This is a genomic window from Arthrobacter sp. Sr33, from assembly GCF_054511195.1.
This window is the reverse complement of record NZ_JBTNDD010000001.1, coordinates 396,031-452,599: the sequence shown is the minus strand read 5'-3', so window position 1 is coordinate 452,599 and position 56,569 is coordinate 396,031. Positions and strand designations below refer to the sequence as shown.

Annotated in this window: 53 protein-coding genes (2 of these 53 running past the window's edge); 23 read left to right on the top strand and 30 right to left on the bottom strand. The window is 63.1% G+C overall.

What is annotated here, in order from left to right:
* Nucleotides 1-460, top strand: partial view of a YrzE family protein gene (locus ACX80T_RS02285; protein ID WP_019484071.1) — the final stretch only. Its footprint begins 581 nt before the window's first position; 460 of the gene's 1,041 nt are visible here — the last part of the coding sequence; its start codon lies off the left edge, out of view; the stop codon is at nt 458-460.
* Nucleotides 461-518: 58 nt separating this feature from the next.
* Here ACX80T_RS02285 and ACX80T_RS02280 read toward each other — a convergent pair whose 3' ends face one another.
* The 6 genes from ACX80T_RS02280 to ACX80T_RS02255 form a co-directional block, all read right to left on the bottom strand.
* Nucleotides 519-2,573 (bottom strand): cytochrome c oxidase assembly protein, encoded by a 2,055-nt coding sequence (locus ACX80T_RS02280; protein WP_019484070.1) that lies wholly within the window; start codon nt 2,571-2,573, stop codon nt 519-521.
* 10 nt (nt 2,574-2,583) lie between these two features.
* Nucleotides 2,584-3,417, bottom strand: coding sequence for a DsbA family protein (locus ACX80T_RS02275; RefSeq protein ID WP_116777973.1), 834 nt, complete (start codon nt 3,415-3,417; stop codon nt 2,584-2,586).
* A 39-nt stretch (nt 3,418-3,456) separates the two neighbouring features.
* A complete protein-coding gene (locus tag ACX80T_RS02270) occupies nt 3,457-4,710 on the bottom strand; it encodes a Dyp-type peroxidase (protein WP_024476324.1) in 1,254 nt (417 codons plus the stop codon).
* A complete protein-coding gene (locus ACX80T_RS02265; protein WP_024476325.1) occupies nt 4,707-5,312 on the bottom strand; it encodes a copper chaperone PCu(A)C in 606 nt (201 codons plus the stop codon). The genes ACX80T_RS02270 and ACX80T_RS02265 overlap by 4 nt, the downstream gene beginning before the upstream one ends.
* Before the next feature lie 42 nt (nt 5,313-5,354).
* Nucleotides 5,355-5,915, bottom strand: a complete 561-nt coding sequence (locus ACX80T_RS02260) for a copper resistance CopC family protein (protein ID WP_272942582.1) — start codon at nt 5,913-5,915, stop codon at nt 5,355-5,357.
* 121 nt (nt 5,916-6,036) lie between these two features.
* A complete protein-coding gene (locus tag ACX80T_RS02255; protein ID WP_019484065.1) occupies nt 6,037-6,657 on the bottom strand; it encodes a hypothetical protein in 621 nt (206 codons plus the stop codon).
* Between the two features lie 86 nt (nt 6,658-6,743).
* Between ACX80T_RS02255 and ACX80T_RS02250 the strand changes: the two genes are divergently transcribed.
* Nucleotides 6,744-7,337 carry a vitamin K epoxide reductase family protein gene (locus ACX80T_RS02250; protein WP_019484064.1) on the top strand — a complete coding sequence of 198 codons (594 nt, stop codon included), beginning with the start codon at nt 6,744-6,746 and terminating at the stop codon, nt 7,335-7,337.
* A 3-nt stretch (nt 7,338-7,340) separates the two neighbouring features.
* Here the strand turns inward: ACX80T_RS02250 and ACX80T_RS02245 are convergent, their stop codons facing one another.
* Both ACX80T_RS02245 and ACX80T_RS02240 read right to left on the bottom strand, forming a co-directional pair.
* Nucleotides 7,341-7,625: an ArsR/SmtB family transcription factor gene (locus ACX80T_RS02245; RefSeq protein ID WP_019484063.1), complete on the bottom strand. Its 285-nt coding sequence runs from the start codon at nt 7,623-7,625 to the stop codon at nt 7,341-7,343.
* Nucleotides 7,626-7,748: 123 nt separating this feature from the next.
* A complete protein-coding gene (locus ACX80T_RS02240) occupies nt 7,749-8,660 on the bottom strand; it encodes an SDR family oxidoreductase (protein ID WP_019484062.1) in 912 nt (303 codons plus the stop codon).
* Between the two features lie 320 nt (nt 8,661-8,980).
* Here ACX80T_RS02240 and ACX80T_RS02235 point away from each other — a divergent pair, with 320 nt between their 5' ends.
* From ACX80T_RS02235 to ACX80T_RS02215, 5 genes are all read left to right on the top strand, one after another.
* Complete coding sequence (locus ACX80T_RS02235; protein WP_024476327.1) at nt 8,981-9,823, top strand: NmrA family NAD(P)-binding protein; 843 nt, start codon at nt 8,981-8,983, stop codon at nt 9,821-9,823.
* Between the two features lie 9 nt (nt 9,824-9,832).
* Nucleotides 9,833-10,447, top strand: coding sequence for a flavin reductase family protein (locus ACX80T_RS02230; RefSeq protein ID WP_116777974.1), 615 nt, complete (start codon nt 9,833-9,835; stop codon nt 10,445-10,447).
* Nucleotides 10,448-10,886: 439 nt separating this feature from the next.
* The gene (locus ACX80T_RS02225; protein WP_024476534.1) at nt 10,887-11,078 is read left to right on the top strand and encodes a helix-turn-helix transcriptional regulator; all 192 of its coding nucleotides are present in this window, start codon (nt 10,887-10,889) and stop codon (nt 11,076-11,078) included.
* Nucleotides 11,068-11,496, top strand: coding sequence for a hypothetical protein (locus ACX80T_RS02220; protein ID WP_024476535.1), 429 nt, complete (start codon nt 11,068-11,070; stop codon nt 11,494-11,496). The genes ACX80T_RS02225 and ACX80T_RS02220 overlap by 11 nt, the downstream gene beginning before the upstream one ends.
* 152 nt (nt 11,497-11,648) lie before the next feature.
* The gene (locus ACX80T_RS02215) at nt 11,649-12,731 is read left to right on the top strand and encodes a fatty acid desaturase family protein (protein WP_116777975.1); all 1,083 of its coding nucleotides are present in this window, start codon (nt 11,649-11,651) and stop codon (nt 12,729-12,731) included.
* An 89-nt stretch (nt 12,732-12,820) separates the two neighbouring features.
* On the opposite strand, the gene ACX80T_RS02210 is transcribed toward ACX80T_RS02215, so the two are convergent.
* From ACX80T_RS02210 to ACX80T_RS02200, 3 genes are all read right to left on the bottom strand, one after another.
* Complete coding sequence (locus tag ACX80T_RS02210) at nt 12,821-13,666, bottom strand: HpcH/HpaI aldolase/citrate lyase family protein (RefSeq protein ID WP_116777976.1); 846 nt, start codon at nt 13,664-13,666, stop codon at nt 12,821-12,823.
* 161 nt (nt 13,667-13,827) lie between these two features.
* Nucleotides 13,828-14,982 (bottom strand): glycerate kinase, encoded by a 1,155-nt coding sequence (locus ACX80T_RS02205; RefSeq protein ID WP_024476016.1) that lies wholly within the window; start codon nt 14,980-14,982, stop codon nt 13,828-13,830.
* Between the two features lie 164 nt (nt 14,983-15,146).
* Entirely contained in the window at nt 15,147-15,956 is an 810-nt protein-coding gene (locus ACX80T_RS02200) for a hydroxypyruvate isomerase family protein (protein ID WP_459303592.1), read from the bottom strand.
* A 181-nt stretch (nt 15,957-16,137) separates the two neighbouring features.
* Here ACX80T_RS02200 and ACX80T_RS02195 point away from each other — a divergent pair, with 181 nt between their 5' ends.
* Both ACX80T_RS02195 and ACX80T_RS02190 read left to right on the top strand, forming a co-directional pair.
* Nucleotides 16,138-17,115 (top strand): ring-cleaving dioxygenase, encoded by a 978-nt coding sequence (locus ACX80T_RS02195; RefSeq protein ID WP_019482172.1) that lies wholly within the window; start codon nt 16,138-16,140, stop codon nt 17,113-17,115.
* A gap of 8 nt (nt 17,116-17,123) precedes the next feature.
* Nucleotides 17,124-17,762 carry an alpha/beta hydrolase gene (locus ACX80T_RS02190; protein ID WP_459303591.1) on the top strand — a complete coding sequence of 213 codons (639 nt, stop codon included), beginning with the start codon at nt 17,124-17,126 and terminating at the stop codon, nt 17,760-17,762.
* Between the two features lie 205 nt (nt 17,763-17,967).
* On the opposite strand, the gene ACX80T_RS02185 is transcribed toward ACX80T_RS02190, so the two are convergent.
* The 3 genes from ACX80T_RS02185 to ACX80T_RS02175 are packed head-to-tail and all read right to left on the bottom strand — an operon-like array spanning nt 17,968 to nt 21,232.
* On the bottom strand, nt 17,968-18,858 hold the full coding sequence (locus ACX80T_RS02185) for a sugar phosphate isomerase/epimerase family protein (RefSeq protein ID WP_459303590.1): 891 nt from the start codon (nt 18,856-18,858) through the stop codon (nt 17,968-17,970).
* On the bottom strand, nt 18,855-20,069 hold the full coding sequence (locus ACX80T_RS02180; RefSeq protein ID WP_459303589.1) for a dihydrodipicolinate synthase family protein: 1,215 nt from the start codon (nt 20,067-20,069) through the stop codon (nt 18,855-18,857). Before ACX80T_RS02180 ends, ACX80T_RS02185 begins: the two co-directional genes overlap by 4 nt.
* Nucleotides 20,066-21,232, bottom strand: a complete 1,167-nt coding sequence (locus ACX80T_RS02175) for a Gfo/Idh/MocA family protein (protein WP_459303588.1) — start codon at nt 21,230-21,232, stop codon at nt 20,066-20,068. Before ACX80T_RS02175 ends, ACX80T_RS02180 begins: the two co-directional genes overlap by 4 nt.
* A 247-nt stretch (nt 21,233-21,479) precedes the next feature.
* Here ACX80T_RS02175 and ACX80T_RS02170 point away from each other — a divergent pair, with 247 nt between their 5' ends.
* On the top strand, nt 21,480-22,829 hold the full coding sequence (locus ACX80T_RS02170) for a glycoside-pentoside-hexuronide (GPH):cation symporter (protein WP_459303587.1): 1,350 nt from the start codon (nt 21,480-21,482) through the stop codon (nt 22,827-22,829).
* A gap of 62 nt (nt 22,830-22,891) precedes the next feature.
* Here ACX80T_RS02170 and ACX80T_RS02165 read toward each other — a convergent pair whose 3' ends face one another.
* Complete coding sequence (locus ACX80T_RS02165; protein WP_459303586.1) at nt 22,892-23,908, bottom strand: LacI family DNA-binding transcriptional regulator; 1,017 nt, start codon at nt 23,906-23,908, stop codon at nt 22,892-22,894.
* A gap of 181 nt (nt 23,909-24,089) precedes the next feature.
* Between ACX80T_RS02165 and ACX80T_RS02160 the strand changes: the two genes are divergently transcribed.
* From ACX80T_RS02160 to ACX80T_RS02140, 5 genes are read left to right on the top strand one after another with little or no spacing between them, the layout of a single operon-like run.
* Nucleotides 24,090-25,487, top strand: a complete 1,398-nt coding sequence (locus ACX80T_RS02160) for a Gfo/Idh/MocA family protein (RefSeq protein WP_459303632.1) — start codon at nt 24,090-24,092, stop codon at nt 25,485-25,487.
* Complete coding sequence (locus ACX80T_RS02155) at nt 25,484-26,515, top strand: NAD-dependent epimerase/dehydratase family protein (RefSeq protein WP_459303585.1); 1,032 nt, start codon at nt 25,484-25,486, stop codon at nt 26,513-26,515. Before ACX80T_RS02160 ends, ACX80T_RS02155 begins: the two co-directional genes overlap by 4 nt.
* Nucleotides 26,512-27,423: a 5-dehydro-4-deoxyglucarate dehydratase gene (locus ACX80T_RS02150; RefSeq protein WP_459303584.1), complete on the top strand. Its 912-nt coding sequence runs from the start codon at nt 26,512-26,514 to the stop codon at nt 27,421-27,423. The genes ACX80T_RS02155 and ACX80T_RS02150 overlap by 4 nt, the downstream gene beginning before the upstream one ends.
* The gene (locus ACX80T_RS02145) at nt 27,420-28,487 is read left to right on the top strand and encodes a mandelate racemase/muconate lactonizing enzyme family protein (protein WP_459303583.1); all 1,068 of its coding nucleotides are present in this window, start codon (nt 27,420-27,422) and stop codon (nt 28,485-28,487) included. The genes ACX80T_RS02150 and ACX80T_RS02145 overlap by 4 nt, the downstream gene beginning before the upstream one ends.
* A gap of 56 nt (nt 28,488-28,543) precedes the next feature.
* A complete protein-coding gene (locus ACX80T_RS02140; protein ID WP_459303631.1) occupies nt 28,544-29,998 on the top strand; it encodes an aldehyde dehydrogenase (NADP(+)) in 1,455 nt (484 codons plus the stop codon).
* Between the two features lie 23 nt (nt 29,999-30,021).
* Here ACX80T_RS02140 and ACX80T_RS02135 read toward each other — a convergent pair whose 3' ends face one another.
* The 7 genes from ACX80T_RS02135 to ACX80T_RS02105 all read right to left on the bottom strand — a co-directional run bounded on the left by ACX80T_RS02135 (nt 30,022) and on the right by ACX80T_RS02105 (nt 39,236).
* Nucleotides 30,022-31,143: a M24 family metallopeptidase gene (locus ACX80T_RS02135; protein WP_459303630.1), complete on the bottom strand. Its 1,122-nt coding sequence runs from the start codon at nt 31,141-31,143 to the stop codon at nt 30,022-30,024.
* Nucleotides 31,144-31,151: 8 nt separating this feature from the next.
* Nucleotides 31,152-33,170 (bottom strand): DUF6807 family protein, encoded by a 2,019-nt coding sequence (locus ACX80T_RS02130; protein WP_459303582.1) that lies wholly within the window; start codon nt 33,168-33,170, stop codon nt 31,152-31,154.
* A gap of 81 nt (nt 33,171-33,251) precedes the next feature.
* On the bottom strand, nt 33,252-34,565 hold the full coding sequence (locus ACX80T_RS02125; protein WP_459303581.1) for an ABC transporter substrate-binding protein: 1,314 nt from the start codon (nt 34,563-34,565) through the stop codon (nt 33,252-33,254).
* A 65-nt stretch (nt 34,566-34,630) separates the two neighbouring features.
* A complete protein-coding gene (locus ACX80T_RS02120; RefSeq protein WP_459303580.1) occupies nt 34,631-35,929 on the bottom strand; it encodes an ABC transporter substrate-binding protein in 1,299 nt (432 codons plus the stop codon).
* A 54-nt stretch (nt 35,930-35,983) separates the two neighbouring features.
* Entirely contained in the window at nt 35,984-36,916 is a 933-nt protein-coding gene (locus ACX80T_RS02115) for a carbohydrate ABC transporter permease (RefSeq protein WP_459303579.1), read from the bottom strand.
* The gene (locus ACX80T_RS02110; protein WP_459303578.1) at nt 36,906-37,850 is read right to left on the bottom strand and encodes a carbohydrate ABC transporter permease; all 945 of its coding nucleotides are present in this window, start codon (nt 37,848-37,850) and stop codon (nt 36,906-36,908) included. The genes ACX80T_RS02115 and ACX80T_RS02110 overlap by 11 nt, the downstream gene beginning before the upstream one ends.
* A gap of 219 nt (nt 37,851-38,069) precedes the next feature.
* Complete coding sequence (locus ACX80T_RS02105) at nt 38,070-39,236, bottom strand: mandelate racemase/muconate lactonizing enzyme family protein (RefSeq protein ID WP_459303577.1); 1,167 nt, start codon at nt 39,234-39,236, stop codon at nt 38,070-38,072.
* A 97-nt stretch (nt 39,237-39,333) separates the two neighbouring features.
* Between ACX80T_RS02105 and ACX80T_RS02100 the strand changes: the two genes are divergently transcribed.
* From ACX80T_RS02100 to ACX80T_RS02085, 4 genes are all read left to right on the top strand, one after another.
* A complete protein-coding gene (locus ACX80T_RS02100) occupies nt 39,334-40,002 on the top strand; it encodes a GntR family transcriptional regulator (protein WP_459303576.1) in 669 nt (222 codons plus the stop codon).
* An 89-nt stretch (nt 40,003-40,091) separates the two neighbouring features.
* Complete coding sequence (locus tag ACX80T_RS02095) at nt 40,092-41,273, top strand: L-talarate/galactarate dehydratase (protein ID WP_459303575.1); 1,182 nt, start codon at nt 40,092-40,094, stop codon at nt 41,271-41,273.
* Nucleotides 41,270-41,965, top strand: coding sequence for a FadR/GntR family transcriptional regulator (locus ACX80T_RS02090; RefSeq protein ID WP_459303574.1), 696 nt, complete (start codon nt 41,270-41,272; stop codon nt 41,963-41,965). Before ACX80T_RS02095 ends, ACX80T_RS02090 begins: the two co-directional genes overlap by 4 nt.
* Before the next feature lie 4 nt (nt 41,966-41,969).
* Complete coding sequence (locus ACX80T_RS02085; RefSeq protein ID WP_459303573.1) at nt 41,970-43,094, top strand: acetylesterase; 1,125 nt, start codon at nt 41,970-41,972, stop codon at nt 43,092-43,094.
* On the opposite strand, the gene ACX80T_RS02080 is transcribed toward ACX80T_RS02085, so the two are convergent.
* Nucleotides 43,091-43,708, bottom strand: coding sequence for a hypothetical protein (locus ACX80T_RS02080; protein WP_459303572.1), 618 nt, complete (start codon nt 43,706-43,708; stop codon nt 43,091-43,093). The genes ACX80T_RS02085 and ACX80T_RS02080 overlap by 4 nt on opposite strands.
* A 263-nt stretch (nt 43,709-43,971) precedes the next feature.
* Here ACX80T_RS02080 and ACX80T_RS02075 point away from each other — a divergent pair, with 263 nt between their 5' ends.
* On the top strand, nt 43,972-45,027 hold the full coding sequence (locus tag ACX80T_RS02075; RefSeq protein ID WP_459303571.1) for a LacI family DNA-binding transcriptional regulator: 1,056 nt from the start codon (nt 43,972-43,974) through the stop codon (nt 45,025-45,027).
* 118 nt (nt 45,028-45,145) lie between these two features.
* On the opposite strand, the gene ACX80T_RS02070 is transcribed toward ACX80T_RS02075, so the two are convergent.
* From ACX80T_RS02070 to ACX80T_RS02040, 7 genes are all read right to left on the bottom strand, one after another.
* Complete coding sequence (locus tag ACX80T_RS02070; protein ID WP_459303570.1) at nt 45,146-45,469, bottom strand: L-rhamnose mutarotase; 324 nt, start codon at nt 45,467-45,469, stop codon at nt 45,146-45,148.
* An 82-nt stretch (nt 45,470-45,551) separates the two neighbouring features.
* Nucleotides 45,552-47,036 carry an arabinose isomerase gene (locus ACX80T_RS02065; protein ID WP_459303569.1) on the bottom strand — a complete coding sequence of 495 codons (1,485 nt, stop codon included), beginning with the start codon at nt 47,034-47,036 and terminating at the stop codon, nt 45,552-45,554.
* Between the two features lie 102 nt (nt 47,037-47,138).
* On the bottom strand, nt 47,139-48,203 hold the full coding sequence (gene rhaS, locus ACX80T_RS02060; RefSeq protein WP_459303568.1) for a rhamnose ABC transporter substrate-binding protein: 1,065 nt from the start codon (nt 48,201-48,203) through the stop codon (nt 47,139-47,141).
* Between the two features lie 63 nt (nt 48,204-48,266).
* Nucleotides 48,267-49,328 (bottom strand): ABC transporter permease, encoded by a 1,062-nt coding sequence (locus tag ACX80T_RS02055; RefSeq protein WP_459303567.1) that lies wholly within the window; start codon nt 49,326-49,328, stop codon nt 48,267-48,269.
* Complete coding sequence (locus tag ACX80T_RS02050) at nt 49,321-50,370, bottom strand: ABC transporter permease (RefSeq protein WP_459303566.1); 1,050 nt, start codon at nt 50,368-50,370, stop codon at nt 49,321-49,323. The genes ACX80T_RS02055 and ACX80T_RS02050 overlap by 8 nt, the downstream gene beginning before the upstream one ends.
* Complete coding sequence (locus ACX80T_RS02045) at nt 50,367-51,926, bottom strand: sugar ABC transporter ATP-binding protein (RefSeq protein ID WP_459303565.1); 1,560 nt, start codon at nt 51,924-51,926, stop codon at nt 50,367-50,369. Before ACX80T_RS02045 ends, ACX80T_RS02050 begins: the two co-directional genes overlap by 4 nt.
* Before the next feature lie 158 nt (nt 51,927-52,084).
* Nucleotides 52,085-53,116, bottom strand: a complete 1,032-nt coding sequence (locus tag ACX80T_RS02040; RefSeq protein ID WP_459303564.1) for a LacI family DNA-binding transcriptional regulator — start codon at nt 53,114-53,116, stop codon at nt 52,085-52,087.
* 182 nt (nt 53,117-53,298) lie between these two features.
* On the opposite strand from ACX80T_RS02040, the gene rhaI reads away from it, so the two are divergent.
* The 3 genes in view from rhaI to ACX80T_RS02025 are tightly spaced (each overlapping or abutting the next) and all read left to right on the top strand, a layout consistent with a single transcriptional unit that may run on beyond the window.
* Nucleotides 53,299-54,465 carry an L-rhamnose isomerase gene (gene rhaI, locus ACX80T_RS02035; protein ID WP_459303563.1) on the top strand — a complete coding sequence of 389 codons (1,167 nt, stop codon included), beginning with the start codon at nt 53,299-53,301 and terminating at the stop codon, nt 54,463-54,465.
* A complete protein-coding gene (locus ACX80T_RS02030) occupies nt 54,465-56,501 on the top strand; it encodes a bifunctional aldolase/short-chain dehydrogenase (protein WP_459303562.1) in 2,037 nt (678 codons plus the stop codon). The genes rhaI and ACX80T_RS02030 overlap by 1 nt, the downstream gene beginning before the upstream one ends.
* A protein-coding gene (locus ACX80T_RS02025; RefSeq protein WP_459303561.1) for a rhamnulokinase crosses the window boundary here: on the top strand, nt 56,498-56,569 show its start. 1,419 nt of this gene lie beyond the right edge of the window; only the first 72 of its 1,491 coding nucleotides appear in the window; it begins with the start codon at nt 56,498-56,500; the stop codon falls past the right edge of the window. The genes ACX80T_RS02030 and ACX80T_RS02025 overlap by 4 nt, the downstream gene beginning before the upstream one ends.

Here is a 56,569-nt window from a genome sequence, read left to right as displayed (position 1 = left end):
CGCCGCGGCTGGAGCAGTCTTCGGGCTCTCCACCAACACTGACCTGACCGATGCCGCCGACCAGGTGGCCGCAGATCCGCAGACCGTCGGCATCACGGGAGCAATTGTCCTGCTGGTGATCCTGCTCCTCTCCTACTTTGCCGGTGGTTACGTCGCCGGACGGATGGCGCGGTTCAACGGAGCGAAGCAGGGGGTTGCCGTGTGGCTTTGGGCACTCATCATCGCGGTACTGGTGGCGGTGCTCGGCTTGATCTTCGGAAGGCAGTTCGACATTTTCGCGAATCTCAACAGTTTCCCGCGGATCCCCCTCAATGAAGGGAACCTCACGACCGCGGGCATTATTGCTGTCATCGTGGCGCTGGTCGCAGCCCTCGTCGGAGCCGTCCTGGGTGGTCTCACCGGCATGCGCTACCACCGCAAGATCGACCGAGCGGACTACGACAACACGCCGACCCGATAGCCCTCAGCAACTGCGCCCCACCCGTGTCAGCTCATGGGTGGGGCGCAGTCGTGTGTGGTCAACGTCCCGGCGACCTCCGCTGCAGGCTTTCAAGATGCTGGTTGTAGGCGGTGAGTTTGGCGTCGTCGTCCCGGTCAGCGGCGCGGTCCTCGCGAACCGCTGTCCGTTCGTCATCCTTCCGCCACGCCATGGCGACGCCTAACGCGAGGAGTACCGTCGGGATCTCCCCAATTCCCCACGCGATCGCGCCGCCTCGCTGCTGGTCAGCCAGCAGAGCTGCCTGGTCGGTGAGCTGCAGGTTAGCCCACCAGGTGGGTGCCAGGATCTCTGTGCCGCCCAGGAGCGACAGGCCGAAGAAGGCGTGGAACGCCATGGTCGCGAGCAGGATGATCAGCCTGAACGGGTACGGCGATCGGGCTGGCCCCGGATCGATCCCGATGAGCACCCAGGCGAAAAGATATCCGGTAATAAGGAAGTGCACGATCATGAACACGTGTCCCACATGGGTGGACAGGGCCAGTTCGAAAACGGGTGAATAGTAGAACCCCACCATGCTGCCCACGAAAATCAGCCCAGCAACCGGGGGGCGGGTGAGGAAGTGACTGAAGCGTGAGCGGAAGAGCCAGAGCACCCACTCGCGGAGGCCTCGGCTGCCGTCGGTGCGCGGACGTGTCGACTTGAGAAGCAACAGGATCGGCGCCCCCAGCACAAAGAGCACCGGTGCGTACATCATCAGGCCCATATGCTGGATCATGTGCCCCGAAAAACTGGTCCTCCCATAGACGGCGGGCCCGCCGCTGGTTAGCCAAATCAGCAGGGCGCACCCTGCGAGGAAGGCCAGCGAGCGGGGAATGGACCAGCGATCGCCGCGACGCCGGACCCTGATGACCGCAGCCACGTAGGCTCCGGCGGCAACCAGAACCAGGAGCCCAATCGTCCAGTCGGGGTGCCACGAAGTTAGGAAGCTGGGGACAGTGAGCGGCTCCGGGTACGGGTAGCCGAGGAGGGAACGGCGCAGGTCGACGTCGGCGATTGACCCCTGCGGAACGGGCGGCGGACTCGCGGCAAGACCGGCGGACACGCCGATGGTAACAATCATCAGCGCTGCTTCGGACACACCAAAGGTAACGAACGCCCGTCGGTCCTCCGGGTCGCGGTCCAGGCGCGGCAGAATCCTGCGGCGCTGATACCACCCAGCGAGCCCGAGCAGGGTCAGGCTACCCATCTTCACCACCACGAGCAGACCGTAGGGTGTGGCCAGGTCCGCCAGGGACCCGAGGCGGAGGCTGGCGTTGATAATCCCAGAGAAGGCCACAGCCCCGAACGCCCACGCAGCCAGTGCTGAGTAGCGGCGAAGGACCCGCCCCGTGTCCTTGCCCAGCCGGGATCCCAGCAGCAGCACCGCCGCGAGCCCGCCGACCCACACGCATACGCCGACCAGGTGGAGCGCCAGGGAGTTGACGGCGTTGCCGTGGTCATCCGACCCGGCAGCATGCCCGGCCAGGGCCAATGGCAGGATCCCCATCGCTGCGATGGCCAGCGCAATACCAGCCCCAGTGGTCGACCGGACCATTGGCAGCATCACGACCAGAACCAGGACCGCTGACAGCGCCACCAGCAGGATCTGCCCGAGCTCCAGTTCAGTGGCGAAGAACAGGAAAATCGACGCAAACCCCGGACTGTTGATCGGTTGGCCCGCAGTGTCAGCGGCAATCAGCACCAGCGAGGCGACCGAGGCGACAAACCAGACACCCGCCGAGATCCAGGCCCAATTGAGAGCCTTCCATTGGGCGAACCCAATGATCGACTTGTTCCGGTCGGACGCCGGCAGGAGACTGGCGCAGAGCACCAGGAAGCCGATTGTCATGGCAGCGCTGAGATCCTGGATTACCCGCGCGACTGGCCGAGCATGCACCACAAAGTCGCCGGGATCCGCCATGGTGGTTCGGTACGTGGTGAGCGCTTCGCTGAAGTACATCGACAGGATCGCGACCGCCAGGCTGACCGGCACTGCGATACCGAAAACTACCCGCACAATGCTGCGCTCCGGGATCCGCTCCCCCGATACTGGCCGCTCATCCCTCACGGCGGCCAGCTCAGCAGGATCCTGCAATGGGCCGCCTTTAGGCACCTCGGGCCTCAATTGCGGCTTCGACGCCGGTCACGAAATCGGCAGGCGACGCGAGTGGCTCACCATCGATGTACACGGTCGGCGTGCCTGAGATGCCCGAGGAGGATGCTGCGTTGGTGGTGAAGTCCACCCAGGGGCGGAAGGTACCTTCAGCAACGCAGGTGGAGATGTCCCCTGCGCCCGACGCTTCAGCAAGGTCGCTGAGCTCGTCATCGCTCAGTTCCCCAGTGGGGAAATTCCCGAATAGCGCTTGAGTGAATGGCAGGTATGCCTGCGGGGCCGTGTCAGCCACGCACGCTAGCGCGTTGGCTGCCCGGGAGGAGTACGCGCTGGTCGAGTTCCGGTCGAGGAAGGCAACGGTTCGGTACTCCAGGGTGACGTCGCCGTCGTCGAGCCACTGCTTAATTTGGGCTGAGTAGGTTGTTTCGAAGTCCGCGCAATGCACGCAGTTGACGTCGACCCACGCGACCACCCGGACCGGCCCGGGCCCAGCGTCGGCCTCCACCCCCGCCGGTGTTTCGCGTGTCTCCAGCGCCGCCTCGGCGTCGACCGTCCTGGCAGCGGTGGCCGCCAGGTCGGTGGGAGAGGCAAGCGTGATCCCGCCATACTCATTGCCGTGGGCTGGCGCGGGACCGGCAGCCGGAACATCCGGACGAATCGAGGACACAATCACCACAGCGATCACCGCGAGGACAGCCAGGACTCCGCCAATGATTCCCCACCTCATCAACAGGCGTGAGCGCTTTTCCCGCCGCTCGTGGTCCAGCCGAAGTTGCTGGGCTGATTCGCGGGAGGAGCCGGCGGATTTAGTGTTTGGTGCGGGCATTTTGGGGTTTCCTTTGAGTGGGAGGATGCGTGTTCGGGGTCAGATAGCGAAGAGCGAGTCTCCGATGAACCCGCCTTCGGCGCAGCCCGGCGGGATGGCGAACACTGCAGAACCGATGGGCGTGGTCCATTGGTTCAGGAGGTCCAGTTCGTCCAGTCGTTGCTGCAACGGGACGAATTGACGGTCGACGTCGGCCTGATAGCTGAGGAAGAGCAGGCCGGCGTCAGAAACAGGCCCTCCAGTTGGTGTCGTGTTGTAGTTATACGCACGACGGAATATCTTTTCGCCAGGCACGCTGGACCGGGCCCTGCGCGTGTGCGCGAACTCGGCGATGACCGGAAATCCCAAGGGGGTGGTCTTCTCGAAATCTGGCTCGTCCTTCTCATTGTGTCCGGTCAGCGGAGCGCCGTTCGTCAGGTAGCGACCGACTGACTCTTCACGGCCCGGACGGTCCAGCTCATCCCACGTGTCCAGGTCCATGGCAATTTTGCGGATCACCATCGACGTTCCGTTGAAAAGCCAGGCAGGAGAAGCGGAGCTGTCCCAGACCACCGTCTCGAGGTCGTCCGAGCCAAGTCGGGGGTTTGCTGTCCCATCGACCTGGCCAAACAGATTGCGCATCGTCACGGAGGCCTCTTCCGAACCGAACGCCCGCCGGAATCCTTCCGTCGACCAGCGGACCTGGCCGAAAGACCGGGTGTCCTTGAGGAGCATCCGCTGCGCATGCGACACCGTGACGAGATCTTCAGAGGCGACGTGAATCAGGAGATCGCCTCCGCACTGATCCTCGTCGAGATCGTCAATGGAGAAGGCGGGGAGCGGCCTAAGCCAGGAGGGTGCACTGTTGTCACCAGCGAGCCGCACAATGCGTTCCCCGAACCCGAAGGTCACTGTGAGACGGGCTGGAACGATGGCCAGCTCCGGTTCCGGATCTGCCAGGGCCGCCGCGCCCTGTGTCAGACGGGCCGCATCGTCGGTAAGGAGCCGCATCAGTCGAACCACCTGTTCCGCTGTCTGTACCTGAACCAGATCCACAGCGGTAATCACTGTGTGAGACTGGGCTGGAGTATCAATACCCGCCTGGCGCGCCCCGTAGAACGGGACGGTTAGTGCGCCGTGGATCGCCGATCTGGCGTCCTCGGCGTGGCCTGCAGCAGCAGTTGACGAGGCGTCCCTCCAGGAGGAACCGATCAGGGCGGCGGTGGCCGCACCCACACCGGTGGCGGCGCCTCCCCACAGGAAACGCCGACGATTCAGCCCCGGCAGGGCATCATTGGTATCCGATTGAGTCACTGGTCGGGTGCCCCTTCATCGGCGGACCCGGAGCGAGTATCCGAGCCCCTGTCATCAGCTGAGCCGGAGGCGGAATCCGTTTCGATATCCACGGACTCGTCGCCGTTGTAGGTTTCATTCGCCCCCGAGTAGTCCTTGACAGGTGCATCGAAGCTGAAGATCGAGCCATCCTCCATGGTCAGCTCGAAGCCAACAGTGTCACCTGCCAGCAGCGGTGCAGTGAGGCCCATCAACATCAGGTGGTCGCCTCCTGGCGCCAGGATCATTTCGACTTTGGAGACGACAAATCCCCCGTCTTTCTCCTGCATCATCATCTGACCGTCGTCCCCTGCGACTGTCTCGTGCAGCTCTATCATTGGGGACGCTGCGGTGGAGGCCGAGATGACTGTCACCTCGGCGCCGTCCGTCGACAGGATCCCGAAGGCAGCGCTCATGCCTTCTTCGGCTGATTTCACCCAGGCATCCTCGATGGACACGGAATCCGCCTGTGCTGCCACGGCAGTACTGGGAGCGGTTTCGGAAGCTGTTGCTGCGCAGCCCACGAGGGCGGTGATTGTTCCCAGGGCAACAAACCCGGTGGCGAACTTGGTGGAGAGTTTCATGGTGATTCCTTAGCTAAGTAGTGGCGGTGACGGCGCTCTTGATCAGCGGGCACGTCGGAGACGCAGAACCAGCGCGAACATGCCGAGGCCGCCGGCGGCTCCTATCAGGGCGTACTGCCAGACCGGCAGCATGGCCCAAAAGCCAGCCGATGGTTCCGGTTGTCCGGCGAGGTTGCCGGGCGCAGCATCAGGAGTTGCGGTTTCGACCGACGGCGCGCTTGCGGCGGCCGTGATGGGTTCTGCGGAGGCTGGGTCGCCGACAATGAAGTCGAAGGACCCAGCAATGGGATGTCCGTCGCCCGAGACCACGCGCCATCGCACCTGATAGGCGCCGTCGTCGAGGTCGGCGACTGTCTGAGTCAGAGTATTGCCGGCTAGTTCGGGAACTCCGATGGTGCGATCTGTGGAGGTGGAATCAACCACCAGCACCGCTGCGCCCAGATCCAGGATGTCCGCGCTGAAAGCGAGGTCAATGGATTCTGGAGCTGTCGCCAACTCGTCCCCCTGTTGGGGGTTGCTGGAAACTAGCTCATCGTGTGCACTAGCGCTGGGCAAAGAGACGAATCCACTACCTAAAGTGATTCCGCCCAGCGCTAATGTCACGAGAGCTGCACGTCGGAAAATGCGAACCAACCCGCCAGAACGCGGGGTGGGCAAAGGGTTCTCCTACCTTTGTGAGGTACGCGAAGTCAGGCGGTGATTCTCGGTGCCGCAGCTGACTGGGTCAGGCGAAGGACAGCTGCTGGACCGGGGGCCCTCGAAGGCGACGCCTTGAGTCGGCATGCAGGAGATCGTGCATACCCAGGGTTGCCGGACGGACAGGAAGGGAGCGCAGCTCCTCGGAGACCGGGCAGGAGCCAACCCAACGGATCATCGCCGTCAAGGATGCAGCCAGGGCGCCAACCAAGGCCCACCACAGCGCTTCGCCGTGACGCACCAGAGCAATCGTCAGTAGACCAGCCGCGAAGTGGGACACGATCATCAGGATGCCCGGATGCTCAGTACCGGTCAGAGCAGCCGATGGGACCGGCAAAAATAGCTCATGGCCGTGGCCGGTACTCGATCCGGTCGGTGCCGTCGAACCGCTAGTGAACAAGGCGAAGAGCGAGTGAAAAATCACCTGGCTGATCGCTACCCCAACGGTTGTTCTCGCAAGGGTCAGTCGACGCCCGGCAAGAATGACGCATACGAGCGTCCCGAAGGTCAGCGCAACGACAACCGCGATCGTTGGAACGCCACCGCCAGCGATAGCATGTGAGGCACCGGCGAGGGAGGTCGATGCGGCAGCAGCGAGTAGCCCACGGGTTAGGCGGGCGGCTGGTGTCACACTGGTCCTGCCAGACATTGTTCCTCCCTCCTGAAAATTGTAACCTCTTCTACGGAGAGTAGAAAAAGTTGCACCACGACCACCAAGGCTTCGAGAAAGTCACCATGGACACCGCTACGCCACGATTCGCGCAGGACAGGCCTTTCGGTCTGATCCTGGTCATCTCAGGGGTGGTGGGGTGGTTGGCATCTGGTCAGTTGGTCCTTGAACGGCTGGCTGTCTACGCGGACCCCAACTACGTCACCAGCTGCGACGTCAACGCCTTCGTTTCCTGCGGTGAAGTCTTCAAGACCTGGCAAGCGAGTCTCTTCGGCTTCCCCAACCCCCTGCTGGGTATTGTCGCGTTCTCCGTCGTCATCACCACGGGGGCCATGCTTCTCGCCGGGGCAAACGTAGCTCGCTGGTACTGGCGCGCATTGCAGGTGGGTGTGACTCTGGGGATGGTCTTCACCATCTGGCTATGGAGCCAGGCCCTCTTTGCGATCGGGATCCTCTGCATCTACTGCATGATCGTGTGGGCTGCGATGATCGTGCTCACCATTTTCCTCACTTCACGCAATTTTGTTTGCGGCGTGTTTCCGGCGAGCGAGCGAGTGCGCCAGTTCCTCAGCGGATGGACGGGGACCACGGCGGCACTGTTGGTGATTGCGACGGCGGCCACCGTATTCTTCCGGTTCATCGGCGTATTTGCCGGCTGACTTTCAGGCTGGCCGGCCCGTCCAGCCTGCACGGAAGGGCTCCAACCATTGATCCACGTCCCGCAGGGGCCCGGCCTCTACGGCATACAGGCGCCGGGTACCGTCCCCACGGACGCGAGCAAAACCGTTCTCGCGTAACACCCGAAGGTGCTGCGAGACGGCAGGCTGGGAGATCCCAAATTCGGTGCGAATGACCCGGGCAATATCGCCAGCCGCCCATTCCTCATCGAGGAGAAGCTCAAGAATCCGGCGGCGAACCGGGTCGCCGAGGACGTCAAAAGCATGCATAAGCAGAACCTATCAAAAAGTGCTTATATTCGTCTAGATTTATATACGCGACATCCCCTGCCACCGGGCCGAAGCGGCCCGCCAGCAGGGGACAATCAAGATCTTTCACCTCAACAACACGGGCTAGGGCGAAGGCTTTCCGCCGTTGACATTCAAGGTTTCGCCCACCACATAGCTTGACTCGGAGGACGCAAGGAAGACGTAGGCCGGGGCCAGCTCGGTGGGCTGTCCTGCGCGACCTAAGGGGGTGTCCTTGCCAAACTCCGGCAGCTTGTCCTTTGGCTGTCCATCCGAAACCTGCAATGGGGTCCAGATCGGGCCTGGAGCAACGGCGTTGACCCGAATACCCTTGGGTGCCAACTGCTCGGCGAGGCCCTTGGTGAAATTGTTGATCGCAGCCTTGGTGCTCGCATAGTCCAGCAGAGTCGACGACGGGCTGTAAGCCTGAATCGATGTCGAGTTCACGATGCTCGATCCGGGCTTCAGATGCTTCAGCGCTTCACGGGTGATCCAGAAGAACGAATAGATGTTCGTCTTGAAAGTTTCATCCAACTGCTCATCGGTGAGGTCCTCAAGACGCTCGACCGCAATCTGCTTGCCGGCATTATTCACAAGGATATCTAGGCCACCCAGCTGTTCGGCGGCATCGTTCACGAGTGAACGGCAGAAAGCCGCATCGGTCAGGTCGCCCGGAAGCTTGACAGCCTTCTGGCCGCTCTCTTCGATGAGGCGCGCCACCTCGACGGCGTCGGGCTCCTCGACGGGGAGGTAGGACAACGCGACGTCGGCACCTTCGCGGGCGAAAGCGATAGCGACGGCAGCGCCGATACCGGAGTCCGCTCCGGTGATAAGAGCCTTGCGCCCCTTGAGGCGGCCGGTGCCACGATAAGAGGTCTCGCCGCGGTCCGTTTGTGGTTCCAGATCCCGATCCAACCCGGGTTCGGGCTGGTCCTGCTTGGGGGCCGAGATGCTCGGGAAACGAGTCACCGGATCCTGGAAGGTGTACTGGTCAGTCGTTGAAGTCTTATCAGTCATGCGTTCCTCACTAGCCGTGCGTACGTACGATACGGTCTGTGCAGGCCAACCGGGAGACGGATCGAATACCGCCCTCCCCGAAAGCTAAGCCTACTGACTATCCTAGGACGTACCCACCCATCAGACAAGGCAGTGCGGGGAAGCTAGAAGATCTGAGCGAAGAATCCCGCACCAATACTCGCCACGAGAGCGATAATGAGAAGCCAGACGATGGGCACACGGTATTTGTTGATGTAGCGCATGGTCCCCCAGTCTAGGCGAGCCTGGCAGCTTGCCGCCGAGCGGAAATAATTCACCACCTCCCCACGCTGCAAAGGGGTATGGACAAGCTGATAGCAGTTACTGGATCGACCGGGGCCATCGGCGGCGCTACGGCACGCATTCTTGCTGCGTCCGGGCTCGCACTTCGCCTGCCGGTCCGAGACCTCGGCCGCGCACCGGCGCTGCCGGGCGCAACCGCCGCTGAGTGCAGCTACGCGGACCGTTCGGCAGCCGTGACAGCTCTTGAGGGTGTCCACACCCTCTTCATGGTCTCAGCAAGCGAATCCAAAGATCGCGTGGAGCAGCATCTGACCTTCGTCGACGCGGCCAGTGAAGCCGGTGTGCAGCACATCGTGTACACCTCATTTTTTGGTGCCGCCCCGGACGCCACCTTCACCCTCGGGCGCGACCATTGGGCCACCGAGGAACACATCCGCCGTTCCGGGATCGCCTACACCTTCCTCCGCAACAATCTGTATCTGGACGTCCTACAACATTTCGCCGACGACGACGGCGTCATTCGCGGCCCCGCTGGCAACGGGCGATTGGCCGCGGTGGCCCGGGCGGACGTGGTGCAGGTGGCCGCCGTTGTCCTTAGGGATGCCGCCGCCCATGCGGGCAACACCTATGAGCTGACCGGCCCCACGGCGCTAACCCTGGCGGAGGCTGCAGCGATCATTTCGCAGGAAACCGGCCGGGAGGTCACTTACCGGGCCGAATCGGTCGGTGAAGCGTACGGTTCCCGGCAGCACTTCGGCGCGCCCGACTGGCAGCTCGATGCCTGGGTCAGCACCTACACAGCAATTGCCGAAGGAGGGCTGGCCCGGACCACCACCACGGTGCAGGATCTGACGGGTCAACCAGCACTGGATCTCGCTCAAGTCCTCCACGGCGACCGCTAGGCTCAAAGGATGCGCAGAGACTTCAGCAGAGACAACACCTCGACGCGTGACTTTTACCGGCTGCTCACCTCGACGGTGGTACCCCGCCCGATCGCCTGGGTGTCGTCCCGGTCAGCGGCAGGCGAGGACAACCTGGCGCCGCACTCATTTTTCACCATCGCGTCGGTGGACCCCCCGATGGTCGCTTTCACATCGGTAGGGCGGAAGGACACCCTGCGCAACATTGAGGAAACCGGCGAGTTTGTCGTCAATCTCGCGCCAGAGCAGCTGTTCGAGCAGATCAACGCCACCGCCACGAATTTTGACCGGGAAGTCAGCGAGTTCGACGCCGCCGGTCTCACCCGGGAGCCGAGCCACACGGTGACGCCCCCACGACTGCGGGAGTCTCCGGTCGCCCTGGAGTGCAAGCTACATCTGGTGCAGCCCATCGGGGATTGCTTTGTGGTTTTCGGCGAGGTGACCCATGCAGCCATTTCCGAGGACGTCCTGGACGGGACCCACCCACTGATGGACCGCCTCAAACCACTGTCCCGGCTAGGCCGCGATGAGTGGGGTACCACCGGAGTCGTTCACACGATCAAGCGCATTCCCGTGGAGGAGTGGCCGGGGCACTTCCGCGGCTGAACGGGTACCGCGGAAGCGCCCCGGCCACTCCTCCTCCCGGGTTTCACCTTCCAAACAGTCGACCAAACCAACCTGGCTGAGCCTGCCCCTCAGACCGCGCACGCTTCGGCTCGACGGTCGGATTGCAGGAGCACTGATCCTTCTTTGGTACCGACCGCATTACCTGATCGACGTGATTTCCACAGCCGGCCCAGGTGGTTTTCCGGCAGCGCATACAGGTGGTTGTCCGGCACATGCGAACTCTCTTTCATTAGGGTCCAGGCTGGAATCGTGGACGGCGTTCACTCAAGTATGCAAATACCCCTAGGGGTATGTCAAATACAGGCCACGCCGAGACTGACCCTCCTTCGCCCACGAAAGGTCAAGGAAGCTTGACATGATGGCAGAAGTCAAGGAAGCTTGACCCCATGACAAGCTTCCTTGACCACTTTGGTTTCCAGTGAGGAACGATCTCAGTACGCTCCGCCGCGCGGCTGGCATCTCCCAACGTGAACTCGCAGAAGTCCTCGACGTTTCGCGTCAGACCATCAATTCCATTGAGACCGGCCGCTACGATCCGTCGCTCCCACTGGCCATAGCTATCGCCCGACACTTTCGCAGCACCGTAGAGGAGATCTTCCATGTCGACTAGCACCTATACCTCAAAGCAAAAGGCCGCGGTCCTCGGGCTGGTACTGGCAGGGCTGACTGGTCTCATCCTGACAGGGCTGTTGCTTCAGGAGTACGGGCCGGGAAATATGGGGGCTGGCCTTCTGGCGGGCGGCGCCGTCGGCCTGGTCGCCGCCCTGATTGGCCTGTGGCGCATCACCAAGACCCCCTCACGAGTGAGCACCTTCGAACGCGCCTGGACCCAGACGGGCGATGAACGGGACAACGCCGTCCTCACCAGATCGCTGGCAATCCTAGGACTCCTAGCGGTCCCGCTGACCGCCATCGCGGCAATAGCCGTGGGCTTTGGGGCTGCCGTGGAGATGGTTCTGGCTTTGCTGCTGCTGGCACAAGCTTTGGTGGGAGCCGTCGCGTTCGTTGCGATCAACCGTAAGAGCTGACGCCTCTTTGGGCGTCCATCCTCACAGATCACTAACTATGCCGTAGGGCGCATACTTACAGGCGGCATACATCTAACTCACATAAACTACGTATATCCGCGGGTTTAGCATCCCTTCGTCTGCTGGGGACAGAATCTAACGCAGGGACACTTATGAGTACTACAACCTCCGGCCGTAGCGTGCGCGTTGCTAAGCCGAACGACGTCGTCGCCTCCTATGCGACGCTGCTGAAGCAGGTACGCAAAGAAGGTCTGCTGAACCGTCGCCGCCGCTTTTACGTTTCCGTCTTCGCTGCACTGGCGTTGACCATGGGTGCCGCCTGGACCGGTTTCGCCCTGCTGGGCGATACCTGGTTCCAGTTATTGATCGCCGCCGTGCTCGGCGTCGTCTTCACGCAGATCGCGTTCCTGGCCCACGAGGCCTCCCACCGGCAGATTTTCAAGACCCGCGGGGCCAACGACTGGTCCGGACGGATCCTGGCCGCCGGCGTCGTCGGCATCAGCTACCAGTGGTGGATGAATAAACACACCCGCCATCACAACGACCCCAACGTGGTGGGCAAGGACCCGGACATTGAGATCGATACCATTTCCTTCATTGAGGAAGACGCAGCCAAAGCCAAGGGACTCCACGCCTGGATCACCCGCCGCCAGGGCTACCTCTTCTTCCCGCTGCTGACCTTCGAAGGTTTGAACCTGCACGCCAAGTCGATCGGCACCCTGTTCCGGCCGGGGGCTGTCCAGGGCCGCTGGATCGAACTGGCTCTCCTCGCGATCCGGTTCGGCGCCTATCTCGGCGTCCTGTTCTGGTTCCTGCCCGTCGGCATGGCGTTTGCCTTCATCGGCGTTCAGATGGCCGTGTTCGGCATCTACATGGGAGCCTCCTTCGCCCCCAACCACAAGGGCATGCCGATCATCCCCAAGAACAGCAAACTGGACTTCTTCCAGAAACAGGTCCTCACCTCACGCAACATTCGCGGCGGCAACTTCGTCAACAACGCCTTCGGCGGCCTGAACTTCCAGATCGAGCACCACCTGTTCCCGGACATGCCCCGCCCACACCTGCGCAAGGCCGCCCTGATCGTCCGCGAGCATTGCGAACGCCTCAAAGTCCCCTACACCGAGGTCGGCGTCGCAGCCTCCTACGGCGCAGTAGTGTCCTACCTCAACCGGGTAGGCCTCGCCGCACGCGACCCCTTCGACTGCCCCATGGTCAACAAATACCGGCACCAATAGCCCGACACATAAAAACTGCCCTGCGGGTCAGATCTGCCGCTAGCGGCGGACCTGACGGGCAGGGCAGTTTCTATGTCCGAGGTGGGTGTTTAGGCGTTCCACAGTCCGTAGGAATCGGCCAGTGAAGAGATTTTCTGGGCTCGGGCCAGACGGGGAAGATAGGATCCGTCACCGACGACGGCCCCAGCCTCATGCGCAACGAGAAGTTCATGCGCCCACATAATCTCGGACTCGCTCGGCGAGAGACCCTTGTTGATGGTGTCGGTGGCGTCAGGTAGCAGGCAGAGCTTGCCGGTCATGCCCATCGAGGCGGTCACCTTGCAGGCCTCCAGCAGGGTGTCCCCCAGCGCTCCAACGGTTGGACCATCGATAGGGCCGGGCAGCTGACCCACCCGCGAAGCAACCACCAGTTTGGCGCGGGCGTAGGCCAAGGCCATCGGCTCGTCGGAGGCTCCGGTATCTCGCCGGAAGTCACCGACGCCAAACGCGAGTCGGAACGTGCCCGGTGCGCTGGCAATCGATGTGGCGTTCTCAATACCCAGCGCCGACTCGATCAGGGCCAGCACCGGAGTGCCCGCCTGAAGTCGCATGGCGGTGTGGGTGACCTGCTCGGGCTTCTCCGTCATGGCCAGCATGACCCCGCGTAGTCCGGGAGCCTTGGAGAGTGCCGCGAGGTCGTCGGCCCAGAAATCGGTTTCGATGCCGTTGACTCGCACCCAGGCCGTCATCCCGGTGGAGAGTGCCTCCACCACCCGCTCCCGCGCCTCGGCTTTGCCATCGGCGGGAACGGCGTCTTCCATGTCGAACACTACGGAGTCCGCCTCGGAGGTGAGGGCAGGCGCGAAGTTGGCCTCAGACGCCGCGGAGGCAAGGAGCCAGGAACGGGAGAGCTTGGCGGGGAGCGCAGCTGCGCGGCTGTTTCTTAAGGAGGCCATATATGAACACTACTGAACGGTCGGAGCCATAATCCACCGCAGCACCGAAGCTGACCCAAACACTACGAACAAAACCAGCCCCAATCCCCGGCCTAAGCGCTCAGATGCTGGTAGACATGGTCAGCAGTTAGGTGAGTTGCCCTGAACATTGGTGGCTTGGCCTAGCGGGCGCACTGCTGGGTAAGACCAACATAAGCAGCGATCTCCTTGCCCACTTCCTCCAGCAGACTGGCAGCGTTGGCAATACACAGCTCGACGTCGGGTTCCCGGTCCGTCAGCGCGAAGGTGCGCTCAAACCCGGCCGTGGATAACTGGTCGGGCGTCAGGACGGTGCGCCCGCAGACGGCGATAGCCCTGACGTTCGCCACCGCCGCTGCGGTCGCCACTCCCATGGGGGTCTTTCCGCCCAGGCTCTGTTCATCGAGGCTGCCCTCTCCCGTGATCACCAGGTCTGCGTCGCGCAGCTTCTCGGCCAGGCCCGTCAACTCCAGGACGACGTCGATGCCCGGCCGTCGCCGCGCGTTCAACACGGCGAGCGCAGCGAACCCCACCCCACCGGCGGCACCGGCACCCGGCGCGGTGGCCGCCTCATCGATCGCGGGGCCGGCTACTGTCGCCAGAACGCTCACGAACCGTCCGAGGGCGGTATCGAGATTCTCGACATCACTGGCGGTGGCGCCCTTTTGCGGGCCGAACACTGCAGCGGCGCCGTTGGGGCCCAGGAGTGGGTTGTCGACGTCGGAGGCGAGAGTGATCGAAGCTGTCGACAGGCGTTGGTCAAGACCAGTCAGGTCGATTGATGCGAGGTGGACGAGCGCTGCACCACCGGGCGGAAGGTCACCGCCGTCGTCGTCGAGCAATCGTGCGCCCAGTCCGGCCAGCAGGCCCGCCCCGCCGTCGGTGCTGGCGCTGCCGCCCACCCCGAGCACGATGTCGGTGCAGCCGTGGTCGAGCGCGAAGCGAATGAGGTCACCGGTGCCTCGGCTGGTGGCGCCGCCCGCATCGAGCGTGCTGTTCGGCAATACGGCCAGGCCCGACGCGAGTGCCATTTCAATCACTGCCTGCGAACCGCGGATCGCAATCGGCGCTTCCAGCGGCTCACCCGTGGGGCCGGTGACCGTGGTGATCAGGAGGGAAAATCCGGCGGCGGCGGCCGCATCGAGAGTCCCTTCGCCGCCGTCGGCCGCTGGCACCTGCTCAATGTTGAGGATCGAATCGGGTCCCAGCGCGCCGCGCAACCCCGCGGCCACTGCCTCGGCGACCTCGGGGGCGGAGAGTGAACCCTTGAACTTGTCCGGTGCAATCACTATGCGCATACCGCCATTAGATCATTGGTGGGCCGGCTGCGGCCTCGGGACAGCCCGGTGCAGCAAGTGAAACGCCACCACCGAACGGATTGCCGAGGGTGTCCAATGGTGGCCGTGGTGTTCTACATCCTGTGAAGGGGTGTTCCTGCCAGTCGTCACGTCGACGCAAGCGGTCAACCGATGCGGCTTTCACCTGACAGCTGCCGGCCAAGCCAGGTGAACGCCTGCTCCGGGGGGCTCTTGTATTCGAGGCCGATCGGGCCCTGATATCCGAGGGTTCGACTGCGATCGATCCAGTCGGCAAGCGGAAGGTCACCGCTGCCGGGTGCCCCGCGCCCTGGTGCATCGGCGATCTGGATATGTCCAAAGTCCTCGGCGTGTGCTTCGATGACTCCGCCGACGTCGTCGCCATTCACTGACAGGTGGTAGAAATCGGCGAGCAGTTTGATGTTGGTGGCGCCGTGGGCGTGGACATTGGCGATGACGCTGAGCGCGTCCTGGGCGGTCTTGAGTGGGTAACGGTCTGCACCGCTGATTGGCTCCAGGAGGACCGTCCCGCCAATTGCTGCGACAGCGTTGGCGGCCAGGACCAGATTGTCGACGGCCAGCGTGTCCTGTTCCTGCGCGCTCACGCCCTCCAGCCGGTTCCCGTAAAGGGCGTTGAAGTGCTTACAACCCAGCCGCTCGCCAATACCGACGACGACCGGAACGTTGGCTCGGAATTCCTCGCTGCGGGCCGGCCATGAGACCAGACCTCGATCCCCGCCCGGCATATCACCGCCATTAAAGTTCAAGCCCGTCAGCTGGACTCCCGCATTCGTGATGGCGTCTTCGAAGTCTTGAACTTCGGCTGCGGTGGGCGTTGAAGTGGGGAATGGCCACCAAAACTCGACCGCATCGAAGCCGGCGGCCTTCGCGGCAGCTGGTCTGTCCCATAGCGGCAGCTCGGTGAAGAGGATTGAACAGTTCACGGTGTAAGTCATATGGATTCTCTCATCGGTGATTCCGCATCTCGGAAGTATTCTTCGCCTTGCGAAATGTTAGGAGGATCACGGAAGTGCGTCAACCAGTTCCCCCCATCTACACCCCGGGAACAAACCCGTGGGTCCATGCGTTTGCATCTACATACCGGCGTCGAGCGCTGGATCTATCGAGGAGGAAGTTGTGACCGCACAGACCGAAGGGCTCCACCACGTCACCGCAATTGCTGGTGACCCCCAGAAGAACATCGACTTCTACATCAAGGGTCTAGGCCTGCGGCTCGTGAAGAAGACAGTGAATTTCGATGATCCCGGCACCTACCACCTCTACTACGGGGACGAAGCGGGCAATCCCGGCTCCCTCCTCACCTTCTTCCCCTGGCAGGGCATTCGCAGCGGCAAGGTCGGCAGTGGACAGTCCACCACCACTGCATTCTCTGTCCCGCAGGGCAGCCTCGGCTGGTGGCAGGACCACTTCAAAGCTATCGGGGTCGACTCGGTGATTGCTCGCGCCTCCTCCGAGGAAGAACGCCTGTCACTGCGTGACCCTGACGGCCTGCAGATTGACCTCGTGGCATCGTCGCTCTCTGACCCCCGCAACCCCTGGGACTCCGCCTCGGTGCCAGCCGAATACGCGGTCCGCGGGCAGCACTCCTCAGTGCTCACCGTCGAGGACCCCACCGCCAGCCTCGAAACGTTCACCCGCGACCTCGGCATGAACATCCTCAGCGAGACCGATGGCAGGTACCGGCTCAGCACACACAATGGCGAGCCCGGAACAGTTGTTGACATCGTCACCGACCGCCGCGGCGAGCGTGGCCTCGTAGCCGGCGGCACCGTGCACCATATCGCCTTCCGGGTGCCCGACCAGGCCACTCAGGAGCTCTGGCGCCAGGACCTGGCCGACCGCGGGTACGCCGTGACAGCCATCCTCGACCGCCAGTACTTCACCTCGATCTACTTCCGGGAGCCCGGCGGAACCCTCCTGGAAATCGCCACCGACACCCCAGGCTTCGACATCGACGAGCCGCTGCTCGAACTGGGCCGCTCCCTGAAGCTGCCACCATGGCTCGAGCCGAACCGTGACGCCATCTCCAACGCGGTCGCGAAGATCGACGTGCCAGCGGAGAACAATCCGTCAATCGCTACTTTCCTGAGTTAGGAATCGAGATGACCAACGTTGAGAACTGGCCGCACCTGTATCACGCAGGAACCCTGGCTAGCCCGGTCCTGCTGTTGCTCCACGGCACAGGTGGGACTGAGCACGACCTCCTGCCGCTCGCCGAACGCCTCGCACCCGGCGCCGGCTATCTTTCCCCTCGTGGCCCGGTGCAGGAACAGGGCATGAACCGGTGGTTCCGGCGGTTCGGCGAAGGCCAGTTCGACGTCGACGACGTCGTCCGGCGCGCGGGCGAGCTTACCGACTTCATCGGTTGGGCGCGGGAACATCACGGCCTTGGGGGCCGGAAGATCATCGCCGTCGGGTTCTCGAACGGCGCGAATATCGCGCTCGCTACGGTGCTGCTGCACCCCGAGGTGCTGACTGACGTCGTCGCCTTCTCCGGCATGTACCCGTTGGGTGACCGGACGGTCGACGGCGGCCTGGCGGGCACCGCCGTCGCCCTCTTCAACGGGGAGGCGGATGCGATGGCGCCACTAACCAGCGTGATGCAGCTGAAGTCGGTGCTCGACGCCGCCGGCGCCGACGTTCACCAGAGCGTCCGCGAGGGCGGGCACGGGGTACACGCCTCGGAGGTGGAGGGCGCGGCAGCATGGGTCAGCTCCCGAACGGCCACGACGACGAGCTGATCCCTCCGGCCAGCCTCCCACCAAGCCAGGCAGACCACGCGGCCCCACGGCCCCACGGCCCCACTATCGAGCGCCCGCACCATCGAGCGTCCTCACCATCGAGCGTCCTCACCAATCGAGTCAACAGAGATAACGTATTTCCGACCGGAAACCTGCTATATCTGTTGACTCGATCCTGGGGTGAGGGGCCCGATCCTGGCGGGACTTAGAGGTGCGGGAGCACGTGCTGCGCCCAGCGGGATTTCACCGTCTCGACGACGTCGGCTCCCGGGCTGTCCCAGATGGCCTGGTTGAAGATTTCGACCTCCACCGGACCGGCATAGCCGGTCTGGGCGATCCATCGCCCGATAGTGGCGAAATCGACAAAACCGTCGCCCATGTAGCCGCGGGAGAGCAGCGCATGGGCCGCAATCGGTAGGTTGAAGTCACACACCTGGTACGACGCGAGCCTGTCCTCGGACCCGGCGCGGGCAATCGACGCCTCCAGGGAAGGGTCCCACCAGACGTGGAACGTATCCACCACTACCCCGACGGTGTCCGAGGGGAAAGGCTCCGCAAGATCGAGCGCTTGCCCCAGGGTGGAGAGTACGGCCCGGTCAGCCGCATACATCGGGTGCAGCGGCTCCAGCACCAGTCGAACCCCGTGCTGCTGCGCCACCGGAACCAGCTCAGCGAGCCTGTCGGCCACCCGTCGGCGGGCCGCGGCAACGTCCTTAGCGCCCGGTGTTGAGGGGTCGACGGCGGGTCCCCCAATCAGCGCGCTGGCTGCGGGAAGCCCGCCCACCACCATGATCAGTTCCCGGGTGCCGAGTGCCGCGGCTTCACGAATGGCCGCAGTGTTGTCGGTGAGGGCGCGCTGCTGCCCGTCGGCGTCGGCGGCGGTCAGGAAACCTCCCCTGCACAGGCTCGACACCTCCAGGCCGGCTTCGCGGACCAGCCGTACCGCCTTGTCCAGGCCGGCTTCGGCGACCCGGTCACGCCATACGCCGATGTGCTGGAGGCCTGCGTCGGCATAGACCCGAACCGCCTCCTGCAGCGTGAGGCTCTTGGTGGTGGCAGTGTTGATGGATAGCCGACTGAAATCAAGTCTGCTCATGCGCTCACTCCGTAGGCGCTGAGCAGTTGGCCGAAGCGGTGGGCAGCCAGCTCCGGGTCGATCAGCAGGCCAGCGGTGTCGGCTAGCGTGAAGGTCTCAGTCAGGTGGAGCACGGAGCGCCCCGAATGCAGGCCGCCCACCATCTGGAAACCCGGCTGCTTGCCGTTGAGCCAGGACAGGAACACTACCCCGGTCTTGTAATACTGGGTCGGGGCGCTGAAGATGTGCTTGCCGAGCTCCCGGGTCGAGTCGAGGATTTCACGGCCCCGGGCGGCGTCGCCGTCGTCGTAGGCTTGCAGCGCCGCCGAAGCGGCAGGGTAAATCGCTGCGAAGATTCCCAGGAGAGCGTCTGAATGGTGGGTGCCGTCGCCGTGGATCAGCTCGGGATAGTTGAAGTCGTCTCCCGTGTAGAGCCGGACACCGGCGGGTAGGTCCGCGCGCAACGCCACCTCGTGGGCGGCATCCAGCAACGACACCTTCACCCCATCCACCGCCGCGGTATTCGCCGCGATGAGGTCGCTGAACGTCCGGGTCGCAGCAGCCACATCGTCGCTACCCCAGTACCCTGCGAGGGCGGGATCGAACATGGTCCCCAGCCAGTGCAGAATCACCGGCTCGTCGACCTCGGCGAGCAGCGTGCCATACACGTACACGTAGTCATCGGGACCGTCCGCGACGGCGGCAAGCGCCCGCGATGCCATCAGGATCACCTTCGCGCCAGCGCCGGACACTACCTTGATCTGCTCCCGGTAAGCCTCGATGACCGCGTCCAGGCCAGCGCGTCCAGCAGGGAGGCCCGCAAGATCCAGCTGGTCGGTGCCCGCACCACAGGCGAGGATGTCGCGCACCGACTTGCCGCGGGTGGCGGGAGCGTCGGAGGCTACGACGACGGCGGCTTCCGCTCCGGAACGACGGATCAGTTCCTGGGTGGCGGGCCAGTCCAGACCCATCCCCCGTTGCGCAGTGTCCATGGCATCAGCGACGCCCAGCCCGTAGGACCACAGTTCCCGTCGGTAGGCGAGGGTATGGTCCCAATCGAGCACGGCTGGGGAGCCGGGGGTGTTGTCCGCGGTGACGACGGGGATGACATGGGCTGCGGCGTACACGTGCCGCGAAGTCAGCGGCGCCACGGGCTTGGGCCACGACCTCACCTCCCGCAGTTCGCGCCGCTCAAAGGTCCCGTCCCGGGTAGGGAGGTGGATGGCGGTCACAGGGCGATCTCCGGAATATCGAGGGTGCGGCGCTCGGCCGAGGACTGCAGTCCCAGCTCGGCCAGCTGGACTCCGCGGGCGGCCGAAAGCAGACCAAAGCGGTGCTCGCGACCGGCGACGACGTCGCGCAGGAACTCCTCCCACTGCAGCTTGAAGCCGTTGTCCAGCTCGGCGTTGGCTGGAACTTCTTGCCACTGGTCCCGGAAGGACTCGGTGACGGGCAGGTCCGGGTTCCACACCGGCTTCGGGGTGTGGGCGCGCTGCTGGGCGACGCACTTGTTCAACCCGGCGACTGCCGAACCATGTGTTCCGTCGATCTGGAATTCAACCAGTTCGTCGCGGTAGACCCGGACGGCCCATGAGGAGTTGATCTGGGCAATGACGCTGTCACCCGCGGGGGTTTCCAGTTCGAAGATGCCGTAGGCGGAGTCATCGGCAGTCGCCTTGTACTCGTTGCCCTGCTCATCCCAGCGGGCGGGGATATGGGTGGCGGTCTTGGCGTTGACGCTGCGAACCTCACCGATGATGCCTTCGAGCACGTAGTTCCAGTGGCAGAACATATCGGTGGTCATGCCGCCGCCGTCTTCCTTGCGGTAGTTCCAGGAGGGCCGCTGGGCTGGCTGAATCTCGCCTTCGAAGACCCAGTAGCCGAACTCGCCGCGGAGGGACAGGATGCGACCAAAGAACCCCTCATCGACTAGGCGACGGAGTTTCACGAGCCCGGGAAGGTAGAGCTTGTCGTGTACCACCCCGGCGGTCACCCCGGCGTCCCTGGCAATCCGGGCCAGCTCAACGGCCTCGCCAAGGGTTTCTGCGGTCGGCTTCTCGGTATAGATATGCTTGCCGGCCGCCATGGCCTTTTTGAGGGTCGCCGCACGCAGCGACGTCATTGACGCGTCGAAGACGATATCGACGGTGGGGTCATTGATGATGCCGTCCAGATCGGTGGTCCAGTGCTCCACCTTGTGCTGCTGGGCAAGGTCGCGGATTTTCGACTCGTTGCGCCCCACCAGGATGGGTTCCACCTGCACGCGGCTGCCGTCCGCAAGGAGTACTCCTCCAGCTTCGCGGATGGGCAGGATGGAGCGTAGCAGATGCTGGCGGTACCCCATCCGTCCGGTGATCCCGTTCATGGCGATGCGGAGGGTGCGAGTGCTGGTCATGGGTTGTCTCCCGAAAGCTTGGGCGGAAATGAATTAGAACCAAAAGATTGGAAAGCGCTTTCCACATTAGTCCTCTGCTTCAGAGTTCGTCAAGGGTCAGTCGAGTGTCATCAGTCCGCTTACATTGACCACACCTCAACCTGCCTGCTACCTTCCAAGAAAACGCTTTCTTCGGAACCTGCGCACTCCTCATTGCCTTCCAGCGCTCGCGTCCGGCTGCTCATTTCCAGAAAGGCTCGGGCGCCACATGACCCAACCCACCGTAGGAATCGAACCCCGCCCGGTGGCCATCGCCGGATATGGGGCGGGGGACATGGCAAACAGCATGGCATTCACCACCATCGGCATGTTCCTGCTCGTCTACTACACCGACGTCGCGGGCATTCCTGCAGCAGCGGCCGGTACCGTCCTGCTTCTTGCAGGGCTTTTCAACGGGGTCACCGATATCCTTGCCGGCCGCCTGGCTGACCGGAATTACCATCGCCGGCTCGGTAAATTTCGCCCGTTCCTCCTGTTTGGCGCCATCCCGCTCTCGTTGTGTGTCGCGATGTTTCACGTCCCCGGACTCGATCCCGCAGGCAAGTTGATCTACGCGTATGTCACCTACTTCGCGTTCTGCCTCGCCTACAGCATGGTCAACGTTCCCTACGGCGCCCTCGTTGGCGCCATGACACGCAACCCGCGGAGCCGCGCCCGGCTGGCCAGCGCGCGGACGATCGGGGGACTGGCGACCAGCTCAATCCTCGGTGTTTTCGTGGCGCCACTTCTGGGTGCGGGCGCCGACCTGCAGGGCATTTTCACGACGCTCACCATTGGCTTCGCCATTGCAGGCACCGGCCTCTACCTCTTCTGCGCCCTGTCTACCCGGGAGCAACTCCATCAGGCGTCTCCGAAGCTCTCTCTCCGCCAGGCTGGTGCAGCACTGAAGGGCAACACTCCCCTGCTGGTACTCTGCATCAGTTCCTTGCTTTTCATGACCTCAAATGTGGTCACCAATACGGCCAAGCTGTTCTATCTCAGGGACGTGCTGCAGCGGCTGGATCTCTTCCCGATAGTGGCCTTGGCGCAGGTCCTGCTCACGTTGACCCTCGCCGCAACCGCTCCACGCCTGGTTCACCGCTTCGGCAAGCGCAGCATCTATATCGCCGGTGGGCTCACCAGTGCCGTCGGAGGAATCCTCGTCTTCGCCGCACCGACGGAGCTCGTCTGGGTCGCCCTGCTGGGGATTTTCCTCGCCCTCGCTGGTGCCGCCAGTGTGAGCATCATGGTCTGGGCCCTGATCGCCGACACGGTCGAGTACGGCGAGTGGAAAACAGGGGTGCGGTCCGACGGCATAAACTACTCCCTACTGTCCTCCACCCGAAAAATCGGGATGGCGTTCGGTGGCGCTCTGGCCGCCTTCGCGTTGGCCTGGGGCGGCTATCAGTCGGGCGCCGTCCAGCAGTCCGAAGCAGCACTGTTGGGCATTCGGGTAGCCGCGGGGCTCGCGCCGGCGCTTGCCATCCTGGCCGCAGTCGCAGTGATGGGTTGGTATCGCCTCACCGATCGCACCCACGCCGAACTGGTCGCCACCATCCAGGGTCGCCCCTCACCCTGAGCCGGTTCGACCCAGCATCACCCCGCCCAACCCTGCGCGGCTGCGACGACCTCCCTGCCGGGTTAGCCGGGCGGGACGGGACCAGTACTCCCACGGGCAACGACCTGCGGGCTAAAGGTCGTCGCAAGGCTGACGCCCTCATCTTCCTGCAGTACCGCTTTCATTCGTTCCCAGGCAGCCTCACCCAGTTCGGTAATAGGAACCGCAGCTGTAGTCAACGGAGGCGTGGTGTAGCGAGCAAACGGAATGTCATCGAACCCGGTCACCGAAATTTCGCCTGGTACGTCGACCCCCCGCTCATGAAGGCCGCTGAGCAACCCCATCGCCACCAGGTCGTTGAACGCGAGCACCGCAGTGGCCCCCGAAGCAAGAATTCGCTCAACAGATTCGTGTCCCTCCGCAAAACTCACGCCACCGGACAGTGTCTGGAGTTCGACGTCGGGATGCTCGGCCACGAACTGGGTCAACCCGTCCACGCGCAGCCGGTTCGAGGCGCTCTGCGCGGGCCCAGAGAGGAACGCCAGCCGCTTGTGGCCCAACTCCACCAGGTAAGAGGCAAGCTCCTGAATACCCTGCCCGTAGTTGGCGGAAAGGGACGGAGTATTCTCGATAGCGACCGTGCGGTTTATCAGTACCAGCGGGTGCAGCGCGGATGCCAGCTCCTGAAGTTCAGCATCGCTCATGCGCGGGGCGCAGAGCACGACGCCGTCACACCGCCGTCGCGCCTCGGCCGCGAGAATGGCTTCCTCGCTCAACACCTCCGAAGAGTCCGCGATCAGCACCCGGTACCCGTCCCTCGCCGCCGCCCTGCTGACACCGCGCAGCATGGCCTGGAACGTGGGGTTTCCGAGGTCGGGCACCACCACCCCGATCGTGTCGGTTTTCCCGAGGGCGAGTGACCGTCCCACCGAATTGGGATAGTACTTCAGCTCTGCCGCCGAATCGCGGACACGCTGGGCAATCACCGGATCTACTGTGAAGTTTCCGTTCATTACCCGGGACACCGTGGCGTGCGAAACTCCGGCGTGTTTGGCCACGTCGGCAATGCCGGTGCGACGTGTGGTGGATCGCTTAGCCATAAGACCGTCCTACATCCATTCGGTTCGGTGCTCCACGCTACGCCCTGTTGACGGATGCACCCTTACTTGATACAAACTATATAACGCTTTCAGAAAACGTTTTCTCGTTCAGCTGTTCGCATCCAGCTGGATCCCACACCCCGTTCCTGGAAAGGGATATCCTGTGACCAACGTTGACACAGTGGACCTACTGCCCGACTCTGCCTTGGCGAGCGCCGACGCCTCCTCCGATACCCGGACCCGGTTCGCGCTGATTGGCACCGGCGCCCGCTCCGAAATGTACATCGAGGCTATCCTCGATACTCACGCAGATGTAGCCACCCTCGTCGGCCTCAGTGACACCAACCCGGGCCGGGTGGAGCACTACCAGAACGTGATCCGCCACCTCACCAAGGCACCCGATTCGACGGTTCCCACCTTCCAGCCGGAGAATCTCACCGCGTTCATCCGTGACAATGACGTCCAGCGGCTCATCGTCACCACCCCTGATTACACCCACGCCGACTACATCGTTGAAGCACTTGAAGCGGGCGCCGACGTCGTCGTGGAAAAGCCACTGACCATAGATGCGGAAGGATGCCAGCGAATCACGGCGGCCGTCGAGCAGACCGGTCACAGCGTGGTTGTCACCTTCAACTACCGGTATTCCCCCCGCAACAGTGCGCTCAAGGAAGTCATCCAGAGCGGAGCCCTCGGGACGATCACCTCGGTGGACTTCAGCTGGATGCTCGACACCGTCCACGGCGCTGACTACTTCCGTCGGTGGCACCGCGAAAAGGACAAGTCGGGCGGCCTACTCATCCACAAGGCATCCCACCACTTTGACCTCGTCAACTGGTGGATCGACGACGTCCCGCAGCGCGTCTATGCCTCGGGAGCCCTCCGCTTCTACGGCGATAAGAACGCTGCGGCCCGCGGTCTCGGGGAGCGGAACGACCGCGGAACCCACGATGGGGCCGACGCGGATCCCTTCGCCCTGGACCTGAGGGAAGATTCCCGCCTCGAATCGCTTTACCTCAAGAACGAACACCACGACGGCTACCGACGCGACCAGGACGTCTTTGCCGGTGGCATCACCATCGAGGACAACCTGGCCCTCGTGGTCGACTACCAGCGTGGTTCCACCCTCTCCTACTCCCTCAACGCCCACAGCCCCTGGGAGGGCTACCGGGTCTCGGTTAACGGTACCGAAGGCCGCGCCGAACTCGAAGTGGTTGAGCGCGCAGCAGTGTCTGGCAGCGCCGAGAAGAAGGACGTGGTCGACCCCAGCGCAACGCCCATCAGCGAGGACGACCAGGTTCGCCGCAACGGCGAGCGCCTCATCGTCCAGCGCCACTGGGAACCAGCATCCGAGGTCACCATCCACAACGGCGAAGGGGCTCATGGTGGCGGCGACCGACTGCTCCTGTCCGATCTGTTCAACGGCCCTGGCGCCGACCCATTGGGACGCCCCTCCGGCTATATCGACGGTCTGAGCGCGGTCGCCGTCGGGATCGCAGGCAACGAGTCTCTGGCCAATGGCATGCCCGTGCGCATCCCCGATCTAGGCCTCGGCATGGACCTCCGGCGGACGCCATGACGTGCACCACGTCAATCGGCGATACCCCACCAGATCGGGGTACTGTCCTCGTGACGGGTGGAGCGGGCAGACTGGGGCGCAGCGTCGTCACAGGTCTCGCGGAGGCCGGCTACGACGTCGTCTCTGTGGACCGCGACAGGGCTCCCGAGGGCATCTTCCCCGCTGGTGTAATCCAGGAGGCCGCGGATCTACTGACCGACGGTGAGCCATTCCGAATCATCCAGGCCCACCGGCCAGACTCGGTGATCCATCTGGCGGCCATCGCCGTCCCCTTCAGCGCACCCGAAGACGTCATCTTCAACACCAACAGCCGGCTGGCGTTCACCGTACTCCAGGCAGCCACCGATCTGGGCGTCGGCAAGATCATTACGGCCAGCAGCCCCACAGTGCTCGGTTATGGCGCCCCGTCAGGGTGGCTTCCAGCCGCCTTTCCCCTGGACGAAACCACACCGCCCCAACCATGGAACGCCTACGCCCTGTCCAAACACCTGGCCGAGCAGATCATGGAGATGTTCACCATTTCGCATGGGGAGCGCAGCCGGTACGCCGCCTTCCGTCCGTGCTTCGTCATCTCCCCGGAAGAGTGGCGTGGGGCGCCAACACAGCAGGGTCATACGGTCGAAGAGCGGCTCGCTGATCCGGCGCTCGCGGCGCCAGCACTGTTCAACTATGTTGACGCCCGTGATGTGTCCGATTTCCTTGACGTGCTGCTCCAAAAGATGGACTCCATCCCCAACGGGCAAACCTTCTTTGTTGGCGCGGCTGACTCGCTGGCCACGGAGCCGCTGGCGGTCCTGCTACCGAAGTTCATCGCCAATAGTGGGCCCCTCGCTGAATCCTTAACCGGCACCCACCCGGCCTTCTCCGTCGAGAAGGCCCACCGACTGCTCGGCTGGTCGCCCCGCCGCAGCTGGCGTTCGGAGTTGCAGCCCTCCGGGTCGGATTCCCTCTCCCCCGCAGCACCGCCCACCCTCGATATTGCAGCCGAGCTGGCAACAGCCTCGCGCGGAAACCAGGTAAACCCATGAAATTCGACGGCGTTCTCTTCTTTCCCGTTACCCCGTTCTCCCCGGACAACACAGTGGACCTTGAGGCCCTGAAAGAACACGTGGGCGCTCGGATGGAACACCAGCCAGGCGGAGTTTTCCCCGCCTGCGGCACCGGTGAGTTCCATGCGCTCAGCATCGAGGAAGTCAGTGACGTGGTGCGCGCAACAGTCGAGGTGGTTGCGGGGGCCGTACCGGTCGTCGCAGGCACCGGTGGTCCGCTCGGTCATGCCCTCGCCACGGCGCGGGCTGCAGAGCAGGCTGGGGCTGATGCGCTACTGGTCCTGCCCCCCTATCTGGTCAACGGTCCGACTGCAGGGCTGATTGCCTACGTTGAAACCATCGCCGCAGCAACCAGCCTGCCGGTCATCGTCTACCACCGGGCCAATGCGCGCTTCACTGCGGCAGCGATGACCCACCTCGCCGCAAATCCTCAAGTCATTGGCTTCAAGGACGGCATGGGCGACGTCGGCCTCGCCCAGGAAATTGTGTCCGCCGTCAAAGCCTCGGGACGCCGCGACTTCCTGTTCTTCAACGGTCTACTCACCGCCGAACTCACTCAGGGCGCCTACCGCGGCCTGGGCATTCCACTGTATTCTTCGGCCGCTTTCGCGATGGCACCTGACATCGCCAACGCCTATTACCGTGCGTACGTCAACCAGGATGAGGACCGCCGTCAGGAACTCTTGACCGGCTTTTACGAGCCGCTGGTGCGCCTGCGCGACCAGACCCCAGGGTTTGGCGTGTCGCTGATCAAGGCTGGGCTCGGCCTGGCGGGACACTCGTACGGGTCGGTGCGCCCCCCACTCGTCGATCCCACCGAGGACCAACTGCTTGAGCTCAAGCGCATCCTCGAAGCTGGCCACACCCTGGCGTCCGCCCACGCATGAGTGCCCGCATCACCGGGCTGACCACCCGGTTGCACACCATCGAGCTGTCCCGGCCGTGGGGTCCTGACGTTCCCGAGGTTCATGTCGTCTCCACTGAGGTGAGCACCGACGACGGTCGCACCGGGCTCGGCTTCTCGTGGACCCCCACCATCGGCGCCCACGCTGTCCAGGCGCTGCTGGAGCACGATATCGCCCCATTCATCAACGGGCTCGAAGCCAATCCGGAGATCGTCTGGGACCAGCTGTGGAAGTGGCTGCACGAGGCCGGCGGCGGCGGGCTCACCACCATTGCCATGGCGGGGGTTGACCTGGCACTGTGGGACCTGGCCGCGAAGGAACATAACTCCTCACTGGCCGGGTTGCTGGGTCAGCGCCAGGACGCCGTGAACGTCTACGGGTCGGGGGTGAACCTGCACTACACCCAGGATGAGCTGGTAGCCCAGGTGGGCCGGTGGGTTTCGGAAGGTAAAACTGCTGTCAAGATCAAGGTCGGCAAACCGCACATCCGGGAGGATGTGGAACGCGTCGCCGCCGTCCGGGACGTCCTTGGATTAGACCGGAAACTCATGATCGACGCCAACCAGCGGTGGGATCTGCCGACCGCACTGCGAGCCATTGATGCCTTGGAAGAGTTTGATCTGGAGTGGCTTGAGGAGCCTCTGCGAGCCGACGACCTCTGGGCATATGCCCGGCTGCGGAAGCACTCCCGCGTGCCGATCGCCCTCGGGGAGAACGTCCACACCATCTACCGCTTCCGTGATTTCATCGCAGCCGAAGCCGTGGACATCATTCAGCCAAACATTGTCCGGGTGGGGGGTATTACTCCCTTCCGGCGGATCGTCGAACTGGCCCGTGCCCACAGCATCAAAATCACCCCACATTTGCTGCCCGAACTGTCGGGCCAATTGGCGCTCACCCTGGCCGAACCGACCTGGGTGGAAGATGTCGAGGACGCCTCGTTCGAAGGCCTTGGCGTACTGGCCGGACCCAGCCCAATCTCCATCATTAATGGGAAACTCACCACCACAGGGCAGGTTGGCCTCGGCCTTCGCTTCGCCCCCTGAAACCATCCGGTCAGCATCAGCACAGACCGCTGACCCATCTATTGGAAGAGGAACACATCGTGACCACCACTTCAGAGCTCAATGAGCTCACCAAAGCCGCCACTGCCGCGGCGGCCATTGCTGCAGCAGCCACCGACGCTGAGCGTGCCACCTGGCTGATCGCCGCTGCCGACGCACTGGATGCGAACGCGGACGAACTGGTAGCTCTTGCCGATACTGAAACCCGGTTGGGGCCAGTCCGCCTGAAGAGCGAGGTTGGTCGAACCACCGGCCAGTTGCGTCTCTTCGCGCAAGTGATTACCGAGGGCTCCTACCTGGAGGCCATCATCGATCACGCAGACCCTTCGGCGGCGCCGCCGAAACCGGACCTGCGAAGGATACTGCGCCCGCTCGGCCCAGTCGGTGTCTTCTCGGCCTCCAACTTCCCCTTCGCCTTCTCTGTGGCGGGCGGTGATACAGCCTCAGCTCTCGCCGTGGGCTGCTCGGTGATCGTGAAAGCCCACTCGGGACACCTGAAACTTTCCGAACGCACCGCCGAGATCGTCGCCGACGCGCTCGACAAGGCCGGTGCGCCCCGCGGTATCTTCGCCCTGATCAGCGGCCGCAGTGCGGGAACCGAACTGGTGCAGCATCCAGCCATCAAAGCGGTTGGCTTCACCGGCTCCATCCCCGGCGGCCGCGCCTTGTTTGATCTCGCGGTATCCAGGCCCGACCCCATCCCCTTTTATGGCGAACTGGGCAGCCTGAACCCCGTCGTCGTGACGGCTACCGCCTTCGCCGCGCGCAGCACTGAACTCGCCGAGGGCCTGGTGGGCTCCTTCACCATGGGCACCGGACAGTTCTGCACCAAGCCGGGGCTGGTGTTCATCCCAGCGGGCACCGACTTCCCGGCACAGGTTGCCGCAGCTGCCGCGACCAAGGGCGAGGCACCCATGCTCACCACCCGGATCGCCGAGGCCTACCCTGACGGCCTCCGGCAGCTCGCGGACCAGCCAGGCGTCGAGGTGCTCAGCGGTGAGATAGCCCAGCAATCGGCCAGCGGTGAGGCAGCCCCGGTGGTCTTCTCCACCAGCGCTTCGGCTGTGCTGGCCAACCCGGAGACCATCCTGGAGGAGTGCTTCGGCCCGACAACGGTGCTCATCGAGTACACCGACCAGGATGAACTCGCAGCCGTTCTTGAAAAAGTACCCGGCAGCCTGACCGGAACGATCCACGCTGAGGCTGGCGAGGACGTCACGGCACTGGTGACGCAACTGTCAGGTCTCGCCGGCAGGGTGCTGTTCAATGGCTGGCCCACCGGTGTCGCAGTGAACTGGGCCCAGCAGCACGGCGGTCCGTGGCCCGCCACGACCTCCCTTTTCACCTCGGTGGGCGCGACGGCGGTCCGCCGGTTCCTGCGTCCCGTCGCCTATCAGGACGCACCAGAAGCAATGCTCCACCCGGCACTGCAGGAGGAGAATCCACTCGGCATCCCCCGCCGGGTTGACGGTCAGCTCACCGTCTCCAGCTAGCGTCCACCAATACCGAAACCGCCCTACAGCTGAAGAGTTGTGGGGCGGTTTCGGTTGCCTACCCCGATGGTTGGCCAGCGTGGGTCAACGCTGAGCACGTCAATCCCCGCGTCGCCCACCAGCACCGTGTCCTCGATTTTCACGCCGGGAGCCGACGGGTTCCAGGTAAAGGCCTGGTTGGCCAGCACCTCGTCGTCAGTAGCTGGCGTGGCCCGGGGGTCTCTCCCCGCGTAGCCCGCCGGACCACCCTGGTGATGCAGTTGCCATTGGTCAGCACCAAAACCGTGCTTCTGATAGGACGCCCGGAGCACGCTGAAGGCTTCATTCAACCGCGTACCGGGCACCGTTGCGTTGAAGATATCCCGCTCCACCAACGCGATCCGCCGCTCGGCGTCGAGCGCTGCTGCAGTTGCACCACCAAACCGCACCCACCGGGTAACGTTTGCGACCATGCCGTGACGGCGCGCGCAGACCACCACCATGGCCCCGGCCCCCAGCGATGATTTGGTGGGCAGTGGATGCCGGAAGGCCGACCGGCTGCTGCCGTTGCACAGCAGGACGAGGGGCTCAGCACCAGCGGCGGTCACCAGCCCGGCCAGGGCAGCTACTACCTCCCGCTCCGTGGTCTGCGGCGTCACCGTTGCCAAAACGTCGGTCAGGATCGTTGCGACCTCCCGGTTCAGCGACCGGTACCTGCCGAGTTCGACGGGCAGGAGGCTGCGGCGGGCGTCACGCAGGTCGCGGCTCACCTCCGCTTCGGCAACGGCGGAGATTCCGGTCCCGAACCAGCCGGCGACGTCGTGCAGGGGCTGATGCCACGGCACCTGGTGGAGCGCGAGCCCGGGCGGAAGCTCCTCGGCCGTGAGCCGTTCGATCTCGTTATTGAAGGTCACCAGATGATCCCCGTCGCGGGTCACCAGCACAGCAGCCACCGGGTCCCCGGCCAGACTAATGTGAACCCGGCTACCGCCGAGATACCAGGTCAGGACCGTGTTGGTGGTCAGAAGAACAGCTTCGTGGCCTCGCCGTTCAAGGGCCGCCAGAACCCGGCTCCGTTTGGTTTGCCGGTCGGCTGCCTGATCCGCTGCGGTGGGTTGATCCTCCGGATTGCTGGGCGCAGGGAGCGCAGGGTCACCGACCAGCATGCCGCCGCTCACTTCCGGCCCATGGTGCGATTGAGGAGGGCTTCGATACCTGGGGCGTCGAGCCTGCCATCGGCGACCATGACCTTGACGGTCCTGGTCAGCGCGGACCCCGGTTCGAGGACCACCGGATGCTCCCAGGCCAGCGACAGGCCGACGCCGGGGTATCCCTCCAACCTGACGAACCAGGGGTCGGGCGCCTCCGGGGAGGCCAGGAACAGCAGGGTCGCGTCGCTGCCGCCAAACTGGGCGTCAACTGCCAGCCACGGGGAGGTAGTTCCGTGGACGCCCGCTTCCCCGGCAGCGTCGGCCGTGTGGATGTTGGTTTCGCTCACTGGGGGCAGCCGCCAGAAGAACCCACCGTAGCCGCCTCCTGTCCGCCCGTTGGACCCTGGGCTGCCGAGCTCCACCCGGGTCCCGCGAGCGGTGAGGGTGAACTCCAGGGTGAGCAGCCAGGTGGAGCGGTCCACCTGGGCCCAGGACCAGCGGCGTATTTCATCCAGCAGGACCGATTCGTCAGGTCCGGTCCAGACCAGGGTCTCGGTGAGCGTTGTGCCGGTTGCCTCCGAGCCGGTGGATTCGATGCGCCCGTGGTCGTCCCGCCAGATGTACCCGGCCGCTTCCCTGCGGTAGGTGCGGCCGCCCCAACAATTTACGCCGTTGACATCCTGGATGGCGACTCCCGCGCCCAGGTGCCAGACATGGTCCAGTGGCAGATGGTCGGTGACGACCGTGCCACCGAGGGTGCGTACCGGGTGAAGGTATGGTCGGGGGGCCAGCGGCGGCGCGATGGTGCTGCCGTCGCGATGGTCGGCGACGGTCTTTCCGTCGAGCGTGAAGCTCTTGGCTGAGGAGGTCGCCCCGGTCCACTCCGGGACGAGTTCACTGAAGAGGGCCTGCGCCCGCTGTGCACGCCGAATCAGGGATTCGACGTCGTGCACCACCGGGTGGGCGTCATCTGCGTCGCCCTGCCAGGTGATGAATCTGGACGGAATGGCGCGGGGTGCTTCGGCGGTCCGAATAGCCTCCATTACGGTCATGAAAGCGCCTGCGGATTCGAGCGGGCTCAGGAGGGGAACGCCTTCGGAGCGGTGGGCCAGCAGGTTCTCGAGCAAATCGGTTCGGCCGAAGTATTCAATCTGGTCGCCTGCGGCTGTGGTGACAGCGAGCTCATCCTCGGTGTAGTAGAAGACGATCCGCCCGCTGGTGCCTTCTACCGTGACGCTGGGGCGTTCCTGGGTCGACGCGGCCAGGGTCAGCGCGCAGAGTACTGTCTGCCCGGAGGCGGTGCGGATCCGCAGGGCCGTGGTGTCGTCGCTTTCGATCTCGTGCGCGCGGAACAGGTCGGTCTCGACCGACAAGATGTCGGCCCGGGTGCGGGCGCCGGCCACCCGGAGGGCAGTTGCCACGGCGTGGGCAAGGGGGTTGGTGGCTACACCGTCAACTACATCTTCGCCGTCGAGGGTTCGTTTGCCGGCCCATCGGGACCGTTTGAAATATCCTCGGCTACGGACCCAGCGACCTTCAGCACTGATCCCGCGCACCGAGCCGATCTTTCCGGTGGAAACAAGTTCATCAATACGGTCCAGGGCCAGGGAGCCCAGGCTCTGAAACCCGGTTTGGACTACTGAAGCAGAGTCGGCTGCAGCGGCAAGGAGGTCCTCGAACTGCGCCATCGACGCGACAGGGGGCTTTTCCAGGTAGACGTCGCTGCCCAGGGTGAAAGCGGTCTGGGCGAGCGGGGCGTGCGACTGGATGGGAGTTGCAATGATCACGATGTCTGGCTTGGCTCCCGAATAGGCGAGGGCGTCGAGATCGCGGTACACCCCTACTGAAGCATCAAGGGTGTCGGGCTGAGGTGGTGTTGGATCCGCGACGGCGACCAAACGCGTCCGTCCCTCCGCCTCCAGCCGAGCGAGGTTGGCCAGGTGGCGCGCTCCATACCCATGCACGCCAACCAGGGCTACCGTCGGAACCGGCTGCATCACCGTGTGATGGGGGGTTGCTGCGTGAACATCGGGGAGGGCCATCAGTTGATCTTTCTGTAGATAAGCGGCCGGGAACAGGTGGGAGGGGACGGCGTCATGCCATCCCCTCCCACCTGAGGTTTCCTAGCCTGCGCTGATCAGGTTTTCGATCTCGCTGGTCATCTGCTCGGTTGCCTGCTCGGGTGTCAGTGTCTCGAAAAGCACCTCCGAGACGTACCGGCCCACGACATCCTGCACGCCGCCGGCTCCGACAGGCGAAGGCAGCGGGGCCTCAGCCATGTCAGGACGAATCTCGTCCAGGAAGGACACCACTGACTGGTCTGCCTCACCCAGCTCAGGGGTGATTGCCTCGGCCATGTCAGGGTTCACCGGGACCCCACGGTCAACAAGCATTACCTTTGCCGCTTCGGCGTCGTTGGCGAGGAAGTTCACAAACTCGGCTGCCGCTTCCTTGTTTTCTGACTGCTCTGAAACGGACCAGTACATAGAGGCCTTGTAGTACATACCGTTATCGGCTGCATTGCCTGACTCCGATGGAACACGGAGCATGGTGATGTCGCTGTCAGACGCCGTACGTAGGGCGGCCAGCTGGTTGGACCAGTACCAACCCATCCCTGCGCGGTTGGTGGGGAACTCGCCGGCTTCAAAAGTTCCCGAGGAGTTCTCGGTGAACTCGGAGGCGGTAGGTCCGCCGCCGTCGTCGCGCACGGTCAGAAGGTGCTCAAACCAGGAGGTGACGTTCTCCGGGCTATAGCCGACTCCGCCGTCTTCCTCGTTGTAGAGGGACTCGCCCTGCTGGCGTAGCCAGATGCGCAGGTCAACGTCCTGCGCTCCAAACTCGGTGCCAAGGGCATCACCCCCCAGCTTCTCCTCGAGTTCTGCCGAGATGTCGTAGTAGTCATCCCAGGTCCAGGTGCTGTCATCCGGTAACTCCATACCGGCTTCCTCGAACAGACCCTCGTTCACCATGACCACGTAAGCGTTCTGGCCGGTACTCAACCCGTAGAGGCCATCCTCGTACCGGCCCAGGTTCAGGGCCGACTCGTCGAACTTGCCAAGATCCAGGCCCGGGAGCTCGCTCAGATCGGCGAGGGCGCCGCGGCCGGCGTACTCCTGAAGATACTTCTCATCCATGGTGATGATGTCTGGAGCGTCGCCACCTGCAGTTGTGGTCGCCAGCCGGTCCCAGTAACCGCCGAAGTCGCCGTACTCACCGGAGATGGTGACACCCTCATTGTTCTCCTCGAACATTGAGATCAACTGCTCATTGGCCTCATGGCGGGGGTCTGAGCCCCACCAAGAGAAGCGCATGTCTGCAGCGCCGGAGGCGTCACTGGCGCTGTCGCTACCCCCACCGCAAGCGGTCAGTCCCAGCCCGAGCGCCATGGCCATGGCCACCGCGCTGCGGCTCTTATTAGTGCCTGAGAATTTCGTCATTGATTTCCTCTTCTGTGATTTGTTCGACTGCATTGTGGATTCGATTGATCTTGTGGGCGGAATGACTAGCTCTGGATCAGGGCTTCAATCTCAGCGGTCATCTGTTCTGCCGCCTCGGCGGGGGTGAGGTTCCCGAACAGCACTTCCGAGTCGTAGCGGAGGATCACGTCCTGAACCCCGCCAGCACCTACCGGTGATGGGGCGGGACTGGTGGCGACACTCGATTCGATCTCTTCCAGGAAATCGACAACTGCCTGATCCGCCTCGCCGAGCTCCGGCCGGACGGCGGCTGCCATGTCCGGGTTTACTGGCACGCCGCGGTCGACCAGCATCTTCTTGGCTGGCTCCTCATTGTTGGCGAGGTAGTTCACGAAGTCCGCTGCGGCGTCCTGATTCTCGGACTGGCTGGAAATTGACCAGTACATGGATGCTTTGTAGTACATACCGTTATCGGCTGCATTACCTGCCTGAGAAGGCGCACGCAGCATTCGAACGTCGCTGCCCGACGACGCCCTGAGGACGCCCAACTGGTTGGACCAGTACCAACTCATTGCCGTTTTGTTTGTCGGAAAGCTTTGACCTTCAAAGGTTCCGGCCTGTGCCTCAGTCCATTCGGATGGAGACGTTCCGCCAGCCTCGTCACGGACCTTCAGCAGGTGCTCAAACCATGACTCAGCTCCTGCGGGGGTGTAACCCACCCCATCGTTGGTGTCGTTGTAGAGAGCCTCACCCTGCTGGCGCAGCCAGACCCGCAGGCTGCCATCCGGTGAGTTTCCGTAGTCGGAGCCACTCACCCCGTCGAGGTTTTCGGAGAGTTCCTTGGAGATCTGGTAGTAGTCATCCCAGGTCCAGGTAGTGTCGTCGGGAATTTCAACCCCCGCTTCTTCAAAGAGATCAGCGTTGACCACGACGGTGAGCGCATTGCGTCCGGTGCTCAAGCCGTACAGCCCGTCTTCAAACCTGCCCAGGTCGAGTGTTGTTTCATCGAACTTGGACAGATCGAGGTTCGGCAGCTCGGAGAGGTCAGCCAAAGCACCGCGGCCTGCGTATTCCTGCAGGTACTTTTCGTCCATCGTGATGACGTCAGGCGAGTCGCGGCCCGCAGTGGTGGTGGCGAGACGGTCCCAGTAGCCGGAGAAGTCCGAGAACTCCCCTTCAATGGTGACCCCCTCGTTGGCAGCCTCATAATCCTCGATGATTGCTTCATTGACTGCATGGCGGGGGTCTGATCCCCACCACGAGAACCTAAGGCTGCCGTCCCCCTCGCTCGCACCACCACCGCCGCAGGCGGCGAGTGAAAGGCTGAGGCCGGCGACCATGGTGACTGCGGTGGCGGTCTTGATACGGGTTGAGAAATTCTTCATCGAACGCTTCTTTCCTTGCGCGCCGGATGACGCTGCATACGTGCCGTAATTGGTTTACTTACCGCCGGTGGTGGCGATGCCCTTGACGAGATACTTCTGGCCGAGCAGGAAGACCAGGAAGATCGGAAGCAGGGAGACAATCGACATGGCGAACAAGGAACCCCATGAGGATGTGGCGGTCGAATCGACGAAGGAGCGCAGGGCGACAGGCACCGTGTACATCTCCGGATCGGTCAGGTAAATCAGCTGGCTGAAGAAGTCGTTCCAGGTCCATATGAACGTGAAGATGGTGGTGGTGGCCAGCGCTGGAAGCATCAGCGGGAGGATGATCTTGCTGAAGATCTTGAAGTGGCCGCAACCGTCGATCCGGGCAGCCTCATCCAGCTCTCTGGGCAGGCCGCGAATGAACTGGATCATCAGGAAGACGAAGAATGCATCAGTGGCCAGGAGTTTCGGGAGGATGAGCGGGACAAAAGTATTCACCCAGCCGAGCTCAGAGAAAATGATGTACTGAGGCACAATCACCACGTGGATCGGGAGCATGATCGTCATCAGCATGATGGCGAAGAGCACGCTCCTCTTCCTGAACCGTAGTCGCGCAAAGGCGTATGCGGCCAAGGAGCAGGAGACCAGGTTGCCGACAATGGAACCGAGGACCACGATCATCGAGTTGATCATGTAGTGACCAAACGGCGACTGCAGGGCGTTCCAGCCCTCAACATAGTTGCTGACCTCGAAGTGGGTGAGGAACAGACCGGTGAGGCGGAAGATCTCGTCGTTGGGACGAAGTGAACTGACAAGCATCCACAGCAACGGGTACAGCATGACGAAGCCGAAGACGATCAGGATCGCGTGTTTGATCAGACGGTTCCTGCGGCCGTTGTCTTTGGGCTTGACAGCCCCTTGGGGGGATGGTGAAGGGGACGTTTCTGGCCGTTCGGGGACTGGGGGTACCTGTCCCTCGCTGGCCTGCATATTAGTCGTCATAGAACACCCAGTATTTCGATGCGATGAAGTTCAGGAAGGTGAAGACAGCGATGATGACCAGGAGTAGCCAGGCCATCGCTGAGGCATAGCCCATGTTGAAGTTTCCGAAACCCTGTTGGTAGAGATACAGGGTGAAGAACATGGTCGAGTCGCTTGGCCCGCCTGTCCCGCCTGAGACCACGAAGGCTTGGGTGAAGGACTGGAAGGCGCCGATGATCTGGAGCACCAGGTTGAAGAAGATGATGGGGGTCAGCAGCGGGATGGTAATGGTGGCGAACTGCCGCACCTTCGAGGCGCCGTCCACTGAAGCAGCCTCGTAATACATGGTGGGAATCTGGCGGAGGCCTGCCAGGAAGATGATCATCGGTGCGCCGAAGGTCCACACATTGAGGATCATCAGGGTGCCGAGCGCGGTCGAGGGGTCGGAAATCCATCCCATGCCATCAATGCCGACCAGGGCGAGTACCTGGTTGATCAAGCCGTCGTTGCCGAAGATCTGGCGCCACAGGACGGCGATAGCAACCGATCCGCCGAGCAGTGATGGGAGGTAGTAGATGGATCGATAGAATCCAAGCCCTTTCATCCCACGGTCCAGAACCAGTGCCAGCGCGAGTGCCGCAATGAGTTGAAGGGGTACTGAGATGAAGACGTAAAGGAAGGTGACCTTCAGGGAGTTCAGGAGCCGGGAGTCCTGCATCATCCGGATGTAGTTGTCCAGGCCGATCCATTCGGGAGCCTGCAGGAGGTTGTAGTTCGTAAATGAAAGATACAACGACGCCGCCATCGGGCCGACCGTGATCAGTGCAAGACCAAGGATCCACGGCGCCAGGAACAGATAGGAGGCGCGTTCTTCCTTCTTCTCAGCGTCGGTAAGTTTGCGCTTGGGCCCCTTGGGGCCGCGCTTCATTTGGGATAGTTCACCTAAGGCTGACATTACCCGCCCTTACCGCCCGCAGGGGAAAGTGAGCGGGCGTATCAGTTGGGAAGTTATCTGGCACCGTACCCATTCCGCCTCCTATCGAATCGTCATTGGTCCTAGTAGTCTTTAGCGAACCGAGAAAACGGTTTCTCAGGCGGCCTTAGTAGACAGTAACGTGTGACGTGTCCCACGTCAAGGAAAGCGGTTTCCAACAGTGTCGGTCAGTCACATAACTCAGCAGTGGAGCTCGCGCAGATGCTTATAGAAGGCCGATTTGAGCTCGAATCCAATGCCTGGCGCGTCCGTCGGACTGGTCCGCCCTCCCTGCACCACAGCCTGGTCAGCAAATCCGCCGGTCGGGAAGAACTCGCCGGGATACGACTCGTTGCCGCCCAGTTTGAGCGCCGCGGCGATATGCAGGGCAAACTGATGGCCCCCATGCGGAATGCAGGATCGGGTGGACCAGCCGAAGTCCGGGAGGATCGCCTGAATTCGAAGGTACTCAACCAGCCCGTAACCCAGCACCGGATCAAACTGGAGAATATCCAGTTCGGGCCTCATGCCGCCGTAGCGCAGGAGGTTACGGGCATCAGGCAGCGAGAAGAGGTTCTCTCCGGTCGCCATCCGATGCGGGTACCGTTCGCCGAGGCTGGCTTGCAGGTGATAGTCGAGAGGATCCCCAACCTCCTCGTACCAAAAGAGGTTATATGGCGAAATTGCCTCGGCGTAGGCCAGCGCAGTATCCAGATCGAACCGCCCGTTGACGTCGACGGCGAGGTTCTGCCCGCCGCCCATGATCTCCATGGCGGCTTCAATCCGCCGCAGGTCCTCCGCGAGGCTTGCTCCGCCGATTTTCATCTTGGCGACCGTGTAGCCCAGATCCAGGAACTTCTTCATTTCATCCTGAAGTTCCGGCAGGCCCTTTCCGGGGGCGTAGTACCCGCCGGCAGCGTAGACAAACACATCTTCGTCAGGGGAACCGTCGCCGTAGTGGTCCGAGAGATAGCGGTAGAGCGGTTTGTCATCAATTTTGGCGACGAGGTCGAAAAGTGCCATGTCGAGGACGCCGACGGCGACCGATCGCTCGCCGTGACCGCCCGGCTTTTCGTTCTGCATCACGATCTCCCAAATCTTCTCCGGCGAAAAGTTGCTGCCATCCTCCCGAAGAATGTCTGCTGGGTCCGCGGCCATCAACCGGGGAATCACCCGCCGTCGCAGAATGTCACCGGCACTGTATCTGCCGTTGGAGTTGAAGCCGTACCCCACCAGGGGCTTTCCATCGCGAATCACGTCGCTGACCACAGCGATAATCGAGACGTCCATCATGCTGAAATCAACCCAGGCATTGCGCATCGTGGAACTGATGGGCAGCGTGTCCTCGTGGATGGAAACGATCCTCATTGATTTACCTCCGGTGTTATAACTTATAATCTAGGCCGGGACGCTATCAACGCGTTGACGACCTGTCAATGATCGCGTCAGAAGGAACGGGTGCTGCGTGGACAATGAAGCTGTGATGTACAAGACCAAGAGCGACCTGGCCTACGCGGAGGTGCGGAGCCGGATTTTGTCGGGCGCGTTGCCGCCTGGATCCCTCCTCCCCCAGCGGCAGCTGGCAGCATCCCTCGGCATGAGCCTGACCCCGCTCCGCGAGGCGCTCAAGCGCCTCATGACCGAGGAACTGGTTGATCTCGAGAGTCATCGGGATGCTCGGGTCTCGACCATCGACTCGCAGGAAGTCCGGGACTTCATGGATGTCCGGTTAGCGCTCGATCCATTTGCCGCCCAGCTGGCGGCCGAGCGCTACACGGAATCCGACGTCGCCGTGATGGAAGAAGCTTTCAAGAACCTTCTTCCTGTTACCCGCACCCACGGTGATGCGGCCCTGAGCGCCCACCGGGAATTTCATGCGTCAATTTACCGTGCCACCCACAACCCCCGCTTGATCCACCTGCTGGATGAAACCTGGGATCAGTCTGATCGGTACCGCCGGCTCGGACTTGCCCGGCCGGAGGGCGAATCCTTGCGCGCCCAGGACCATGACGAGCATGCCGACCTGTTACGGCTCGTTCTTGCTCGCCGGCCGGAAGCTGCGAGGGATCTAATGGAGGGTCACGTGCGGCGCAGCGTGATCTCGCTGGCGGCGGACGGCCTCGCCGGGGATTGACTGAGTGCCCTGCCTACTGCTTCGCTCTCTTGTATAACAAGTCAAGAACTTGTATTATCGGATGAAAATTTCAACGTCGGGACATTTTCATGGACACTCTCCTCACCTCTTCCGATCCTCTGGCCGCTGTCTCGGGCGGGGAGGCGTCCTCTGACCGGATCCGGTACGTCAAACTCGCCACCCTCACCCTCCCGCTCAGCACCCCTATCAGCGACGCCAAAGTGCTCACCGGACGCCAAAAGCCTATGACGGAGATCGTCTTCCTCTTCGCCGACATCTACTCGGAGCAGGGGCACCATGGAACCGGTTTTAGCTACTCCAAACGAGCCGGCGGGCCAGCCCAGTACGCCCATGCCAAAGAAGTGGCGGCAAACCTTTTGGGCCAGGATCCCAATGACATTGGCAGGGTCTATCAACTGCTGTTGTGGGCCGGGGCATCGGTCGGCCGCAGCGGGGTTGCCACCCAGGCAATCGCCGCGTTGGACATTGCGCTTTACGATCTCAAAGCGAAGCGGGCAAACCTTCCCCTGGCCAAGCTTCTGGGTGCCTACCGAGACTCAGTGAAGACCTACAACACCTCGGGCGGCTTCCTTCAGGCGTCAGTCGATGAAGTGAAAGAGCGAGCTACAGCGTCTTTGGCCGAGGGCATCGGTGGAATCAAGATCAAAGTGGGGCACCCTGACCCGGCAGTTGACCTGACCCGCGTTGCGGCGCTTCGCGAACATCTCGGGCCAACCGTCCCGCTGATGGTCGATGCCAACCAACAGTGGGATCGGCCCACGGCGATGCGGATGGGACGCACACTCGAGCAGTTCAACCTCACCTGGATTGAGGAACCGCTCGATGCCTATGACGCCGAAGGACACGCCCAGCTGACCCAGGCCCTGGATACACCCATCGCCACGGGTGAAATGCTCTCCAGCGTCAACGAACACCTCGACCTCATCACCCATCGATCCGCCGACATCATTCAGCCCGACGCACCACGCATCGGCGGCATCACCCCCTTCCTGCGGTTGGCGGCCCTCGCCGACCAGGCGGGCCTCCAACTCGCGCCACATTTCGCCATGGAAATTCACCTTCATCTCGCTGCGGCATACCCCCGGGAACCGTGGGTGGAACACTTCGAGTGGCTTAACCCGCTCTTCAACGAGCGGCTCCAAACGATTGACGGCCGCATGATCGTTCCAAACCGGCCGGGGCTGGGATTCACCCTCAGCGAACAGGCCGCGGCGTGGACCTCAGACACAGTGGAATTCGGCACCCGATGACCACCCTCGCCAGTCGGGTCGTCGAAGACCTGAGGCAAAGCCTGCTCGACGGGCGCCTGGTGCCGGGGGACAAGCTGCCATCCGAGTCCGCGCTGGAGAAACAGTTCTCAGTCAGCCGAACGGTGGTGCGGGAGGCCCTCTCCCGCCTTCAAACGGCAGGTCTGGTGGAGACCTACCGCGGCAAAGGGACCTTTGTTCTGACCCGACCGAGTGGACAACCGTTCGCCGTCGAACCCGGAGAAATACGCTGCCACCAGGATCGCCTGGATCTCGTGGACTTCAGGATCGGCGTGGAGACTGAAATCGCCGCTCTCGCAGCCCGTCGCCACACGGTGGTGGAGTTGGGTGCCATCGAGAAGGCGCTGGCCGCATTTGGTGCTATCGAGCAGTCCCCTCGCGCCGCCGTCGAAGCCGACTTCGCCTTCCATCGCAGCATCGCCGTCGCGGCCCACAATCGGCTTTATCTGGACCTCGTCGTCTCGCTGGGCGCGTCAATGATCACCATGCCGCAGACCCGGCTGGTGCCGGAGAATCCGGAATCTGCGGCCAGCCGTTTCAACGTGGTGAGCCACGAGCATCTCGTCATTTTCGCCGCAATCGGCGACAGAGATCCGCAAGGCGCTGCCGCAGCGATGCGTACCCACCTCACCAATTCGCGGCTTCGGCTGGCCTCCACCACGGGTCAGGCTTAGGGCATTGAGTCAGCCCAGCGCCATTGGCGGGTATGAGGACTGGCCCGCGTTCATGGCGACCCAGGACCGCTACACCCCCGCCGACAGCACATCGAACCGGGTCGCAGCAGCGCTCGGCGTGCCCGCGGTCACCCCGCTCAACCATGACCGCGACCTCTTCTGGCACGACGACGTCATCGTCGATGGGGTACGGATCCGCCACCTTGGCTGGCAGCTGCCCTTCGGCCCTCTGACCAGGGCCACGCTGCTGATCCCGCTGCACCACACCGGGAAACTGCCCGGCCTACTCTGGCTGAACTGCCACGGAGGCAACAAGTGGCTCGGGGCGGAACGTTTGGTCGACATTGGCCCGGACACCTCGCCCGACGTCGTCGCGCTCCAGCACAAGCTTTATGCCGGACGTGCAGTCGCCAACGACTTTGCCAGGGCCGGTTTCGCGGTCCTGGTGCACGATGCGTTCAGCTGGGGTAGCCGGCGGTTTAATCTCGATCCTGCACCCGGCCGGGCCGCCGATGCCCTGCGCGCCGCCACCGCTCTGTGGGCCAACCAAGGGGTGCAGGCTGGCCAGGAGCTGAAGTACAACACCTTGGCCGCCCATCACGAGAACACCGTGGCGAAGGCCGCTGCGCTCCTGGGCACCAGCTATGCAGGGATGGTGGCCTACGAGGACCTGACGGCGCTCAGTGTCCTGCGCGGCCTGCCGGGAGTCGACGCGACCCGGATTGGGACTGGCGGGTTCTCCGGCGGGGGTGGACGCGCGTTGGTGTTGGCGGCGATCGCCGGGGATCTGGCTGCCTGCGTGATCGCCTGCATGATGACCACCCATGAGTCGCTGCTCCCCGCCCACCTTGAGAGTCACTCCTGGCTATTAAGCACCCCGGGTCTCGCCACGGTCTCCGACTGGCCCGATCTGACGACGCTCGCGCCGGGCACCCACTTCCTGATGCAGTACGCCCTCGATGACGGCCTGTTCCCGGTCGAGGGCATGCGGGCGGCGGACCGCCGCCTGCGGGAACTGCACCACGACACTGCCGACCGCTACCGTGGTGCGTGGCACGCTGGCGGCCACGTGTTCACGGCTGAGTTCCTCACTCAGGCTCGTGATCACTTCCTCGACGTCCTGCATTAGTCCTCGGGCTTGTCCCAGTCCTTGCGATGCTGCCTTACATTCACGGTCAGGACGGTGAACAGCAGGCACCCCATCCCTGCCACGAACAGTGGTGGCAACAACCATGTCACCACCCCCGAGACAGCCAGGACCACCACGATCAGCACCCCGCCCACCGGGTCGCCGCTCAGCATCCGAACACCCTCGAGGACTGCCGCCTTCCAGCCGCGTTCGGGTGCCCAATGGTAGCCCGCCTGCAGCAGGATCAGCACGGTCAGCGCCAGGCCCAAAATTCCGACGGCGAGGATCACCGGCCACGCGAACAATACCTGGGCCAGGGAGAGGAAGATGTTCAACCCGAGGAGCCCGGCGACCACTACTGCCACCGCGCCGACCACCAGACCGCCAGGCAATGCCCGTAGAAAATCGGCGCCGTAGTCCCGCACTGAACTACGCTCTGCCCGAAGGTACCGCTGCAAGTGTCGGGTGCCGGCGGCGATTGCTGCCGGAAGGGTGATGATCGGGAGCCCGGCGAAGGCGGTGAGCACGCCCGCCCAGATCACCTGCGCGAACAGTTCAACCCCTTTGGTGGCGCCTGGCCACTTCGATTCGGTGCCGTCCGGTTCCGGTGGCATAGTCTCCCGGCGACGCCAGCCAACCATTACGTTCTACCCGGTGGCGTGGGGCCAATCGACGCGCGGCATGAGGCACAGCTAAGTGAAACCATAGCTACAGCATGACAGGCTCTGGCGCCGAGGGTGAAGTGGGAGCAGACTGTGGGGAAGCGCTTACCATCAGGTGGCACTTGCCGCCCCGTCTTGGGTGCGCATGCAACAATGCTAGAGGCACCGACTGGGGACGAGCATCCGGCGGGCCGGCGGAAGGATGCAGTTCACTCATGGAACCAGGCGCAAACAAGCCCGCGGTGACTCTCAACGACGTGGCCCTGGCCGCTGGTGTTTCACTGGCGACCGCCTCCCGGTCATTGAACGGCAGCGCCCGGAAGGTCAATGACGCTTACCGGTTGCGTGTGGTCGACGCCGCCCAGCGCCTCGGGTACATCCCTAACCTTTTCGCCCAGGCTGTCGCCAAGGGCACCACCACCACCGTTGCGCTGTTGGTGGCTGACATCTCCGACCCCTATTTCTCCACCATCGCGTCGGGAGTGATCAAGGCTGCGGAATCCGCTGGCCTGGTGGTCACCATCGCCGTGACCGGCCGTAATCCGGAGCGGGAGCTGGCCACGGTCCGGGCACTCCGCGGACAGCGGCCACGGGTCATGATCCTGGCGGGATCCCGGATGGCGGATTCGCCGCAGGAGGCTGACCTTCGCAAGGAGCTGTCGGCGTTCGAGGAAAATGGTGGCCGCGTCGCCTTCATCAGCCAAAACGCTGCTCCGTTCGCCACGGTGTTACTGGATAACCGCGGTGGTGCCCGCGCATTAGCCGAGTCGCTGGTCGAGTTGGGGTACCGCCGCTTCGCCGTCGTCGCTGGCCCGCCAACTATTGTCACGTCCCAGGACCGTTTGCAGGGTTTCCGCGAGGGCCTCGCCGCGCACGGCATCGAACTGGATGGCAACCACATCGCCCACACCGACTTCACCCGGGATGGCGGGTATCAGGCCGCCACCGAACTGGTCCAGGCGGGCCTCGACGACGTCGATCTGCTCTTCGCGGTCAGCGATGTGATGGCGATGGGCGCGATGTCGGCGCTCCGCGATGCGGGCCTGGACCCGGGGCGAGATCTGGGTGTCGCCGGCTACGACGACATCCCCACCGTCCGAGACATCACCCCGTCGCTCACCACCGTCCGCATCCCTCTCGAAGAGGTGGGCCGTCGAGCGCTGGAACTGTCCTTCGGCGTCGTCCATGGACAGGGTGTCACTGGACAGGATGGCGCGACCGTTCCGGTGGTCACTGAGGTGGTCCGGCGGGACAGCACACCCCGCCGCTAGGCAGTCGAGTCATCAACCCCGGGATCGAGTCAACAGATATAACGTGTTTGCGGCCGAAACCCTGCTGTTTGCGTTGACTCGACGTAAGGGTGTTGGCTCGGCCAAGCGGCTAGGGCGGCTACTGGTCCTCGAGGTGGAAGACCTCGGTGAGCCGCAAGAAGCCCTCATCCGGTCTCCCGTCTAACTCCACAAAGAATTCGCCCATCTCTGCCTGCCAGCGGGCGTTGACGGCGGTGGCAGCCATGGCCCGTTGTGCGGCGGCGAAGTCATAGGATTCGAGATAGCCAATGAGCAACCCGTCGTCCCGGAGGAAAAGGGAGTAGTTGTGCCATCCGCTGGCCTTGAGGGCTGCCACCATGTCCGGCCAGACCGCCGCGTGACGTTCCCGGTACTCAGGGATGCGGTTGGGCTTAACCTGCAGCTGAAAACAGATCCGTTCCATTATTTCCTTTCTGTTCGGGCGCTCAGGGTCAAGAAGCGGCTCTGGGGCCGCTTCTTTCCCCGTCGGTGGTGCTTGCAGGGCGCTAAAGCGCTACATGCCGGTATTCAATGCCAAGAAGGTTCGCGGCCGCCTTGAAGTCGGCGGCCCGGTGCCCGATGCACAGGGCCCAGTGGTGGCCAATGCCGGTCTGTGACCATTCGTCGACCCACAGGCCGGGATCGCCGCCGAAGTCCACCCGGGACGTTGTGTTGCCAATGGCCAGCAGCGGCCCGGGCACTACCTCACCCTCTGAGGTGATGAAAACGAAACTGCCGTCGGGGTCCTGACCCAACCCGAAGGTGGTGACCGGACCGTGCCGGACGTCGAACTCCACTGACACACCCCAGCCCCTCTTGCCGTGATAGATGCCGAGCCCCCGCAGCAGCGGGTCCCCCGCGCTAACCGCAAGATGCGCAGGCCCGTCGTGGCCCATCTCCACGACGTTGTCGACAAAGTTCAGCGCCTGGATCTCGGTGAAGGATCCACCGGCTTTCATTGCCTGGGCAGCGAGCATGGCAATCGAGGTGCGCAGCTCATATTCGCCAGCCATCGGTACCCCCCTGGCCGTCAGGATCGATGCACCGAGGATCATCCCAGCACCGAGGCGTTCATGCTGTTCCCCCGCGAGGCCGCGGTGATAGTAGGCAAGGGAGTCGAGGTCAAATTCCTCGACCAGACGGTCAAGGCCGACCGAGACCCTGGCGCCCCAGGCGAAGTCGCCGTCGTCGACCGATGGGTCCACCGTGAACAGTCCGCGTGCCAGCTCGACCCGCTCCTTCACCTCCACTTCGGAGACGGAATTCACCAGTTCTCGCAGGTCGTCGAATTCAAGGATCTCCACATGGGAGCCGAAGGTCGTGGACACTGTTGTCAGGTCGGTCGAGACGTCCAGCATGCCGGGGTACAGGTGCCCCATCAGCCCGTGCCGCGCGTAACGCAGCCGCCCCCGGACCCCCGCCGCATGGACCCACTGGTTTATCCGCTGCCAGGCGGATTCCTGGGTCAGATACCCGGAAACCGAACGGAACGGGATGCCAGCACGGCGAAAGACATTGGCCACCTCCGGCACCGGGCATTGCCCGCAATACGCGAGCCATTTCCCGGTATCAAAGGAGCTGTGATCCATCGCCTCGGTAGGCTGCAAATCAATCACAAGAACCGGGGTCTGTGACCGCTGCGCGATCGGCAACACCATCGAGGACGTGAGATAGGTGGCTAGGAAAATCACAATGAGGTCGCAGTCCGCGACCCGCAGCTTCTCTGCCGCGGCGCCGGCTTCCTGTGGGTCGGATACGAAGCCGACGTCGATCACCTCTGCCTCCAGTGCCGTGAACCGCTCGGTCACATATCGGCTGGATTCCCGAAGCTGCGGCAGCAGTTCGGGGAACTGGGGCCAATAGGCACCCAATCCGCCGGACACCAGTCCGATCCGGGTGGCCCGACGTCGGTGCGGGGCAAGCTTCTGGACGGCGGACAACGCGTCCGCCACGGGGGCAGACACGGGGGCCACGGGGTGGTCACCGATCATCGGTTAACTCCTTACTGCAACGGACTACTCACTGCGACGGGCGACGAGAAGAACGCGATGGCAAGCGCGAAGAGCCGTTAGGCTCCCCGCGCTTTCCATCGTCTAGAAGTCGTAGTCGTCGATGTTCTCGGCGTTGAAGACCGTAGGCGGCCCAACAATCACAATGCCGCCTTCTTCAACCTCACGTTCGCCCAACTCTCCGGCTTCAAACGTGTCGCCAACAGCTCCGGTAATGTCACCGTCGGCCAGTGCCTTCCCAGCGAAGGCTGCGACGTAGCCCAGCTGGGCTGGATCCCATAGCGCAAATTCGGAAACCGTTTCGTCTTCGACGAATGGCCGCATTTCGTTGGGCAGCCCCAGGCCGGTCAGGGCAACTTCGCCCTTGTACTCGGAAGTGGAGAGGTAGCGCGCGGTGGCGGCAATGCCCACGGTGGTCGGCGAGATGATGCCCTTCAGATCCGGGTAGGCCTGCAGCAGACCCTGCGCCTCCTGGAAGGACTTGGTGTCGTCGTCGTCGCCATACACCTTCGCTACGAGATTGATATCCGCGTAGTCCGGGTTGGATTCCAGTTCCTCTTCCATGAACTTGATCCACTCGTTCTGATTGGTGGCGTTGGCCGTGGCCGACAGAATGGCGATGTCACCCTCGCCGCCGATCTGTTCGGCAATCAGCTCAAGCTGGATCAGCCCCACATCCTGCGCATTAACCTGGCTGACAAACAGGTCGCGGAAGTCGGGGTTTGTATCGGAATCGAACGCCACAATCTTCGCGCCGGCGTCCCGCGCCTCCTGCAGGGCGGGCCCGACGGCGTCCGGATCGTTCGCGGCAATCGTGATCACGTTGGTCCCGGCCTGGGTTTCCGCGTTGATGAAGGAAACCTGACTGGACGCGCTGGCGTCGAGCGGACCGACCACCTCCGAGGCGGCGAATCCTGCCTCCTCGGCACCCGTCTCTCCGCCGCTGAGAACCACATCCGTGTAGGGGTTGTTCAACTGCTTGGGGATGAAGGTGATGGACTGTTCGCCGTCGGCGCCGCTGCCGCCTTCAGCACCTGACTCAGCGGTTTCTCCCCCGCCGCAGGCGCTGAGCATTAACGCAGCGCTGGCGGTCAGCGCGATGAGAGCCGTGCCCCGACCCCGCCGGGACGTGTTGTGAGTAGACTTCATTGTTCTTCCTCTCATAAAGCGCTGGTGGACCAGTCGCTGATTTATGCCCCAGTGGGGACGGACTTAGGGATGAAGCTGTTGCCGCACACGTCGGTCATGTCGACGTTTTTTGAGCGCGGTGCTAACGCTGGGTGTTACAACCGAGAGAATCAGCAGGGACCCGGTCACAATGATCAGGACGACCTCGGAGACCCGGTCAAGCCGCAAGGCGTACGTGATGGTGCCGATCAGCAGCACGCCCGCCAGTACGCCGGGGATCGAGCCCTTGCCCCCGAAAATCGACACTCCGCCGAGCAGTACCGCGGCAATGACCGCCAGTTCAATGCCGCTGGCGTTGTCGCTCCGGGCGCTGGAGTAGCGGAGGGTCCAGTAGATTCCGGCCATAGCTGACACCACGCCGGTACCGATGTATAGCCAGAACTTGGAGCGCGCCACATTGATCCCGACGAAACTCGCCGCCTCCTTGCTGTAGCCCAGCGCAAAAAGCCCGCGACCAAACGGTGTGAAGTGGAGAAGCACCCCAAAGAACGCGATGATCAGTACGACGCCAATCATCACAGTGGGAATACCGGTGGCCCCCAGCTTGGACGTGAAGAACGTCGTCAGTGCGGGCGGGAAGTCCGCCACCGCGTTGTCACCGATGACCACCAGAGCCAACCCTCGAAAGAGCGCGAGGGTACCGATGGTCACGGCGAGGGAAGGCAGACCGAGATATGCGATCAAGAGTCCGTTGAAAGCCCCGGCAACCAGTCCCACGACGAGACATACGATGAGCGCAATCCAGATCTCGGTTCCCGCCGCCCAGAGGACACCCAACACGGCGCTGCTGAGCCCGGCGATACTGGCCACCGACAGGTCAATTTCTCCGGAAACGATGACCAGGGTCATCGGCATGGCAATGATCAGGATGGGGATTACGTCAAGCAGCAGAAAACCGACGGTCACCGGCGAGGCAAAGCGGGGGATGGCGAGGCAGGCAAACAGCACCACGACTACCAACGTGTAGATCATGATGGCGTCGCGGCCCAACAGCAGCCGTTGCGCGCCGGTGCGAACCTTGGCCTCGGATTCGAGTGCGGCCGCGGTGACCGTACCACTCACAGTCGTCGTCGCAGTCTTAGACATTGCGGGCCTCGCTGATCCGTAGCTTCCTGGCGGTGCGAATAGCAGCCAATCGGTCAATAATGATGGCTGCGAGAATCAGAATTCCCACGATCGCCTGCTGCCAGAATTTATCCACCCGGAGGGCGGCCAGGGCGCTGGTGATAGTGGTCAGCAGTAGCGCGCCAATCGCGGCTCCTACCACTGTCCCGCTCCCGCCGAAGATCGCAACACCCCCGACGACCGCGGCGGCGACCACGTCCAACTCGAGGCCCGTGCCGGTGGTGGCCCCCACGGAGTTGAAACGGCTGGCGTAGAGTACGCCAGCCAACCCCACGAGCACCCCATTCGCGATGAAGGCGAGCAACACCCGGCGGGTGACTGGAATGCCGAAAAGCTTGGCGGCGTCCGGGTCGGAACCGATGGCGTAGAGATCACGCCCAGGTCGGGTACCTGCCATAAAGAGGGCAACCACGATCACCACAATGACAGCAATCAGGGTGATGAGCGGAAACCCCAGAACGGTGTTCACCGACAGGGCGCCGAATTCCTGTGGGCGGTCCCCAGCGAAATACTGGGTTCCGCCAGCCCAGGCATTATTGATGCCCCGGAAGATATAGAGGGTGCCGAGCGTGATCACCAACGCTGGCACTTTCGCCACGGTCACCAGGATGCCGTTCACGGCGCCAAGTACGCCACCGAGGATCATCCCCAGGATAAACACCACTATGACGGGGACATCTGGCATAGCGAAGAATAGGGACCCAGTCGAGAAGGCCACCAGCCCCAGCGCCGATCCGACCGAAAGGTCCACGTTCCGGGTGATGATAACCAGAGCCTGGCCTACCGCAAGCAGCATGACTATTGTCGCGTTCAAGAGCAGGTCCTTGACCCCTTGCTCGCTGAGAAATAGGGGGTTCACCAGCCAGGTGAAGAACACCAGTCCCACCAGCGCGATAATTACGGGCAGTTCGCGGAGGCGAAGCACCGCTGCGATTCCGGAGGTCCGGCGATGCCGATCCTCGGGTGCCTTGACGATGGCGGGGCGGTTCAGGTCTGTGCTCACGTGGCGCTCTCCGGTGTTGCAGTGGCAGCGTGCATGACAGTTTCAGGGGTTGCTGAAGCCCGGTCCAGTTCCGCGGAAATCCGCCCTTCATGCATAACCAGGACCCGGTCCGCCATTCCCAGAACCTCGGGAAGTTCGGAGGAGATCATGAGGATTGCGATTCCTCGGCCAGCTAGTTCAGACACGAGGCGGTGCACTTCGCTTTTGGTGCCGACGTCGATGCCGCGGGTCGGTTCGTCGATGATGAGTAGCTTCGGTTCGGTGGCCAGCCATTTGGCCAGCACCACCTTTTGCTGGTTGCCGCCCGAGAGCGTTGACACGGGGTGCTCCGGGGAGCCGGCCTTCACCTGGAGTCGCTTAGTCCACAGGGCAGCGGCCTGACGTTCATCCTTGCCCCGGATGATCCCGCGTTTGGCGAGACTATTGCGAAGGGTCAGCACGGCATTTCGTTCAACCGACAGTTCCATGACCAGCCCCTGGTTCCGCCGGTCTTCGGGGACAAACCCGATCCCCGCGTCAATCGCTGCTCGGGGATCACGAGATTTAAGGGCATGTCCGTTCATTTTGACCGATCCGGCGTCGTACCCATCTATACCAAAGATGGCCCGCGCCACCTCGGTCCGTCCGGCACCCACCAGTCCTGCCAGCGCCACGATCTCGCCGGCTTTGACCTCGAAGGTGATGTCGGAGAACACTCCCGCGCGGGAAAGGCTATCGACCCGCAGGATGGTGTCGCCAATTTCCGCCTCCTCCTTGGGATAGAGGGCAGCGATGTCGCGGCCGACCATCTCACGCACCACGGCTTCCACCGTGATGTCCGCCGTGTTGTGGGTATTGATGTATTGGCCGTCCCGCATGACCGTGATGCGGTCACAGAGGCCAAAGACCTCATCAAACCGGTGCGAGATGAACAGGATGCCGCTGCCGGCGTCGCGAAGGTTGCGGGCCACTGCGAAAAGCCGGTCCACCTCGAGACCGCTCAGCGCAGCGGTGGGTTCATCCATCACTAGGATCTTCGCATTGAGGGAGATGGCCTTGGCGATCTCGATGATTTGCTGGTCCGCGATGGACAGTCCCTCGGCGGGACGATCCGGGTCAATCGGGACACCCAGTTCCAAGAAGAGATCGGCTGCTGCGCGGCGCATCGCGCTCCTGCTGATCAGCCCGAGGGCACCTTTTGGCTGACGTCCAATAAAAATGTTCTCTGCAACGGTGAGGTCTGGGAAAAGGGTGGGCTCCTGGTAGATCACCGAAATCCCGGCGGCTTTGCTATCGCCCACATTGCGGAAGGACACCTCGGCTCCCGAAACTGTGAACCTGCCGCCATCGGGAGAGTGGACCCCTGCGAGAATCTTCACCAGTGTGGATTTGCCGGCACCGTTCTCCCCCACCAACCCATGGATTTCACCTGGCCGAATCTCCACCGTTCCATCAGCCAGTGCCACGACCGGCCCGAAGGTTTTCGCAGCACCGACAAGTGAGAGCAGTGGGACCGCCGGAACCGGGGATGTGCTGGGTTCCGAGGCAGAAATCCCGGCATCCTGATCTTGCGGCATTGCAAGCCCTCTCAAAAATGAATCGTTTCATAAAAGTGGTTCAGGATTGATCGTAGGCGTGAGGGGGATCACCGTCAACAGCTGATTCCAATCCGTGACCTTCGACGGGCATACCGGCAGTTACAGGATGTGCGAGTCACCGGGACGGGCGTAGGAACCTATATTTGGGCAGTGATCCGGCCACTTGTGCTCCCCCGCGCAACAAGCTCGGGCTGGAACACCACCTGTCGCCGCTCGCTCTGCGCGTCGTCGATTTCTCCGAGCAATAGCTCGACGGCGGTGCGACCCATGAGCTCGGTAGGCCTGCGGATTGTTGACAGGGGCACCACCGCGGATTCAGCAAAGTCAATGTCGTCGTACCCGATCAGCGCCAAATCTTCCGGCACCTTCAGCCCGCCGATGAGCAGCACCGCCTGCATCACGCCGATCGCGAGCAGATCGTTGGCACAGAAGATTCCATCGGGCATCCGCGCCGGATCTGCCTTGACCACCTGCTCCCCCGCTGCCCGACCCGCCAGCACTGTCATGGCTTCCGCAAGCACGAATTCCAGCGACGCACCGGGGAACTCCTCGACGGCCCTCCGGGCTCCCGCCATTCGGTCGGCCACCTGCTGGATCGATGCGCCTGCTCCTACAAACGCGATCCGTCGTCGACCGCCTTCCAGGAGGTGCCTGACAGCGAGGTAGCCGCCGGCCTCGTCATCGACCGACACCGAACTGAAAAGTTTCAGATCGTCCTTCCGGTCAACCAGGACCACGGGGACTGCCCGTGAATGAAGCACCTCCAGCCGGGCCGCGAGGTCACCCACAGGCGAGATCAGCATTCCCTGTACCCGCTGTTGCTCGAACACGTCAATGTAGCGGGCTTCACGGTCTGCGTCATGGCCGCTATCACCGAGTACCACCGTGCTCCCCCGTTCGGCCGCGGAGTCCTCTGCCGCCCGTGCCAGCGAGGAGAAGAACGGATTGCCGATGTCCAGGACAATCAGCCCGATGGTCCGACTCTGTCCCGCCCGCAATTGTCGCGCCGCATCATTGCGCACGAATCCAAGATCTGCGATGGCTGCGGTCACCCGCGCCCGGGTGCGCTCCGCCACCCGGGTTGGGTGGTTCAAAACATTGGAGACGGTCCCCACCGCAACCTGTGCACGATCGGCCACGTCCTTGATACTCACCGGGCGGCTGTTCATGGCTAATCCTCACTGGCTGCGGACCACTACCAGGCCGTACCGGCACCCAGCACAGTGATCCTTGACACTCTCTCGTATGCAAGGATAACTTTGACAGATCAAAGTGAAACGATTCAAGCCAGCTTTTGAAGCCTGCACTTCATGGCAGGCTGGCCCGCACCTTGAATGACCTGGAGACAAGAATGAGTGTTCTGGATAGCGTCACGCCACAGCTGGAGCAGCTGGCCATTGAAGTCCCATCCTGGGCGTATGGAAACTCCGGCACCCGGTTCCGGGTCTTCCAAACCCCCGGCACCCCGCGCACGGTGCGGGAGAAGATCAGCGACGCGGCGAAGGTGAACGAGCTCACCGGGCTGGCGCCCTCGATCGCGCTTCACATTCCGTGGGACAAGGTCGATGACTACGGTCAGCTCGCCGACTATGCCCAGCAACACGACATCTGCCTCGGCACCATCAACAGCAACACCTTCCAGGATGAGGACTACAAGTTCGGTAGCCTCACTCACAGCGATGCCGCGATCCGCAGCAAAGCCATCGACCACATGTATGAGTGCATCGACGTCATGAACGTGACCGGATCACGCGATTTGAAGATCTGGCTGGCGGACGGGACCAACTATCCGGGCCAGGGTGACATGCGCTCCCGTCAGGACTGGCTGCAGGAATCGCTGCGCAAGGTCTACGACCGGCTCGGCGACGACCAACGGCTGGTCCTGGAGTACAAATTCTTCGAACCGGCGTTCTATCACACCGATGTTCCGGATTGGGGAACCTCCTACGCTCAGTGCCTCGAGCTCGGCGAGAAGGCTCTGGTCTGCCTGGATACCGGTCATCACGCCCCCGGAACCAATATCGAGTTCATCGTCGCTCAACTGATCCGGCTGGGAAAGCTTGGTTCATTCGATTTCAACTCCCGTTTCTACGCCGACGACGACCTCATCGTCGGCTCGGCCGACCCCTTCCAGCTGTTCAGAATCATGGTCGAGGTGATCCGAGGTGGTGGGCTGGACCCGGCATCCAACATTGCCCTCATGCTGGACCAGTGCCACAACCTGGAGGAGAAGATCCCCGGGCAGATCCGCTCGGTGCAAAACGTCCAGGAAATGACGGCGCGCGCGCTGCTGGTTGACCGCCAGGCCCTGACCAGGGCGCAGGAAGCCGGTGACGTATTGGGCGCCAACGCCGTGTTCATGGACGCCTTTTACACAGATGTCCGACCCGACTTGGCTGCGTGGCGCGAATCCCGTGGACTCCCGGGCGACCCGATGGCTGCCTATCAGGCCAGCGGCTACCAACAGCAAATCAACGAGGCCCGCCAGGGCGGCCAGCAGGCAGGATGGGGCGCATAATGACCAACCCAGTAGTCGAATCCTTACTCAAACGGTCAAACCGCTTGGGCGCTGACCACCGCAACACCAACTATGCGGGCGGTAATACCTCAGCCAAGGGCACGGCGACCGACCCGGTAACCGGCGACGACGTCGACCTCCTCTGGGTGAAGGGCTCTGGAGGCGACCTTGGCACCCTGAAAGAGCAGGGCCTTGCAATCCTCCGCCTGGACCGGCTCCGCGCGCTGACCACCGTCTATCCCGGCGTCGACCGCGAGGACGAAATGGTCGCGGCCTTCGATTTCACGCTGCATGGGAAAGGCGGTGCTGCACCTTCCATCGACACCGCGATGCACGGGCTGCTTGACGCCAACCACGTGGACCATCTCCACCCCGACTCCGGTATCGCCATCGCCACCGCTCAGGACGGGGAAGCCCTGACCGGGACCATCTTTGGCGACAAGGTGCTCTGGGTCCCCTGGCGTCGCCCGGGATTCCAGTTGGGGCTGGACATCGCCGCCATCAAAGCCCAGAACCCGCAGGCGATCGGCGTGATCCTCGGCGGACACGGAATTACCGCGTGGGGAGACACCTCGGATGAGGCCGAGAGGAACTCGCTGTGGATCATCAACACGGCCGAAAAATACATTGACGCGCATGGGCGCACGGAACCGTTCGGCGCCCCCCTACCGGGTTACGGAGCCCTTGCCCCCGCCGAGCGGCGCGCGAAGGCAGCGGCGCTCGGACCGTCGATCCGCGGTCTTGCGTCCACCGATAAGGTGCAGGTGGGTCACTTCACCGACGACGACGCCGTCCTGCACTTCCTGGAAGCCTCCGAGCACCGCAGGCTGGCGGACCTCGGCACCAGTTGTCCCGACCATTTCCTCCGCACCAAGGTCAGGCCGCTGGTGCTTGACCTCCCCGCAGATTCGTCGGTGGAAGACTCGCTGAGCCGACTGCGCGAACTCCATGAGGCTTACCGCACCGAATATCAGGCCTACTACGATCGGCATGCTGCGCCGGACTCGCCCGCTATTCGGGGCGCCGACCCGGCAGTGGTTCTGGTTCCCGGCGTCGGCATGTTCACCTTCGGCGCCACGAAGCAGACCGCCCGCGTGGCTGGTGAGTTCTACCTGAACGCGATTAACGTGATGCGTGGGGCCGAAGCTATTTCCACCTACTCGCCGATCGACGAGAACGAGAAATTCCGCATCGAGTATTGGGCACTCGAGGAAGCCAAGCTGGCCCGGCTTCCCCAGCCCAAATCCCATGCTGGGCGGATCGCCCTGGTGACCGGGGCGGCGTCGGGCATCGGCAAGGCGATTGCCACCCGGCTCGCCGCCGACGGGGCGTGCGTCGTCATCGCTGACCTGAACCTGGAGAATGCACAGACGGTTGCCGCCGAGTTGGGCAGCACCGATACAGCGATTGGGGTGCAGGCCGACGTCACCGATCCAGCGCAGGTACGGCTTGCCATCGGCGCCGCGGTGCTGGCCTTCGGGGGGCTGGATCTGGTGGTCAACAATGCCGGACTGTCGATCTCCAAGCCTCTGCTTGAAACCACCGAGCAGGATTGGGATCTGCAGCACAACGTGATGGCCAAGGGGTCCTTCCTGGTTTCGCAGGCCGCGGCGAAAGTGTTGATTGAGCAGCAGATGGGCGGCGACATCATCTACATCTCGTCGAAGAACTCGGTTTTCGCCGGGCCGAACAACATTGCCTACTCGGCAACCAAGGCGGACCAGGCGCATCAGGTGCGGCTGCTTGCCGCCGAGCTTGGTGGGCACGGGATCCGCGTCAATGGGATCAACCCGGACGGTGTGGTGCGCGGATCCGGGATCTTCGCCGGCGGGTGGGGCGCCAAGCGTGCGGCAGTCTACGGCGTCGAAGAGGACAAGCTGGGCGAGTATTACGCCCAGCGCACCCTCCTCAAGCGGGAGGTGCTGCCAGAAAACGTGGCCAGCGCCGTCGCCGTCCTGACCTCCGATGCCCTGTCACACACCACGGGGCTGCACATTCCAGTGGATGCGGGTGTGGCGGCGGCGTTCCTGCGATGACCGGCCGCGCTGGCGCGGTGTTCATCGCCGTCGACATCGGCGCCTCGTCGGGGCGGGTGATTCTCGGT

What these genes read in the sequence shown, in the direction of transcription:
- ACX80T_RS02055 (WP_459303567.1), bottom strand. Translation starts at nt 49,328, where the DNA reads ATGTCTAAGACTGCGACGACGACTGTGAGTGGTACGGTCACCGCGGCC.
- ACX80T_RS02170 (WP_459303587.1), top strand. Translation starts at nt 21,480, where the DNA reads ATGACCCAACCCACCGTAGGAATCGAACCCCGCCCGGTGGCCATCGCC.
- ACX80T_RS02200 (WP_459303592.1), bottom strand. Translation starts at nt 15,956, where the DNA reads ATGACTTACACCGTGAACTGTTCAATCCTCTTCACCGAGCTGCCGCTA.
- ACX80T_RS02115 (WP_459303579.1), bottom strand. Translation starts at nt 36,916, where the DNA reads ATGACGACTAATATGCAGGCCAGCGAGGGACAGGTACCCCCAGTCCCC.
- ACX80T_RS02265 (WP_024476325.1), bottom strand. Translation starts at nt 5,312, where the DNA reads ATGAAACTCTCCACCAAGTTCGCCACCGGGTTTGTTGCCCTGGGAACA.
- ACX80T_RS02065 (WP_459303569.1), bottom strand. Translation starts at nt 47,036, where the DNA reads ATGATCGGTGACCACCCCGTGGCCCCCGTGTCTGCCCCCGTGGCGGAC.
- ACX80T_RS02135 (WP_459303630.1), bottom strand. Translation starts at nt 31,143, where the DNA reads ATGCTGGTCGGTGACCCTGCGCTCCCTGCGCCCAGCAATCCGGAGGAT.
- ACX80T_RS02040 (WP_459303564.1), bottom strand. Translation starts at nt 53,116, where the DNA reads ATGAACAGCCGCCCGGTGAGTATCAAGGACGTGGCCGATCGTGCACAG.
- ACX80T_RS02235 (WP_024476327.1), top strand. Translation starts at nt 8,981, where the DNA reads ATGGACAAGCTGATAGCAGTTACTGGATCGACCGGGGCCATCGGCGGC.
- ACX80T_RS02175 (WP_459303588.1), bottom strand. Translation starts at nt 21,232, where the DNA reads ATGACCAGCACTCGCACCCTCCGCATCGCCATGAACGGGATCACCGGA.
- ACX80T_RS02205 (WP_024476016.1), bottom strand. Translation starts at nt 14,982, where the DNA reads ATGCGCATAGTGATTGCACCGGACAAGTTCAAGGGTTCACTCTCCGCC.
- ACX80T_RS02165 (WP_459303586.1), bottom strand. Translation starts at nt 23,908, where the DNA reads ATGGCTAAGCGATCCACCACACGTCGCACCGGCATTGCCGACGTGGCC.
- rhaS (WP_459303568.1), bottom strand. Translation starts at nt 48,203, where the DNA reads ATGAAGTCTACTCACAACACGTCCCGGCGGGGTCGGGGCACGGCTCTC.
- ACX80T_RS02250 (WP_019484064.1), top strand. Translation starts at nt 6,744, where the DNA reads ATGGACACCGCTACGCCACGATTCGCGCAGGACAGGCCTTTCGGTCTG.
- ACX80T_RS02105 (WP_459303577.1), bottom strand. Translation starts at nt 39,236, where the DNA reads ATGAGGATCGTTTCCATCCACGAGGACACGCTGCCCATCAGTTCCACG.
- ACX80T_RS02110 (WP_459303578.1), bottom strand. Translation starts at nt 37,850, where the DNA reads ATGTCAGCCTTAGGTGAACTATCCCAAATGAAGCGCGGCCCCAAGGGG.
- ACX80T_RS02070 (WP_459303570.1), bottom strand. Translation starts at nt 45,469, where the DNA reads ATGGAACGGATCTGTTTTCAGCTGCAGGTTAAGCCCAACCGCATCCCT.
- ACX80T_RS02230 (WP_116777974.1), top strand. Translation starts at nt 9,833, where the DNA reads ATGCGCAGAGACTTCAGCAGAGACAACACCTCGACGCGTGACTTTTAC.
- ACX80T_RS02240 (WP_019484062.1), bottom strand. Translation starts at nt 8,660, where the DNA reads ATGACTGATAAGACTTCAACGACTGACCAGTACACCTTCCAGGATCCG.
- ACX80T_RS02125 (WP_459303581.1), bottom strand. Translation starts at nt 34,565, where the DNA reads ATGACGAAATTCTCAGGCACTAATAAGAGCCGCAGCGCGGTGGCCATG.
- rhaI (WP_459303563.1), top strand. Translation starts at nt 53,299, where the DNA reads ATGAGTGTTCTGGATAGCGTCACGCCACAGCTGGAGCAGCTGGCCATT.
- ACX80T_RS02220 (WP_024476535.1), top strand. Translation starts at nt 11,068, where the DNA reads ATGTCGACTAGCACCTATACCTCAAAGCAAAAGGCCGCGGTCCTCGGG.
- ACX80T_RS02075 (WP_459303571.1), top strand. Translation starts at nt 43,972, where the DNA reads ATGGAACCAGGCGCAAACAAGCCCGCGGTGACTCTCAACGACGTGGCC.
- ACX80T_RS02120 (WP_459303580.1), bottom strand. Translation starts at nt 35,929, where the DNA reads ATGAAGAATTTCTCAACCCGTATCAAGACCGCCACCGCAGTCACCATG.
- ACX80T_RS02145 (WP_459303583.1), top strand. Translation starts at nt 27,420, where the DNA reads ATGAGTGCCCGCATCACCGGGCTGACCACCCGGTTGCACACCATCGAG.
- ACX80T_RS02185 (WP_459303590.1), bottom strand. Translation starts at nt 18,858, where the DNA reads ATGAGCAGACTTGATTTCAGTCGGCTATCCATCAACACTGCCACCACC.
- ACX80T_RS02155 (WP_459303585.1), top strand. Translation starts at nt 25,484, where the DNA reads ATGACGTGCACCACGTCAATCGGCGATACCCCACCAGATCGGGGTACT.
- ACX80T_RS02215 (WP_116777975.1), top strand. Translation starts at nt 11,649, where the DNA reads ATGAGTACTACAACCTCCGGCCGTAGCGTGCGCGTTGCTAAGCCGAAC.
- ACX80T_RS02130 (WP_459303582.1), bottom strand. Translation starts at nt 33,170, where the DNA reads ATGGCCCTCCCCGATGTTCACGCAGCAACCCCCCATCACACGGTGATG.
- ACX80T_RS02245 (WP_019484063.1), bottom strand. Translation starts at nt 7,625, where the DNA reads ATGCATGCTTTTGACGTCCTCGGCGACCCGGTTCGCCGCCGGATTCTT.
- ACX80T_RS02190 (WP_459303591.1), top strand. Translation starts at nt 17,124, where the DNA reads ATGACCAACGTTGAGAACTGGCCGCACCTGTATCACGCAGGAACCCTG.
- ACX80T_RS02150 (WP_459303584.1), top strand. Translation starts at nt 26,512, where the DNA reads ATGAAATTCGACGGCGTTCTCTTCTTTCCCGTTACCCCGTTCTCCCCG.
- ACX80T_RS02030 (WP_459303562.1), top strand. Translation starts at nt 54,465, where the DNA reads ATGACCAACCCAGTAGTCGAATCCTTACTCAAACGGTCAAACCGCTTG.
- ACX80T_RS02095 (WP_459303575.1), top strand. Translation starts at nt 40,092, where the DNA reads ATGGACACTCTCCTCACCTCTTCCGATCCTCTGGCCGCTGTCTCGGGC.
- ACX80T_RS02255 (WP_019484065.1), bottom strand. Translation starts at nt 6,657, where the DNA reads ATGTCTGGCAGGACCAGTGTGACACCAGCCGCCCGCCTAACCCGTGGG.
- ACX80T_RS02090 (WP_459303574.1), top strand. Translation starts at nt 41,270, where the DNA reads ATGACCACCCTCGCCAGTCGGGTCGTCGAAGACCTGAGGCAAAGCCTG.
- ACX80T_RS02080 (WP_459303572.1), bottom strand. Translation starts at nt 43,708, where the DNA reads ATGCCACCGGAACCGGACGGCACCGAATCGAAGTGGCCAGGCGCCACC.
- ACX80T_RS02045 (WP_459303565.1), bottom strand. Translation starts at nt 51,926, where the DNA reads ATGCCGCAAGATCAGGATGCCGGGATTTCTGCCTCGGAACCCAGCACA.
- ACX80T_RS02210 (WP_116777976.1), bottom strand. Translation starts at nt 13,666, where the DNA reads ATGGCCTCCTTAAGAAACAGCCGCGCAGCTGCGCTCCCCGCCAAGCTC.
- ACX80T_RS02275 (WP_116777973.1), bottom strand. Translation starts at nt 3,417, where the DNA reads ATGCCCGCACCAAACACTAAATCCGCCGGCTCCTCCCGCGAATCAGCC.